This is a genomic window from Paenibacillus sp. P3E, assembly GCF_001909045.1.
Taxonomy (GTDB): Bacteria; Bacillota; Bacilli; order Paenibacillales; family Paenibacillaceae; genus Paenibacillus_AQ; species Paenibacillus_AQ helianthi.
Map to the genome: position 1 here is coordinate 1 of NZ_LVWH01000048.1, position 57,671 is coordinate 57,671.

Consider the following 57,671-nt stretch of genomic DNA (forward strand, 5'->3'; position numbering starts at 1 on the left):
GAGTAATACAGCAGATTATTTGATATACATTAATTGCAGTTTTTAGTATTCGCCACTAAGACTATTTATAGTACGGTGAGCTAAAAAGGATTTTTATGGATAAACAGGTCTATGTTATAGTGTAGCTAGACTTTATTTTTGGGTTATTACTCCAATCTGAGTAAGAAGGTATCGATTATGAAAGACATGTATACCATGGACAGTAGAATGGTTGTGCAAAGAATGATTAAAGGTTTTTCTTTGTTCTCCATATTTGCCACTATTATTCAAAAATATCCGGCTGATTCACAATCTATTCTGTATTTTATCCTTATAACTGTAGCTTTGCTCGTGAATGATTTCACCAGAGGCAAATTTCAGAACCAGTCTAAGGCTCTATGGTATGTATCCTTTATCGTTAGTAATATTTTAGCTGGTTTTTTGCTGTTTAAGGTTTACTGCATAGGCACACAAATTTACATAATTATTTTACTTGTTGAAATTATTGTGAGTACTCGAAAAATTCCTATGTATGTATTATGCTTGCATTTTGCTATCTTCACAGCTTCACTGATAGCAGATCATAATACTGTTAAGGATATCCTGTCTTCATATTTAGTAATTATCGCAATTGTCTACTTATTTCGAAATGTATTAATAGAAAAAACTCGGACCCAAGAGCTCAATCAAGAATTACAAATTGCCAATACCACATTGCAGGAGTATTCAGGCAAGATTCAGGAGCTGACTATCTCCAAAGAAAGGAATAGGATTGCCCAAGAACTTCATGATTCACTGGGGCACTATCTTATAGCTTTAAATATGAATCTAGAATATGCAAATACAGTTATGGATATGGAGCCAGGTAAAGCAAAGCTTACGATAAATAAATCTCAAGAGCTTTCCAAGGAATGCATCGTCAAGCTTCGTAAAACGGTAGTTCTTCTTGGGGAGGAGCGATCCTCTAAGGAACTCCGGCAATCCCTTCACGAGATCTTTGACAACTTCCTTGAAACGAAAAAGATTCATTTTGAACTGAACATGGATGAAGAAATTGAATATGTGGATTCTGACATCAAAAATTGCATTTACAAAACGGTGCAGGAGTCTATCACCAATGGCATTAAACATGGAGAGGCTACACACTTTTCCATTAAGATCCATAAATTTTCTGATCAAATCTCCTTGCTCATTCATAATAATGGAGCAGATTGCACAGAGATCATTAAATCGAAGGGGATTCAGGGAATAGAAAACAGGATCGTTGCCCTAGGTGGGAAAGTTAATTTTTACTCGGGGGGATCTACAGGATTTAGTGTTGAGGCCAATATTCCTAAAATTGCTCTTGATTTCGAGTTTAATAAATAAGGAGGCACACTCATGGTGAATATTATTATAGTGGATGATCAGCAAATTGTCCGGGAAGGCTTGAAGATGATTCTTAGCCTGCATGAGGAAATTCATGTTATCGGCGAAGCATCCAATGGAGAAGAGGCATTGGAGCTTCTCACATACACTTCTCCTGAGGTTGTTCTAATGGACATTAAAATGCCGGTAATGAATGGAATCGAAGCTACAAAACTGGTGAAAGCTAAGTACCCTGAGATCAAGGTTATCATTCTTACCACTTTTAATGATAGTGAGTATATTTTTACCGGTCTTAAAAATGGGGCGGATGGGTATATTCTAAAAGATTCGGGCTCTCAGGAAATTTTGTATTCCATTAAGACTGCCTGTGAGGGGAACATCCTGTTGAATCCCAAGATTACACGGGAAGTAGTGAATGCGCTGAATTCTGTGAAGAATACAGGGTCAGAGAACATACAGAATGAGCAGATTCTACAGTTGCTTACGCCACGTGAACTTGAGGTTGCCAAATGTATTATGGAAGGTAAGAGTAATAAAGAGATTAGTAATGACCTATTTATTACAGAAGGTACTGTCAAAAATTATGTCTCAAGAATGTTTGAGAAACTCGAGCTGAAGAATAGAACTGAATTAACACTGTGTCTGCAAAAATCGCTGTAGTCCTGCAGCATGGCTTGTCCACATTTATCTGATTCCAATTTCCTCCTGTATGCCGTCCTGCAGTAATTTTGTCTGATCTACAGACTGATTACTGTATGGACGGCATATTTTAGTTTCTCCCCACTAAGGCAATGCCCTACCTATATGACTAAAGTAATGATGCAAGTGATAACTAAAGTAATACTCAGATTGAGTACTATAGTAAATATTTTTAAATTGTATAGGGGGTTAGAATGATAACAGAACAAGAATGAACGAGAGGTGCTTTACTGATGCTTGAATTAACAAATTTGACCAAAGAATACAATGATGTCACTGTAGTTAATAATATTTCGCTACATGTGAAACGTGGTGAGATTTTTGGTTTGTTAGGCCCAAATGGAGCCGGGAAGTCGACGACCGTATCTATGATAAGCACGGTGCTTACGCCAACCAGCGGGAGTATAACGATTGATAACAAGTCTCTTAGGGAAAAACCTATAGATATTAAAAAAATTATGGGTATTGTCCCGCAGGATTTAGCATTGTATCAAGCCTTAAGCGCCAAAGAGAATCTGGAGTTTTTCGGCAGCCTATATGGACTTTCCGGGAAAAAGCTTAAAACCAGAACCAATGAAGTACTGGAAATTATCGAACTACAGGACAAGAAAAACCAGGATGTTGCCGAGTTCTCCGGAGGGATGAAACGCCGGGTCAATATCGGTATTGCCCTAATGAATGATCCCAAATTGTTGATTTTGGATGAACCCACTGTAGGTATTGATCCCCAATCCCGAAATCATATCCTGGAGACTGTGAAAAAACTGAATCAGGACAGAGGGATGACGGTGATTTATACAAGTCACTACATGGAGGAAGTGGAATACTTGTGCAAGAATGTTGCCATCATCGACCATGGCTCCTTGATCGCACAGGGAACAAAAGAAGAACTAAAGCAAAGCCTGGCGGCGTGTGATACGTTGACCGTTAGTTTTAGTGAAGCGAGTGAGGGTGCAGTTGAACAGTTAGACCGGATTCCCGGAATTTCCAAGGTTAGTATAGCGGGCAATCAGATCAGTATGCTGGTTTCTACGAGTGACAAGAATGTGATTGAGATTGTGGATGACATCAAAAAATTAGGACTTAAGCTTACCAGTTTTAAATATGAGGAAGTGAACTTGGAGAGTATTTTTCTACAGATCACAGGTAAGGCCTTAAGGGGGTAGCGAGGGGGTGATATTTTGAGAAAGCTATTACGGCTATTTCTATTGGATCTGCGGTTGCTGACCCAAAATAAAACATTTTATCTAAAGCTTATTCTGTTTCCATCCATACTAATACTCATCCTGGGAACGGTATTCAGTGATTCGAGTTCCCAAATCAAAACGTTTAATGTAGCTTTTTATAATTCAGATAAGGGCACTTATGAGGGGACTGAGTTCGTATCCTTGGGGAATGTCTTAAGAGATAACGTATTTAAGCAAAAGGATCTGGAGGGAATTGTAAATTTAAAAGAAGCCACCAGTTATAACCAGGGCAAGCATTTACTAAAAGATGGTCAGGTTGCAGTATTTGTATACGTACCGGAAAGCTTCACTAAGGCCGCTATGAATAATGAACAAACGAATATCGTCTTGATGGGTGACAACGATAAGCCTCTGGATAAAGAGATAGTCGCGACTATTCTGGACCGGTTCAGTGCAAGTGTCAGGACAAAGAATGTTGAACAAAGTACGATCCTCCAGATCATAAGCAGCAAAGGAAATGTTCCTAAAGATAAAATGGAGAAGGTTATGAGCCAAATATCAGGAAATAAGGAGCTCAGTCTTAACATACGAGAGGTGCCAACCAATAAAGAAGCCGTACCCATAGATGCTATGCAGTATTATTCGATCGCTATGGTAGTTATGTTCTCCATTATGACGGCATTTGTGCTGGTTCATAGCATCGTGGATGAGAAGCAAAACCACACCATTTTTCGAATCAAATCTACACCAACATTAAATATACAGTATGTGCTGGGCAAACTTTTTGGGATTATTTTATCCGTTGTTATCCAAATGGTTATTGTGATCATTATTAGCCGGGTTGTGTTCCAGATGAAATGGGGGAATTATTTTGACCTCCTTGTCATTACTATTGTTTATGCTTTTGCCATTGGCAGCATTATTCTGCTGTGGGGCTTTACCGCGAAAGACCATGTGGCTGTTTCCAGTTTGGCTTCTCCAGTGCTGTACATTTTCAGCTTTTTGGGAGGGAGTCTTATCCCTAAAAGTGGATTGCCGGACAGCCTGCGCGTTATTCAGGAGATCCTCCCCAACGGTAAAGCAATAAATTCCTATGTAAAGGTATGCCAAGGGATGGGTCTTGACGGCATGTATATTGATTTGTTGGAGCTTATAGGTATAGGGCTGATATTTATTATCATTAACATTAGGGTATACAACGGAAAAGGGTGGAGTAAACGTGCAATTTATAGTCATGGTAAAAAACCAGCTGAAACTGATGTTTCGAAATAGAACCGCGGTTTTTGCAACAATCGCGCTTCCCCTAATTTTGACCTTCTTGTTCTCCTTTTCACAAGGAAGCAGCCAGGAAAGCTTATTTGTAGCTGATGTGGACCATAGTGAGTATTCAAAACAACTCATGGATATGATTGAGAAACAGAACCAAGTGAAAATTGTACATTCTGATGAAGCCACTATCAAAAAAAAGGTAGATGATCAGGATATTCCCTTTGGTTTGGTTGTGAATCAGGGTTTTGGTAGCCATCTATTATCTGGGTCCGGTGAAGATTTGCCTATTTATTTTGTGCAAAATGTTGAAAACGGTGAAGGGACGATTCTGAAAGAGATTATTACCGGTGAAGTAAGCACACTCCAAAAAGTGATTCATGACTCAAAGATGATCTCTACGGGATTGAATGTAGATGGCCCCGGAATTACAACTAGCGTATTTAAAGGCATCAATGAGATCTCTAATCTAAAGATAGATGACCAAACTCTAAGTAGTGGAGAGAAGACTCATGACAATGCCACAGCAAGGCTAATCAGTTTTCTGGTTATGTTCATCTGGTTCGTTGTTATTCAGGGATTACGGACCCTAATTGATGAAAGAGAAAACAATACCTTAAGCAGATTATTGAGCACACCTATTGATTATAAGAAATATCTGCTGGCAAAAATGACAGCTACCTATCTGTTCGGGACTGTTCATGTTCTGGTCATTTTGGCAGCCGGTAAATATTTGCTAAAAATTAGTATCGCAGACAATGCGCTGGCGGTCGGAATTCTTTTCGCTGCTTATTTATTTGCATTGACCAGTATCACTATGATTGTCATCCCGTTTATGCGGAATCAGAAACAGTTTACGTCCTCTGCTTCAATTATCATAGCGGTAACCGGTATGCTTGGAGGCTCCTTCTTCTCTATGGAAATGGCACCAAACTTCATGCGGATCATATCCAAATTCACTCCGGAATCGTGGGCTATACAATCGTTATCGGCCGTGATTTTCGACCATCAGGCGATTGCTTCAGAATGGGTTCCATTAGCTGTATTCGTTGGGATTGGAATTATAGGCTTCGCAGCCGGCCTCTTATTTATGAATAGAGAACTCAAGGTATTGAAGGGCTGAAGGAGATTCAAAATATGAAATCGGGAAGGGATTAGATTGGGTATAGTGGAACTAATCGGGATTGTGGAGCTTATTGTTGGAATACTTATTAACGTGTTTATTGGAACACTTGGTCAGGCTATTTTTAGAAAAGACGATAGAACCTCTAGAGTCATACTGAGAGTTATAGGGGTTTCCCTAATTATTAATGGGATTTCAAGAGCATTTCACGTTTGAAAAAGGTAACAAGCAGCCAATTCGATTAGTGCGGAAAATTGACAAAATGAATAATAGAAAACCCATTCTCAGGGCATGGGGTGCTGAACAGTGACGTTGACCGCTGTGCCTACGGCTGTTATGGGTCCGGTTTCTTTTGTCTGGCATCGCCCCAGATGGCCATATAACCAAAATTATCATTGACCAGGAAAAGATTGGAGATTATAATCATAAAAGTAAACTTGCAAACGCATACAATATGTGAAATAAGGGGGTGAGATATGAACAATATTGGAGGATTTATTTTTTTTATTTAAAATGCAAACGTTTGCGCAGTGATAATTTTAAAAGGAGGTTATTTGCTTGCAACTGCAAAAAACTAGGTCTTTTATTTCTTGGTTGATCATTTTTGCGCTATGTTTTGGCTTGTTTGGTTTATCCGGCGGGGCATCTGCCAGCAATACTGATTATACAGTTACCTATACGAATTCCACGGCAACAGCAGTGACGCTGCATTGGAGCACTAATAATTGGACCAATATTACGGATACAGCGATGTCGAAGACAGGGACTACATTTACAGCAAATATTAATGCCCCTGAGGGCGCCACATTAATTTATTGTTATCACATCACAGCTCCAACAGACATCTGGGATAACAATGGCGGAAAGAACTGGACGGCCGTTATTCCGGTCGCCGGGAAATATGAAGCTGAGAGCGCAGCCTTATCAGGTGGGGCGAAAATAAATTCGGATCACACCGGGTATTCGGGAACCGGGTTTGTTGATGGGTATACAGCCAGTGGAGCAGCCACCACTTTCACTGTTCAGGCTTCTGCCTCAACAGCCTTTAATACCACTCTTCATTACACAAATGCCACCGGAAGCGCCAAAAACGTTTCTATTTACGTTAACGGAACAAAGGTGAAGCAAACGGCTCTCGCAAGCCTGGCAAGTTGGGATACATGGGGCGACCAAACAGAAACGCTCTCCCTGCAGGCGGGTAATAATACAATTGCATATAGATACGATTCAACCGACACTGGAAATATCAATATTGATTACATCAAGGTCGCGGCTGGAACTTCGCCAACACCGACAGTCACGGCATCTCCGACAGTCACACCAACACCAACACCAACAGCCACGGCAACAGTCACACCAACAGCGACAGCAACACCAACACCAACACCAACACCAACACCAACACCAACACCAACACCAACACCAACACCAACACCAACACCAACACCAACACCAACACCAACACCGACTGTAACGCCTACGCCTACTACAGGGGTAACGGTTCACATTAAGAAGCCTTCGAGCTGGAATTCGGCGCTGCGAATCCATTACTGGAATTTGAGCCCTGCAACGGTTCCTGCAAGCGGAGCGTGGCCGGGGATTCTGATGAATGCGGACGGAAATGGCTGGTACAGCTATACTATTACTGGAGCTACAGGCACAAGTCTTATCTTTAATGATGGCAACGGCAAACAGACGGCTGATTTGTCCCGCGGTGTGAAGGAGGGCTGGTACTACACAGATAACGTGTGGTATGATGCCAATCCGGAAAGTCCCAAGATTCCGGTGGTTTCAGCCGCCCCTGTACCAAAAACATATGATTCCGCCCAGACAGTGACGCTTTCAAGCAGTAACAGCGGCGATAAAATCTACTATACGACAGACGGATCGACGCCTACAGCTTCATCGACTCTGTATACTGCTCCAGTTCAGGTTGCTTCCTCTGTAACGATCAAGGCCTTCGGTGTCAACGCACTCGGTCAAGCTGGAAGCATTGCTTCTTTCGCTTATGTCATTGATCTAAATGCTGATCTGCAAGCGCCTACAATTACAGCCAATCTGCCAGTTGGGCATTCAGATTCCGAGGTTACTGTATCTTTTAACATCAAAGACAACAAAGCGGCAACAACTAAGGCCTATTACACAGATGATGGTACGGAACCAACGACAAGTTCCAAACTCTATATCTCCGGTAATGCGTTGGCTGGCCTGGCAGGGCCGTCTATTCTCATTTCTAAGACTACAACTCTGAAATTTCTTGTGGTAGACGGTGCCGGGAATCAAAACACACAGAGCTTTGTGTACAACATTGGAAAGTCAGGCGATTTCCGTGAGGACTCCATTTACTTCGTGATCACTTCCCGGTTCTATGATGGCGATCCGAGCAACAACGTACACGCATGGGATGATGCGAAGGCGGGAAATCCGGACTCCGACCCGGCTTGGAGAGGAGACTTCAAAGGGCTGATTCAAAAGCTCGACTACATCAAGGCTCTTGGATTCAGTGCCATCTGGATTACACCTGTTGTGCAGAATGCGAGCGGATATGATTATCATGGCTACCACGCGATCAATTTTGCCAATGTAGATCCAAGATATGAATCGGCAGGAGCGTCTTATCAGGATTTGATCAATGCGGCGCATGCCAAAGGGCTGAAGATTATTCAGGATATCGTTGTCAATCATACGGGTAATTTTGGTGAAGAGAATCTGTTCCCTATGTTCAAGAAAGATCCAACTAAAGCGGACACTGTGAATAACATGATGAAAATAACAGATAAGCTGCCGGCAAACTATGACTCCATGACCCCCGATCAGCAGTATCAGGCAAGACTTGCCTTAATGAAGACTGCAGAGACCAATAATAACATGTACCACACGGAAAAAAGCTTGTCTTGGGAGTCTTACACTGTACAGACAGGGCAGATCGCCGGAGACTGTGTTGACCTGAACACGGAAAATCCTGTAGTGGATCAATATTTAATCAACTCCTATAACCAATATATTGACATGGGTGTGGATGCTTTCCGCCTTGATACAGTGAAGCATGTGAGCCGGTATATTTTCAATAAATATTTTATTCCTTCCTGGAAGGCCAGAGGAGGCTCTGATTTCTACATCTTTGGTGAAGTGGCTACCCGGTACAGAGATGTATGGAACAGTGGGATTCCGGCAATCTCAACCCCGTTCTATACCTGGAAAGCTTCGAAATCGTATCCGGGTGACAGTACCAATGACTACGTTTCCAATAAAGCATCGGTTGAACAGGAGTGGGCGGATAATTCGACAACAGCAGGACAGCCAACCTCGAACAATGCTTTTTTAAACGGTAATACTTATCATGCGCCTGACTATTCAATGAAATCGGGGATGGATGTGATTGATTTTCCGATGCATTGGGCCTTTAAGTCGGCACAGGAAGCATTTGGTATGAGAAGCGGCGACCAATACTATAACGATGCTACCTGGAATGTCACCTATGTGGACTCTCATGACTATGCACCCGACCAGGCTCCAGAAAGTCAAAGATTCGCAGGGACACAGGACACTTGGGCGGAGAATCTGGCGCTGATGTTCACCTTCCGGGGAATCCCCGCCATTTTCTACGGTTCAGAGATCGAATTCCAAAAGGGGAAGGTCCTTGATCCCGGCCCGAACGCACCGCTCAGCACTACAGGCCGCGCTTACTTCGGCGATCAAATGGAAGGAAGTGTTACGGTTCAGGATTACGGCAAATATACAAATGCAACCGGCAAACTTGCGGAATCGCTAAATTATCCATTGGCGAAGCACATCAGACAGCTTAATTTAATCAGAAGAGCTGTTCCAGCCTTGCAAAAAGGCCAGTATTCCACAGAAAATGTATCAGGCAATCTGGCTTTTAAGAGAAGATATACCGACAACGCCAAAGGCATCGACAGCTTCGCACTCGTTACGATTTCGGGAAATGCTACGTTTACCGGAATTCCGAACGGAACCTATGTGGATGCAGTCACAGGCGATACCAAGTACGTTAATAGCGGCTCGATTACATTAACCTGCTCCGGCAAAGGAAATGCAAGAGTGTATGTATTAAATGGCAAGGGCGGAATTGGAGAGACGGGAACTTATTTGAAGTAAACTGTGGTAATAGGCATGAACCCGTAAAAACCTTTGTTCATAAAGGTCTTTACGGGTTTTCTATTTCTGTAGCTTATTTACGGAAGTATGTTGCCTGCCGCACGGTATATTTCGTACCATTCTTCTCTGGATAGGGTAATGTCCGAAGCCTTGGCGATGTCCAGCAGGCGCTTGGTATTGGTAGTACCTACAATCGGCTGCATCTTGGCAGGGTGTCTGAGGAGCCAGGCGATAGCGATGGCGGTGTCGGCAACACCTTTTTCGTCAGCCAAACGGTCTATGACCCGGTTCAGTTCAGGGAACTTGTCATTGCCCAGGAATACGCCTTCAAAGAATCCGTATTGGAACGGAGACCAAGGCTGAATGGTCATGTCGTGCAGACGGCTGTACTCCAGGATGCCTCCATCATGTACCACGGAAGCGGAGTTGGTCATATTGACGTTGAAGCCGGAATCGATCATGCCGGAAACCATAATGCTAAGCTGCAGCTGATTGAAAAGCAGCGGCTGTTTGACATTTTTTTTGAGCAGCTCAATCTGCAGCGGGTTCAGGTTGCTGACACCGAAGTGTTTAACCATGCCTTTTTGCTCCAGAACATCGAAGGCTTCAGCTACTTCCTCAGGCTCCATCAAGGTGTCGGGACGGTGCAGCAGAAGTACATCCACATAGTCAGTTTTGAGGCGTTTCAGGCTGTTCTCTACGGATGACACAATATGCTCTTTGGAGAAATCGAAGAAACCTTGCCGAATCCCGCATTTGGTCTGAATCATCAATTTGTCGCGCATGCCTGGGCTGCTCGCTACGACTTCCCCAAATACTTCTTCGGCTTTGCCGGCAGCATAAATGTCTGCATGGTCAAAAAAGTCAATACCTGCTTCCAGGGCACTGTGAATATGAACGTCCGCTTCTTTGGCCGACAATTCAGCAATCCGCATACATCCTAATGAAATTTGGGCAACCTCCAGCGTACCGTTACCCACGTTAATTGTTTTTACCATGAATCATTCACTCCTTAAATGTAAGGTACAGTGTAAAGTGTAGACCTTAGAGCTAGGTGTAAGTCAACAGTTTTGTTAGCGCTCTTTTCATAGATTCGTATTGGTGGTAATTTAGATGTAGATCAACTTGCCGGAGCTGAATGCTGAATCGGCGGAATGGAGCAGAAATATGGGGTACAGCATCAAAACAATAGCACAAAAAAGCGGACTAAGCCAATATACCCTGCGTTATTACGAAAGGGAAGGCGTTCTGCCTGTTGTAGCACGGGATGAGCACGGAAACCGCTGCTTTCAGGACGAGGATTTGGAGTTGATCTCGCTGATCTGCTGCTTGAAAGACACGGGGATGCCGATAGCCGAAATTAAGCAGTTCATCGCATTATCCCAGGAAGGGACAGGAGCACTGCCCGACCAGCGGAAGCTGCTTCAGGCGCATAAGCTGCAGATCGATGAGAAAATTAAATTTTTTCAGAGCTTTGCGCAAAAGATTGAGCATAAGATTGCTTATTTTGCGTCACTAGAGAGAGAAGCGGAAAAACAGGGAGCCGGCAAGTAAGCGGAATGTCTGGTGTATGAGAAACGCCCGTTTGTACAAGAGGTATAGGATAGGGATTGTTGCTCACCTGATAATGAAGAAAGCATATGTATTCATGGGTTTAGTTTATATTATAGGCTATTACCCGGTACAACCGGATAATAGCCTGTTGTTGTATAGAGTTAGACGATTTCTATTGGATCTGGCTCTTAATAATCTAGAAGGCGTCCATTGTCATGCCAATGACCGTACATCTTATTTTCTCTAGTGTTTGATATCAATTTGTCTAATCTGCTCCTGAATATATCCGGCTGATTTTTATGGCTTTGCATCGTGTCGATCCGAACTCTTTGGTAAAGAGCCGGAAATGCCAAGAAATTTTCATATACTTGTCTTTCCTCTTGTAAACTTTGTTCTATGACCCTATCTATTGTAAAAGATTTGTAATCCATATCAGGAAGCACCCTTCTTCCTTCGTCTCTCATGACCCCCAACTTTTCGAGGCGGCGGACACGTTCTTTGTTCAATTCAGTCCATCCACTTCGTTTGCTTCTGGGAGACAGTCTCTGCGCCAGCTCTGATTCCGATATTTTCTTTTTGACCCCATCAATCCAGCCAAAACACAAGGATTCTTCGACCGCATCCAAATAGAGCAGCGCATCCGGATGTGGTGTCATACCTACTACGACCCAGCAGGATTTCTCGGTCTTGGAATTTTCCTGCAGCCAAATCCTCAGCTCCTCTCTCGATGCGGCTGTGAGTAAATTTTCAATCTCCATAAAAAGTTAAACTCCTTTCTGGGAGAGTGTCAGTCTGAGGATTCCAAGCGTCTCTCCGCCAGGACGGAATCATCATCGGTTTCCTGATACCAAAAAAGGGCATAGTCGTTCATCGTGGATGCGTGCCCCAGTTGACGCAGCATTGTAGAAATATTGCCCCTGTGATAGGTTCCGTGATTAACCAGATGCAGCACGATTTCGGACAGGCGAGTCTGGCGGATTCTGGCGAACGGATTGTCAAGCAGAATGGTTTGCTCCAAATCGGATTGGTTTTGGAACCATTCGCTGTATTGTTCTGCTAGCTGGGCAAATAGCTGGGAGTATTCGTCCACAGCATGCAGGAGGTTCTTATTAAGCGGTATGGTTGCTTGCAGCGCCTCTGGCATACCCGTACCAGTAACAACCAGATACCACATTGTATCTACCGCATAAATGTGACTAAGGGCATGAGCAACGGTGGGGAACGAGCTGTTCACTTCCTGACTCAGCACAGAGGATGGGAGTTCCTTGATCCTCCCCAGGATCGTCTGGTTGGCCCAGGTGTGGTAATTAAACATTTGTAGCGGATGATTCATTCGCGATCGTCTCCTTTGGGCTTATCATGAATTTGATTTGGTTTCTGTTGTAATCATAAAAAAAGAAGTTTGACAACAGAGTGTCATACTTCTTCATAATGTTTGAGTGTATTTTGAAGTTGTTCTTTTATAATGGCTCGTAGTAGAGGGGGTTCGAGGACTTCGGCACCGCTGCCAAAACTCAGCAGAAGGGTCCAAAGCCATCGTGCGCTCAATGGTTTGTAAACTGGAATTCGCATCGTCATACTCCCATCGGCATGGAATTGCTTATGGACCTGATGAAACTGATCCATCGCTTCCGCCAACGCCTCCGGCCCTATCCGGACCACTACATCCTCCAGCTCATCTTGCTTATCCTTGTTAGAACAAGCAGCCACCTCAGGCACGCCGTGATGCGGTTCAAATGACTCCTGTGTCAGGTGCAAATTCATCAACCGGGACAGCCGGAACTCCCTGTAATCCCCCCGGCTTCGGCAAAATCCATAAACGTACCAATTACGGAATTTAAAATGAAGCCGCAGCGGCTCCATATCGCGGGTAGTACGCTCATTCTCCGCATTAATATATTCAAAGCGGACGATATTACGCTTCGCAATGGCCGTACGTAAATGAGGAAGCACATCGGGCTCCGTCCGGAGAGTTTCAAGGTCCACTGCCAGGCTTGTGGTCAAGTGCTCCGGTCCGATCGTCTGAAGCCGTTCGATAGTCCCCTGCGCACGCTCATCTTCAAATACGGAGGAAAGGCTTCTGAGCACGGTAATCAGGGAATTGACATCATAAGAACCGAGCAAGCTTTTATCCATTTTGTATCCGTTCATCATGCCATAACCGCCTTTAGTCCCCTGATAGGATACGACCGGAAAGCCGGCAGCACAGATCACATCGATATCCCGGTAGATGGTTCTTTGGGAGACCTGGAACTCATCGGCCAGCATGGAGGCAGACAAAACTTCGTGATTCAGCAGCTTATAGATTATAGAGATCAACCGCTCCAATTTCATAGATATCCCCGCCTGTTAGTCCGTTTCGTATTCCTTACTTGCCCGTTATTATATCACAGGATACAGCAGTCAAGAGAAGCGCTGACGGTATCGGCGCGGGGATATGCCCTCCAGCTTCATGAAGCTGGAGCTGAAATAAGGAGCCTGGTTGAAGCCGACCTCTTCGGCAATCCGCGCAATGGGGAAGCTGGTCTGCATCAGCAGCAGCTTGCTCTGTTCAATGCGGTAGCGGAGCAGATACTCTATGGGGGAGCAACCGTACTCCCTGTTCATGCAGCGGGCAATGTAGACCGGATGGAAGTTAAGACTCTCCCCGAGCCTTGCAGTCGTGATTTCCTCGCGGTAGTGGGCCCGCAGGAAGGAGGCGGCCTGTTCAGCACAGGCGGTGGACTGGGAACCGGAGCGGCCCTGCTCTATGGAAGCCGCGAGCTGCTGGAGGATTTCCTGGAAGAGAATTTGCTGCCTGAAGCGGACGGAGGTCAGATGGGCATTGCTTTTGAGCTGCTCCAGCTGGAGTAGAAGCTCCTCTATTCTGGCAGGCTGGAGCAAGGTGATGTGCTGGGAGAGGCGCAGGCTGAACGGACCGATCCCGAAGTACGCTGCGGGAAGCGGCTCGGCAGATACACTGGATTCAACAGCTGGATCAATCATGGCTCCACCGGCTTCATACAAAACAGAGGAAGATGCACTATCCACACTCCAGCTGCCGGACGTTTGGAAATGCAGCCAATAATAGGCCGTATCTTCACGGCAGCCCTCACTTCCATAGTGATGGCAATCCGGCCGCAGGATTAGCGCTTCGCCTGCGTTCACTGTAAAGCTTCGGTCTTCCTCGCCGATATAGAGACAGCCCTGGCGGACGATCAGCAGATCGAACACCTGAATGTGCTGGCGGTTTGGATGAAGATAGCCAGTCTGGAATTGATTCAGCCCGCTGATAATGTAATGAGGCAAAGGCGGGACGGAAAATTGTAAGATATCCATGGCGTTTTCCTCTCTATTGAAGGTTTGGATATTGAAAGTTTAGGTTTCGTCTGTGGTACATTTTTCAGAGTATATCACCTATAATTTAGTTCTGACAAGATGAATTGTATCGAAGTGGGCGCAGGATTCGAGTAAGGGCGCGCACCGGAGGAGGGTTGATTTCGTGAAAGCTATAACCGGAAAATCCGGTCTGTGGATGCTGGCCTGGCCGATCTTCATCGAGATATTTCTGCAGACGCTGCTGGGAACGGTGGACACGATTATGGTCAGCCGGATTTCGGATGACGCGGTTGCGGTTGTAGGGATTTCCAATCAGCTGTTCGGTGCGTTGACCACGCTCTTCACCACCTTGGCCGGAGGGGCGGGAATTCTGATTGCCCAGCGTCTGGGTTCGGGGCGGTCAGAGGAAGCGCGCACGATAGCTATTATGGGAGTAACGTCCAGCAGTATCCTGGGCTTCGGAGTTAGCCTGCTGATGTTCCTGTACTCGGACCCCACGGCCCGGCTGCTGCATATCTCCGAAGAGCTGCTGCCGCTCGCGCATGTCTATCTCACCTATGTCGGGGGCGGATTGTTCATGGTCGGGATGACCGTTGCGCTGGGTTCAGCGATCCGCAATACCGGAAATACCCGTGGTCCGATGTATACGGGAGTGGCGGTGAATATCATTCATATTGCCCTGAACTATCTGCTGATCTTTGGAGTGTTCGGGCTGCCGGAGCTGGGCCTGGCCGGGATCGCGGTGTCCAATATGATCAGCCGGCTGCTGGGTGTCTTCATTCTGCTGTATCTGTTCAGCCGGTCCTTTGAACGTACAGTCCGGCTGCGGGATTTCCGGATCTTCAACCGGAGGCTGTTCGGGGAGATCGTCCGTATCAGCTGGCCGCTGGGCCTCAATTCTTCATCATGGGTACTGTCACAGCTGGTGATCTATTCGTTTATGGCAATACTCGGGGCAAAAGAACTGGCAGCCCGCACCTATCTGAATACGCTGGAATCCTTCTGCTTCACGTTGGGTTATGCCGTCGCGATGGCTGGACAGATTCAGCTTGCTCATCTCTTCGGCGCCCGGCAGATGCAAGAGGTCTATCAAGGGGCTTACCGCACGCTCTATATCGGGTTGGTTATTGTCGGTGCCAACGTGCTGCTGCTGTTTGTGTTTGGGAGAACGCTGCTGGGATTTTTCACAGAGGATGAGGCGATTATTTCGATAGGGGTATCCCTGCTAGCCCTTAATCTGCTGCTGCAGCCCTGCAAAATGCTGAACATGGCCATGGGTAATTCGCTCAATGCGATTGGAGATACCCGTTATACTATGTATGTCTCCATCTGCTCCATGTCGCTCATCGGCGTGGGCTGCTCTTACTTCCTCGGGATCAGTGCCGGCTGGGGTCTGACAGGCATTTATTGCTGTATGATTGCCGATGAGGCGACAAGAGGGCTGCTGGTGCTGCGGCGCTGGCGGAAGCGGAAGGTGCTGAGTGAGGCAGAACGGCGAATGGATGAGGAAACACCGGGGCTGGCGGTGAAACGGGGCCGGGCTCTTTTCGTGGAATCTTAGATTAGTGATGCATATGGTCTTCTATATAATGCTCCGGGGCTGTCCTGATACAGGAGAGTTTACGGGGCTTTTTGCCGTTCAACCTTTGTTTACTCCACAGAAGTCAGAAATGTTCACTAGGCGATAGTCCACAATATACAGGAATACCCTTAAGCTGCACTATTCACCCTGAAAGGTGTCTTCTATACTCAAAACATACATTGGACGGTGCTGCTGAACACAGCTTCAGGCGTCCAAGCGGGGGAGCAGGCATATGCTGCCGCAAATTATTTTATAGGGGTATAGGAGGGTGAAGGCGGCTTTGAGATACCGCAAACGCAAGAGTGGAATACCACTCGCCATTGAGCTTCCTATTAAGGGGGCGGGGCTGCCGTCCGAGACGGGGGCCTGGACACAGAAGAAGAAAAAGAAAGGTTTCCTGCATGAGCTGGTCCATAACCGGATTCTTTTTCTGATGCTGCTGCCTACACTGCTGTTCTTTCTGGTCAATTCGTATTTCCCGATGGTCGGCGTGTATTACGCGTTTACCCAGTTTGATTTCAATTCCGGTTTGTTCGATGCACCCTTTGTGGGTCTCAAAAACTTCGAATTTCTCTGGAAGTCCGGCACGCTGGTGAAGCTCACTCTGAACACGATTGGCTACAACCTGGCGTTTATCCTGCTGGGGAATGTGCTCGCGATTGTCTGTGCGATTCTGCTCAGCGAACTGCGTATCAAATGGTTCAAAAAGCTGACCCAATCCATCATGTTCCTGCCGTATTTCGTCTCCTTCGTTATTCTGAGTGTTATCGTATACAACGTGTTCAATTATGATAACGGTTTCTTAAATACGCTGCTGGCCCAGTTCGGGGCGGGACCTGTCGATGTCTACAATAAACCGTCGGCCTGGATTTTCCTGATCATTCTATTTTATCTCTGGAAGAATCTTGGCTACAGCATGGTCATTTACCTCGCTTCCATTACTGGAATCAGTGAAGAGTATTATGAAGCGGCCAAAATCGACGGTGCCCATATCTTCCAGCGGATCTGGTATATCACCGTGCCGATGCTGAAATCGACCTTTATAGTGCTGCTGCTGTTCTCGCTGGGAAGCATTATGAAAGGGCAGTTTGACCTCTTTTACCAACTGATCGGTAACAACGGGGTCCTCTACAATACCACAGACATTCTGGATACGTATGTGTTCCGTTCGCTGAAGGTTACCTTTGATGTCGGAATGGCGACGGCGGCAGGGCTGTACCAATCGCTGTTCGGTTTCATTCTGATCATGACAGTGAACTACATTATCCGCAAAATAAATGATGATTACGCTTTGTTCTAGGATGTGCTGAACACGATACGGAAGGAGAAATAGAGCATGCATATCAAAGACGATCATTATACAAGGCTGCTGCAGGGTCTTGCCTACACGGTTATCATTCTGGGCTCTCTGGCCTGCCTGATTCCGTTCCTGCTGATTATTTCGGCATCCTTGACTGCCAATGATTCGATCATTAAGGATGGTTATCATCTCATTCCGGCTGAGTTCTCGCTGGAGGGCTACAAAACGGTATTTACCTTCCCGGACGAGGTGCTGCGTGCATATGGCGTTACACTGTTCACTACGGTGACGGGCACGATACTGGGGCTGTTTTTTATGACTATGGCCGGATATGTGCTGGCCCGCAAGGATTTCAAGTACCGCAATACCTTCTCATTCTACATCTACTTCACCACCCTGTTCGGTGGGGGGCTGGTGCCCTGGTACATTATGATGACCAAATATCTGCATCTTACCGATTCGTATGGGGCGCTGATTTTTCCGGGGCTGATGACACCGTTTCTGATTATTCTAATGAAGAACTTCATCCGTTCGGCCGTTCCCGAGGAGCTGTTCGAATCTGCCAAGATCGACGGAGCCGGTGATTTCAAAATCTATTGGAGGATTGTCCTCCAGCTGTCGATGCCCGGCATCGCCACGGTCGGCCTGTTTCTCGCCTTAGCCTACTGGAACGACTGGTTCTCGTCTTCGCTGTTCATCAATGATCCGCATAAGTACCAGCTGCAGTTCCATCTGTACAATGTAATCAATTCGGCAGCTTTCATTGCCAACATGGGCGCGGGTACCGGTGTCAGCCTGGGCAGTGATTTGCCTACCGAGTCAACCAAAATGGCGATGGCCATCGTCGTTACCGGACCCATTCTGTTTCTGTACCCGTTCATCCAGCGCTATTTTGTAAAGGGCTTGACCGTTGGGGCTGTAAAAGGTTAGAACCGAGTGGCAGAAAGTACCATTACCGTGCTTCTGTTATTCGGCTAACATAGAGTCATACAAGATAAGGGTAGCTCACCAAACGTAGCGTATGCTTCCAAAGTCAGTTTTGTACGAAGCCTGAACAAGGGAGCTGTGCTCACAAAACTTAGCGTATGCTTTCGAAGTCAGTTTTGTACGAAGCCTGAACAAGGAAGCTGTGCTCACAAAACTTTTAGGAGGGTTCATATGAAAAAGAAAGCAGGCAGAAAAACTCTGGCAACGCTTACAACAACTGCGCTGGCCCTATCGCTTCTTGCAGGATGCGGTGGTAACAACAGCAACAGTAATGCTAACAAAGGCAGCGCTGGAACAGAAGGCAAGACCAATACTGCCGCCACAACAGAGGGTAACGCAGCCCCCGCAGCTGAAACTGGAATCGACACCTCGAAGAAGGTTGAGCTTCAGTTCTACATGCTTGGAGACGCTCCGAAGGATCTGCCGATCATTCAAGATGAAATCAATAAGATGGCTCAGGAAGATCTGAATGCTACCGTGAAGTTCAACTATACAAGCTGGACGGACTGGGATCAGAAATACAAGCTGCTGCTGTCCTCCGGCCAGGCGATTGATCTGATTTTCACAGCGGACTGGACCCAATATCAATCCTATGCCAAACGCGGCGCGTTCCTCGCTATCGATGATCTCCTGCCCAAGGCTGCACCGGAGTTGCAGAAATTCGTCCCTGAATCGATGTGGGAGGATGTGAAGGTAGACGGTAAAATCTATACGGTTCCTGCGACCTTTAAAGAATATGTAACTAACGGTTTCGTATATCGCGAGGATCTGCGCAAGAAATATAATCTGCCGGCTCCAAAAGATCTGGCTACCTATGAGGCCTACATGGACGGAATCAAGGCCAATGAGCCGGATATGATGCCTATATCCCTAAACAGCGACATCGGCAATAATCTGCATTACATTTATACGGAGTTGAATAAAATGGTCGGTGCTCTGCCTTACGGTATGGGCGTGAAGTATGAAACACCTACAACAGTCTACTCCTATTGGGGCTCTGATGAGCAAAAAGAAGAGCTGAAGACCATGAAGCGCTGGGCGGACAAAGGGTTTATTCCCAAGAACGTGCTGAACATCAAGGATACGATGCAAGACCCGATTACTTCGGGTAAAGCGGCCAGCATGTTCGGAGATAATCCTAACCGCTTTAACGATATGAAGATGAAGATCAGCACAACACATCCTGAGTGGGAGCTGGCCTATTCTCCATTCGGTAGAACAACAGGATATGCAACGCCGGTACATCCGATACACAATGGTTTTGCCATTCCCAAGAGCAGCAAAAATCCCGAAAGAGCACTTGCTTTCTATCAGAAGCTGGTCCTGGACAAACGGTATAACCAGCTGACGCAATACGGTATTGAAGGCAAGAACTACACTGTAGAGGGCGGTTACTACAAGCTGGTAGGCACTAGCCAATCCAATGGCTTCTCCCGTGAGGGAATGAACGGCTGGGCTTGGAGAAATCCGGAATTCATGTTGTTCGATAAGGGATTTGATGGAGTAAAGGCGATCTTCGACGAGCTAGACAAGATTCAGAAGCCAGATCTGTTCCTGGGCTTTGCGGAGGATTACAGTTCGTATCAGGCTGAAAAAGCGGCTCTGGAGCAGGTAGAGAAGCAGTACCTGTTCCCGCTGGAAGCCGGGCTGGTAGATGATGTGGATAAAGGACTCGAAACCTTTATGCAGAAGGCCAAGCAGGCTGGTCTGGAAAAGATCCAGGCGGAATGGACGAAGCAGTGGAATGCTTATACTGCTGAAAAAGGGATCAAATAATAGAGGAGTGCCCCGGCAGCGGTTTGCCGGGGCTTCTTTTTGTCTGGAGCCCAGCCAACTAGAAAAATGTCATATTTGGTGCTGGCCGTAACTCCAGGGAATGTTTGGACTTCCGGCCGCTGTTGTCTCCAGATGTTTTGGATTGTACCGCTTATAGCGGATAACATTCGGAGACAAAGGCGGACGCTATCGCTCCTCCAGTTCAAAACTTCCCCTACGTTACTTTTCACCTTAATGGTATTTTCCAAGTTCATCAGGACAAGACAAAATGCCCCTTTGCCGCTTCCGGGACAAAGGGGGAGGAGAAGGGGGTTTCTATTTCTTGGAGAACAGCTCGATACTTTGCGTCTCCAAAATTGGATTCCAAATGCGTTCAACCGATATGGTAAGCGGCTGCGGGTAATCTGCAGCTTGACTGTCAAAAGATAAACTCATCTCATCTATTCCTGTGCCATCAATAGAGATCGTGGTGCCGCCGAAATTGTGTAGTGCAGTTTCTCGATTCGTTCTTTCATGCACCTGGCCGTTAGCATCGGTAAAATTGTCGTCGAGCCATGTGCCGGTGTACTCCGCCTGAACCGCCCCTTGCGAATCGGTATAATAAGACAGGTTGGCTACTTTGCGCCGCAGCAGAATCTCATCCGCTGTTGCATTATGCTCTTGCTTGGATGTGACCATTTCAAAATCGTCTGTCGGCGCTTCAATAATCTGCTGCTTGTTCAGATCGGCTACAAATTTCATGCGGTCCGGTTCCAGAGCCGAAATGCCGGCAATCTTCAGCGAGGCGGAATCCGGCTGGTTAAGCCCGGTATGCCTGAACACCAGTGTTGCCTGCGAATGGTCTTTGTACACTTCGGAGTTATCGGCCGTGATTCTGCCCGGATAAACTAATTTATCGATTTGACTCCCGGTTGTTGCGATCAGAACGGGGTTAAGCAGGCTGAACATCCGTTTGGTGTTCGCCTTGTCATACTCCAGATCAACATAGGTATTCAGCGGAGTATATTGCACTTGGAGTACTTTGATCTTTTGACCGTCCACCGTCAGCGTACGATTCACAGACAGTGTACGCTCCTGGTCTTTAAACCTGGCCGGGTCAAGCTCGAACGATACCTCCAGGGCGGTCCGATACTTGTTGCTGCTGGAAGTGAGCGCCTGGTCGGACGTTCCGGTGAGAATCAGAGTGAACTTCACATCCTTGGAATAGGCGATGGAGGCCGGATAGTTGGTGGAATAAATAAAATCCTTGCTTTGGCCGGGCTGGATCCGGGAGTCACTATCGTACGCCATTTCCAGGGCTGCGCCTCGATGCGGATATGGAACCTCGAAATCCCCGAATTGAATCTTCGTATCCGCAGGAATAACTTCTGTATCCGTATCGTTTTGCACGCTGAACAGGATATACACTTTACGGCCATCCGTGACGGCGCCATCCACATTCATGCGGAAACCTTTGTTTGTTGCGCTTTGACGGACCGGCTTGATCAGATCCCGTTCCAGAATGTCAGCAACCAGCCGATTGTGTAAGGGCTGGTTGCGATAGGCCGCAAAATCATCCCAGCTTTTGGTGCTGGCCGCCTGTGCTGAACCGCCGAGGTCAGAATCGCCTGTATCTCCGGCTGGCAGGCCGATGGAGAAGAAAATCAGAAAAATGGCTGCGGCCGTGGCTAATACGGCCCCGGCTCCATAGGAATAGAAACGCCGTTGGCTGCGTTTTTTGCCTTGCGCCACTCCGCTGCGCATTGCATTATAAATTTTCATTTCCCGGATCGTCTCCGCGTTTAGATTGACCTCTCGGGCATCCTGTTTCAGGATATCTTCTTCTTTTTCCAACATCTCAGCCACCTCCCATATGCTCACAAATAATTCCGCAACTGCCCCAGTCCTTCACGCAGCCAGGTTTTGATCGTGCCTTCGGGCTTATTCAGTACCTTGGCAATTTCGGCGGTCGTCATATCCTGGTAATACTTGAGCATCACGGCATGCCTGTATTTCGGCTTCATCCGGTTCATCGCCCGCTCCAGATCAAGACGATCACTGCTCCTCATCTCCTGGGCTTCCTGCTCCTTCAGCTTCTCCGCCGGAACGACGCGTTTTTTGCGCCGCAGCTCATCCATGCAGCAGTTGATGGTAATCCGGATTAGCCACGGTGTGAAGGCCTGTTCGTTTTTGAGCTTTTTGTGCTTCATCCAGGCCCGGCACGAGGCTTCCTGCACCGCTTCCAGGGCATCCGCTTCGGAACGCAGATAGCTGTACGCGATCGCATACAGTTTACGGTGCTCGCCCGCAAGCCGTTGAAAGAATACCTCTTCATCCATCAGCGTAACATCCGCTGTATTGGCCTTGTTCATTATCTTCTCCACCATTCACCATCCCCTCTTCCTTGTTTGTGTCGGTCTATGGAAGAAGTCGCCCCGAAATATGTTTTCACAAGTAAGACGGAGTTGACCGGAAAAACGATTGATTATTTTACTAAATTAAAACACATACAAGAATAGGCCAACCAGTAGTTCTGGCTGACCTAATAATACTAAGACAACCTAAAGGTGTCTTAAGAGGATACTATGCATGCTTGGAGCGGCGGTAATCGGTAGGCGTGGTGCCAAAGCTGCGCTTGAACATCCGGTGCAGGTAGGAACTGCTGGTGAACCCGCAGCGTTCGGCAATGGTGGTTACAGGCAGATCGGTATTCTCCAGCAGGCTGCAGACTTCGCGCATCCGCACCTCCAGGATGACGTCCACGATGCTGGCCATCGTTTGCTGCTTGTATAGGCGGCTGATATAGATCGGCGACATATCCAGCTCGTCAGCAATCTGATTGAGGCTTAGGCTGGGCTCCATGTAGGCCTCATTTATTTTTTGATTGATCAGGCGGACCAGTTCGTGCTGCTTGGAGCTTTTTTTCTCGGCCAGCTGTTCATGCATTTCATTGAAAAGAGCGAAAAAGGCCTGCTCCAGCTCCGCGACCGTTTCTACCAATTCCAAAGTGGGCAGTTCGACAGCCCCCTCATTTTGCAAGCGGTTACGTTTTTGGACGTTGATGATAATCTCCTTGATGGTCACGCTGAGTCTGGATACAGTCAGCTGTACCGACGAGAACGGATAGGCTGAGGTCTCGCGGATAATGCTGCTGAAATGCTCACGGGCTTCTTCCATTTTGCCGCTCATCAGCGCATCGACGAGTCTTTTTTCTTTTTCTGTAGGATAGTGATAAAGGTTAGCTTGAAGGGCATGGATGGACTGGGCGCTGATCATGCAGCCATGCCCGTAGAACAGCCTATGATTGGAAGCTTCCCTAACCTGCTTATAGAGCTGGTGCAGCTGCAGGGGATTGCGGTCAATATGACTATAGGTAAGGGTCAGACTCACCTTCAAATAGTCGGAGCAGGCTTGCTGAATCTGGCGGAGCAGCGTCTCAATCAGTTCGGTGTCCGTGTATTCCTTGGGATCTACAATATTCAAAAGCACCAGGATGCCGTCATCGTTCATGTCTACAGTCTCCACACGATAGGTCTGACCACAAATTTCTGAAGCGATATTCATAATGGCGAACTTGTAGGCCAGTAAATACGATGAACGGGATTCCCTGAACTCCTGGTAATTGTCAATCCGCAGCAGAATCAAGCGGTAATCATCATTGAAGGTGAAATGGATACCGAGCTGGCGCAGCTTCTCGACCTGCTGGATGGATTGCAGGGGCTTGAGGCCGAGAATCAAATCGCGCAACGTATTTTGCCGGATGGTGAACATGCTGTCGCGTTTTTCGGATTCCAGAATATTCATCTCCCGGACAATCCGGTCGATGGGAAGATATAGTCTGCGCGACATGAGCCAGGAGAAGGCGATACCTGCCACAAAAATCAGTGCGGCAATCAGCAGGGTGGCGTTGCGGATGCTGTTGGTCTGCTTGGTGATGATATCGTAAGGTGTGATGCGCACATACTGCCAGCCTAAAGCATCCTGCGAAGTATATGAGATCAGCGAGCTGATCCCGCCGAATTTACCGATAAAAGAGCCGGAGGCCTGACCCTGAATCCGCTGCTGAACCCAATTGGTCTCCAGCGGAGACAATTCCTGCGGCTCAAGACTGCCTACGGACAGAAATTTTCCTTGATCAGCGAGAATAAAGGTAGCGCTCCTGGAGTCCACGGGACTGGTGATTTCTTTGTTAATCCATGGCGCCGAAATGTTGACAATAACGGCAGAATTGATGGCCCGGTCCCAGCCAATGGCGTCGAAGCACAGGAAGGTATAGGCCCGGACCCGGTCATTCTCCGCGGCGCCGTTGGAATACACGCGTGGAATGGGGGTGAACGGTTTGTATTCCTGATAATGATTCAGAATATCCAGAATGCTCGTGTCTACTAATTCCTGCTCCGTAAATACACCGTTCTGGCCGTGTGAAGAGGCGATGTACAGCTTTGCGCTTTTGGGATTGTAGACATAGATGGACTCGATATAAGGCATGGAGCTGAGGTAATTCCCCAGTTCGGACATGGCTGCCGTAACATCATAGATATCCGGTTTGTCGTAAAATACAATTTTGGAGACAGTGCTGTTGCGGTAGATCTGAAATGAAAGCGATTGCGCGGCATCGGTCATGTTGACCACCTCTTTGCTCGTTTGCGTGAGGTTGCCAAGGTCGGAGCGGAAAGCCTGCGTTTTTTCCACGCCAATATAATAGTTGTAATAGATGATGGTGGAGACAAGGAAGGTTAAGGACACACATAACGTCATACTGACCAATATTTTGCTGTACAGTGCTCTTTTGTTGCCGATCTTGTTCAGTCTCATAAGCATCCCCCTGATTCACTGTGTATGGGTGTGATGATCACGCCTTCTCTCTATTGTTCACAGTATCAGTATAAGCTTCACACCGTGAACAGAACAGTGGAGCAAGATGAGAATATTGCACAGGCTGAAGTTCAAGGGAGTGAACAAATCTAATATTTATGTACAAAAGCTACTTACAGCGCATTTTGATTTCTTGATAAAGTAAATGTACACAACATAATCCAATTGTGCTAGGCTAATTAATATTTATTTTGCTGGTACAACTTTACTCTTGTGGATATGAGAGGGGAGCAGGACGATTGCTGAAAGTAATGCTGGTGGATGATGAGCCATGGGTGCTCGAAGGATTAAGGACTATGGTGGACTGGAAGAAATATGGATTTGAAGTGTGCGGGGGGGCTCAGAACGGCCCGGATGCGTTCAGGATGATTCAAGAGCTTCGGCCGGATTTGGTGCTCACGGACATTAATATTCCTGTGATGAATGGATTGGAGCTGATAACCAGGGTGAACGAAATAATGGACAAGGCGCCGCGGTTTGTAATTTTGAGCGGATATGACGACTTCAATTATGCCCGGACAGCCCTGCGTGAGCGGGTCGATCAATATTTGCTGAAGCCGATTGACGATGAGGAGATAGGGGCTCTCTTAGATAAGCTAGGCAGGATGATCCGATATGAAATCGCTTCCGAAAAAGAACGCTGGAAGGAACAGGCCTGTTTGACCAGCCATCTGCTCGGCCGTTTCATTCAGGGCGAAGACAGCGAAGAACTGCGCCAGCTCTCCAGGGATGTGCTGCAGCTTGATGAAGATGCTGAACTGGTGTGCATTCTGATTGCAGCCGCTACTCCTGTGGTCCATGCAGAGAGACAGAGGGATGGAGGATTTCCTTGGGATATCAGTTATGCGTTTCAGGATGGCGCGGGCCGGGCGGGACTGGTCGTGCAGTCCGCTGCCTTGTCTTCCGATGCGCTGGAAGGAGCCGTCAGTCTGCTGCAAAGAGAACTGGCGGAAGAGCTTCAGGAGCCTGTTATTGTAATGGTCAGCGACCGGCTGACCGGTATGGCCGCCATCCGTGAGAGCTATCTGCAGACTCTTGAGGTGTGGAAGCTTAAGTACCAGAGAGAGCGCAGCGGGATTTTCCATTACAGTGATCTCAAGAAATGCCGGCCGGAGAAAAGGATTCATGAAGAAGGGTTCACGGCACTTGTGAACAAGGTCAAGGCGGGTGAAGCAGCGAAGCTGCAGGTTTATGTCAAGGAGGCTTTTGCGGGGTTTGGTGGTAAGCTGTTCACGGTAGAAGAGGTCCAGGCAGAGGTTGCCCATCTGGAAATGACTCTATACCGCCACCTCAAGGAGATGAATGGTGATCCTGACATAGTGATGGGTAATCTCCAGGCTGAATTCGGAAATCTCGGAGGGCTTGGTGATTATTTTCTGCTGAGCAGTTATGTACACAGGCTGTGTACAGAGAGTACTGTCTATCTGGCGGAATTGAAGCAGGCCAACCAGGGAAACACCATATTTAACGTCATACAGTATGTAGATCTTGAGTTCAGGGGGAAGCTGCAGCTTCAGGATCTGGCCAGGCAGTTTCACATGAATTCCACCTACCTGGGACAGTTGTTCCGCAAGGAGACCGGGTGCAGTTTCAGCGAATATGTGAATGAGAAGCGGATTGAAGCAGCCAAGGGGCTGCTTAAGCGGACGCAGCTCAAAATATCGGATATCGCGCTGCAGGTCGGTTTTTCGAATACGGACTATTTCATCGAGAAATTTAAGGGAATGGTGGGGGTCCCGCCCTCCGTATACAAATATTCGGGCAACAATAAGCAGTTCTAAGAAAGCCGGTGCGTGCCATGGAGAAAAAAAGATTCCGGTTTGCTCATTTTGTGAATGATATTCCGCTGAACTATAAATTTTTTCTGATTTACTTCGTGGGTGTCCTGCTTCCCATCATGATCATCAACCTGGTCTTCCTGGACCGGATCACCGATCTGATCCGCTCAAGAGAGCAGCAGAATCTGGAGATCTCGCTGGAGCGGGCACGGAAGGATATTCATGATTATATCGAGGGCGGGGTCGCGGTGGCCTACACACTGTCCACGGACAAGAATCTGTATGAAATGCTGGACCGGGAGTATAAGAATCTCATCGACTTTTATGGTGCCTATGACGAACAGCTCCGGGACCGCTTGAACAGCTATATGCCGGTGAACAACCAGATTGACCGGATCAGTATATTTACGGACAACCGCTCGATCGTATCCGGGGGCAACTATCAGGCCATAAACAATCGGGTCTGGAACAGTGACTGGTATAAGCAGCTGAAGACTTCGCATAATCAGGTTGTTGTAACCGCTTACCGTACGAGTGTGGAAGGAAATGCATCCGCTTCTATTCCAGCTCTCAGTGTGGTCCAGATTATGAACAACTTCAGGAATTACAATACATACGAGAAGCTGGTACGGATCGATCTGGATCTTACTGAAATCTATGATGTGATTGCCCGTGAAAAAGATTATCTCAGTCTGTATCTGGTCAACGAGCAGAATCAGATTGTCATGTCGGCGGACAGCGGCTATCAGCGGATCACCGACGAGCCCTACCCGCTGTTCAAACAGCTGGATGATGGATCCAAGGAGGATGTTCATATCGCACCCTTAGGCACAGCCGTCTACCTGAAGGGCTGGCGGATTGTCGGGATCACCCAGGGGGAGCGGATTACGCAGGCGGTGCTGGATATGCGGCTGTATGCCGCCTTTCTGGCGACCACGATTACCTTGCTGACCAGCGGCTTTATCTATGTGATGCTGAGATCGTATAACTACAGGGTCAAGCGGCTCTCCAGACATATGCAGAAGGTGACGAACGAGAAGTTTGAGCTGATCCGCATTGACGAAGGCCGCGACGAGATTGGAGGACTAATCCATAATTTCAACCGGATGACCACCCGGATCAATTCGCTGATCAATGACGTGTACAAGCTGGAAATTCAGAAAAAAAATCTGGAGATGGAACGTGTCAGGGCCGAACTCAATTTCCTCCAGAGTCAGATGAATCCCCATTTTCTGTTCAATACGCTGAATGCGATCCTGGTCGTCTGCACCAAAAACAATTACTCCGATGTGACGGATATTGTGAAAAGCCTGTCTAAGCTGCTCCGGAGGCTGCTGAGCTGGAAGGAGGATCTCGTGTCGCTGGAGGAAGAAATGTCGTTCATTGAGATGTACTTGAAGATCGAAAAATTCAGGTTCAGAGATAAATTCGACTATGTGTTCGAAATCGATGAGCAGTCGAAAAGGTACAAAATTCCCAAGCTGAGTATGCAGCCGCTGGTGGAGAATTCCTGCAAGCACGGGCTGCAGACCATTGAGGGCCTGGGTATTATTACGGTGAAAACAGCTGTTGAGGACAACCGCCTGCAAATTACAGTGTCCGATAACGGCAAAGGCATCGAGGCCGGGCGGCTCAAGGAGCTGATGGGTGCCATAAGGAACGAGGATTCTTCGGGAGCAAATGTCGGACTGCGCAATGTATACCGCAGACTGGAGCTGTATTATCAGGATCAGGTCCGATTCGAGATGATCAGTACGCCGAACCAGGGGACCGTTGTGACCTTTGGGATTCCGCTTCGGCTACTGGAAAGGTTGTACCCGTTTGAAGGTGAGGGAGACGTATGAACTATAAAGTGCTTTTGATTGATGACGAACCGAGCAGCCTTGAGGGGCTGATGTTGTGGATCGACTGGGAGGCGCTTGGCTTCGATGTTTGCGGAACCTGCAGCAATGGCCGGGAGGGAATAGAGCAGATGCGGCGGCTGCAGCCGGATCTGGTGATTACGGATGTGAACATGCCTGTAATGAACGGTCTGGAGATGGTTGCTGCCTGGCGCCGGGAAGAGCCGGAGAAGATCAGATTCGCGATATTAAGCGGCTACAGTGAGTTCGAGTATGCACAGACGGCCATCCGGTACGGCATCCATCATTATTTGCTAAAACCGGTTTTTCCAGAGGAGACCGCGGAAGAGCTGAAGGCAATCCATCAGGAACTGGAACGGGACAACCGCCGGCTGCTGATGAATCAAATGGCTTCCTCCGAAACGATAGCTGCGGGAATGAAAAGGATGCTGCTGCATAAGCCGGATGACCAGCAGGCGCAGGCGCTTCCGGCGGGACTGCCTGAGGGTATGGACTGGTGGAATATACTGCTGCTTCAGACCATACCGGAGCTGTATCCCGAGCTGAGGGGCAGAGTGGCAGCTCTTGTCGCTGAACAACAAGCAATGTATTTAGTGGACCTGGAAGCAGGCAGCTTGGCTGTTGTATTCGGCTATAGAAACCGCTTTCCGGCAACAGCGGCGGACGTGCTCGCCCCGCTACAGCAGGAATATGCCGGCAAGCCCCTGTTGATTTCACTCGGAGCCGCAGGCAAATCTCCACTGTACCTGGCAGACAGCTACCGGACGGCGAAGGCAGCGGGGCTGCATTACTTTTACCGGACGCCGCCGGTCGGCCTTATATCCTATCAGGAAATTAACAACTATCCGTTTAGCTATCACTATGACCATATCCGGTTGATGGATGCCATTCTGGCTCCGGTCAATACGCTGGATCCCGAGGGATTCAGGCAAGCGGTTGATTCGGCGGCCCATAGTTTTCTTGAACAGCATGTGGCACCTGAAGTGGTAAGGAAGCTGGTCATCCATCTCATGTACCAGATGATCGGGCTGACTCCGGAAGGCTGTGAACTCCGCGGGCCGTTCTTGCCGGGAAGCTTTGACGCTGCTGAAATGCCGCATGCCATGCTTAACTTAACGGGGTTAATGAAGCTGTTGTCCACCTGCGGCGAAGCCTGTATTGAACTGCTTGTACAGGTGCAGCGCCAGGGCTCCCATGGAATTGTCCAGGAGATTAATCAGTATATCGGAGAGCATTACCGCGAAACGCTGACGATACAGAAGCTGGCAGAGATTTTTTATCTGCATCCGGTGTATCTTGGACAGCTGCTCCGCAAAAAGAACGGTATTCCTTTCAATGAGCAGCTGCATACGCTACGGATTGAAAAGGCGGCGGCCCTGCTCCGGCAGAGTTCGCTGAAGCTCTCGGAGATTGCCGATCAGGTAGGGTATACGAATTATGGGCAGTTCCTGAAACAGTTTGAGAAGAAAATGGGCACCGGTCCCGGGCAGTACCGCAATACAAAGTCCTAAACTTTTTGGGGGGTACACCTTTAGTTCGGTCGTATTTTCCACCCTGCAACACCTCTATAATTTAGGAATGTAAGTGCTTACAAGGTGGATATACAAAACCAATATGGAGGTGCCTTATGGGGGGCAAGTCGAAAAATATGTTCAAGCTATCCCTGATTGTCCTGTTATCCCTAAGCTTCACACTGGCAGGCTGCGGTGGCAACAACAGCAACAACGGCAAGGATGCGGCGAAGAATGATGGGGCTAATGCTACACAAGCGGCGGCTAATACGGATGGCAAGGTTGGGCCGTTCGACATCAGTGTCTTCATCGGAGAAGCGGGCCAGCCGCCGACACCGGATAACAAAATCTTCAAGAAGATCAAGGACGAAACAGGAGCCAACTTTAATTTCGAATATTTGGCCGGGGATATCAATCAGAAGCTCGGCGTTATGATCGCAGGACAGGATTACCCGGATATGATGACAGGGAATACGAAGCTTACAGCGGCAGGAGCTTATATTCCGCTGGAAGACCTCATCGAGAAATACGCTCCTAATTTGAAAGCGCATTACGCAGATTATTGGAACATGATGAAGGATCCGAATGACGGACATATCTACATTCTGCCTAACTATGGTGTATACAACGGTGAAGTAAAGAGCTCCTGGTATTCAGGACCGGCCTTCTGGATTCAAAAAGCCGTGCTCAAGGAATTCGGTTATCCAAAAGTTAAAACACTGGATGAATATGTGGACCTGATTGCCAAATACAAAGAAAAATATCCGAAGATTGACGGAAGCCCGACTGTTGGCTTCGAAATACTTAACTATGACTGGAAAAACTGGGGTCTGCTCAACGCGCCTCAGCATTTGATCGGCCATCCGAACGATGGCGGTGTTGTTGTAACTGATGGAGTAGCGGAGATTTTTGCTGACAAGGATTATGCCAAGAAATATTATCAGAAGCTGAACGAAATGAATCAGCAGGGGCTGATCGACAAAGAAACCTTCGTTCAGAACTATGACCAGTATATGGCAAAGCTGTCCAGCGGAACGGTTCTCGGAATGTTCGACCAACACTGGAACTTTAGTGCGGCGGAAGATTCCTTAACCACACAAGGGAAGATCGAGCGGACCTATGTTGGGCTTCCTCTGGTTTATGACGCATCCACCAAAGACTACTACCGGGATCTTGCAGTGCTGAACCTGAACAACGGACTCGGAATCAGCATTAATGCCAAGGACCCTGTGAAGATTATCAAGCTGCTCGAAACGCTGATCAGCGAGGATTGGCAGAAGACCTTCTCCTGGGGGATTGAGGGTGAAGATTACATTGTCAAGGACGGCAGATTTATGAAAACCCAGGAACAACGGGACAACGCCGCTGATCCGACGTGGCAAATGGCTAATAAAGCTAAGACTCTCTTCGGCTATCTCCCTAAGCTTGAGGGCAGCTACAGTGATGGCAACTCCACGGATGCGTCAGCACAGCCTGAAGAATATGCAGCCAGTGTGAAGCCTTACGATAAGGAAGTGCTTGCTGCATACGGATTTAACAGTTACGTGGATTTCTTCAGTAAACCGCCAGCGAACCCAGTCTATTACCCGGCCTGGTCCATTGACCTCGTGGAAGGCTCGGATGCGAAAATTGCCAACACTAAGCTGAATGAATTGTCCACCAAATACCTGCCGAAAGCCATTTTAGCTGATCCGGGTAAATTCGATTCCATCTGGAGCGATTATGTAGGGGACATCAAGAAGGCCAATGTGAAGGCTTATGAAGACAAGATCAATGAGCAGATCAAATGGAGAATTGATACCTGGAGTAAATAAGCTGCGGCGTTAAGAGGTTGGAATCACCAGGAGGTGCAGGGCCATCAAGAAGGCTCTTGCACCTCCTGAAATAAATGATTGTGTGGGGAGATAAACCTATATGGATGAGACCTTAGGGAAAGATAGCGTCGCCTTGCATCCAAAGAAAAGAAAGAAGCAGCCCATTACGTGGTCGCTGATCAAAAATCAGAATCAGCTGATTTGGATGTCTGTTCCCTTATTGCTGTATATTGTGCTTTTTGCGTATGTCCCTGTGTGGGGCTGGACCATGGCTTTCCAGAATTACCGGCCGGGCCGTTCCTTCAGTGAGCAGGAATGGGTGGGCTTCAAGCAATTTAAATTTCTGTTTACAGACGATAATTTCCTCCGTGTGCTGCGCAATACACTGGCGATGGGAATGATCAATCTGGTTCTCGGGTTTGTCACTGCCATTGTCCTGGCCCTGCTGCTGAATGAAATCCGCAAGGTGTTCTGGAAAAGAATAGTGCAAACCATCTCCTACCTGCCCCATTTCCTGTCCTGGATTATCGTAACAGGTATTGTGGCTACGTCGCTCTCCATCAATGACGGGATTGTCAACATTGTTCTGATGAAGCTGCATATCATCAAGGACCCGATTCTGTGGCTCAGTGAGGGGAAATACTTCTGGGGCATCGTCGGAGCTTCGCATGTGTGGAAAGAGGTTGGCTGGAATACCATCATTTATTTGGCCGCTATTGCCTCCATTGACCCTGCATTGTATGAAGCCGCTGAAATCGACGGCGCCAGCCGATACAAAAAAATGAGATTTGTAACTCTCCCGGGGATTAAAGCGACAATTGTTATTCTGCTGATCATGTCTGTAGGACATGTACTCGAAGCGGGCTTTGAAGTACAGTATTTGCTCGGCAACGGGCTTGTAATGGATTGGTCGGAAACGATCGATATTTTTGTACTCAAATATGGGCTTGCCCAGGGCAACTATTCACTGGCCACTGCTGGCGGGATCTTCAAGACGGTCGTTAGCGTCACTTTGCTGCTGATGGCAAACTGGACAGCGAAACGGCTCGGGGAAGAGAGGTTATTATAGCATGGCGAACCAGCAAATTAGCCGAGGCACTACGCCAGGCCTATCCGTGAAAAAAAGCTTGAGACCCAGCGGACTGGAACCGGTTCTCTTCCATAGTTTTAATACGGTGTTCATGATCTGTCTGGTGCTCGTTACTTTATATCCATTCATAAATACGATTGCCGTTTCGTTCAATGCGGGGAATGATACTATCCGCGGCGGTATCTATCTGTGGCCGAGAGTGTGGACCACGCAGAATTACAAGGCCATCTTTGCTTCCGGTACCATCTATGATGCATTCTGGATCTCGGTGGCGCGGACCGTCATTTCGACAATCTTAAATATTTTTCTGACCACCATGCTTGCGTATACGCTCAGCCGAAAAGATTATGTTTTCCGCAAGCCGATCACCATTATCTTTGTGCTTACGATGTATTTCAGCGCCGGTCTGATTCCCAATTATTTTTTGATTAAGGATCTGAACCTGCTGGGCAGCTTCTGGGTCTACATTTTCCCTACGATGATCAGCGCATTCAACATGATCGTCATCCGCACCTATATTGGTACGATCCCGGAAAGCCTGCTGGAATCGGCCCGGATCGACGGTGCAGGCGACTTCAAAATTTTCATGCGTGTGGTACTCCCCCTGTGCAAGCCGGTGCTGGCGACCATCGCGCTATTTGTGGCGGTTGGGGCATGGAACTCATGGTTCGACGCTTTTATCTACACCTCGTCCAAGCAGAGTCTTAGCACACTGCAGTATGAGCTGATGAAGCTGCTGTCTTCCACGATGAACTCCAACAGCAACCCGAACGTTGCCGCAGGTGTGGGGATGGACCGGGATTCCGCCAAAGCAATGGTAACCCCGCTATCCATCCGGGCAGCCATAACCATAGTGGCCTCCGTACCGATCCTGGTCGTATATCCGTTCATGCAGAAGTATTTTGTAGTAGGCCTGAACGTCGGCAGTGTAAAAGAATAAATTCGCCGCAAGTACAGCCGCCGAAAGACTTACGGAGCCTGCATTACAATCCTTATGCGTACACTACAGACATCGCTGATTTCAATCAGCGGTGTTTTTGTCATGGGTAGCTGGTATATCATTTTCAGATAAATGATGACACAGCGAAGAAAATACCTTATTATTTAAAGAGATTTTTAATAAAACAGTTTTTAAATAATGGTAATACACTTATTGGGAACAAGGGCTTTAGTCCAGGCGGCCTGGAAGGAGGGCTTCATATTCTATCACTGAATGGAGTAAGCAAAGGCTTTGATCTGAAGGAAGGACGGTACCTTGCGGTGGATAAAGTCTCGCTCGAAGTTCGGGCTGGGGCCATCCATGGCGTCATCGGAGCCAGCGGGGCAGGGAAATCAACGCTGCTGCGGCTTATTAATCTGCTGGAGCGCCCGGATGAAGGTACCGTGTCCATAGACGGCAGGCTGCTGACAGAACTGCCGGAGAAGCTGCTGCGTCAGGAGCGGCAGAAGATCGGTATGATCTTCCAGCAATTTAATCTGGTGGGCAATGCCTCCGTCAGCCGGAATGTCGCCATTCCGCTGGAGCTGGCCGGAGTGCCGCGGAGCGGACGGATGGAGCGGGTGCGGGAATGCCTGAAGTTCGTGGGGCTTATGGACAAAGCAGAGCAGTACCCTGCCCAGCTTAGCGGAGGGCAGCGGCAGCGGGTGGCCATCGCCCGTGCGCTTGCGAACAGCCCGAAGCTGCTGCTGTGCGATGAGCCAACCTCCGCGCTGGACCCCGGGACCACAGCAGATATTCTGGGCGTGCTCCAGCATATTAATGACGTGCTGGGGGTAACTGTAATCATCGTTACGCATGAGCTGGATGTCGTCCGGAGGATCTGCACTGATGTTTCCGTGATGGAAGGCGGACGCATCGTCGATTCCTTTTCCCGGGAAGACGCCGGGTTCCTTGCACCGGAAGATCACATGGGCAGCTACCGTGAACGGATTACGGGCAAAGCGGGGAAAGCACATGTTTGAGGATATGCTGAAATACCAGGATCAGATGTGGTTGTCCATCGGGGAAACGTTTGTGATGGTGGGGATTTCGGTAGGCGCGGCAGTGCTGCTGGGGCTTCCGCTTGGGACTGTTTTATACTTTTGCCGCAAGGGCCAGCTCTATGAGAACAAGACGTTGTCGCTAGTCCTGAACAGCATCGTCAACGTGGTCCGTTCCTTTCCGTTCCTGCTGCTGGTGGTTGCGCTAATTCCCTTCACCCGCTTCCTGGTGGGTACAGCCATCGGTACCATGGCAGCAACCGTGCCATTGTCCATTGTCGCTATCGCCTATTATTCTCGGCTGGTCGAGCAGTCTTTGCTGGAGGTTCCCAAGGGGACAATTGATGCTGCGTTGTCCATGGGAGCATCGAAGCCGGGCCTGATCTTCAAGTTCCTGTATGTGGAAGCCCGTTCGGGTCTGGTGCTGGGACTGACGGCTTCGACGATCAGCTTCATTTCATTCTCAACCGTGATGGGGGTGGTCGGCGGGGGAGGGGTTGGCGATTTCGCCATCCGCTACGGGTATCAGCGTTTTGAGACGGAGGTTATGGTCTATGCGATTCTCGTGATGATCCTCCTGGTACAAATCATCCAGTTTGCAGGGAGTACGCTGGCAAGGCTGCTGGATAAACGCTGAGAGACCGTGGAGTTTCAGGAGAAAGATGATATCAAACTATAAAAATGGGGGTTCACTGCACCAATGAAAAAAACGTTGAAATATACACTTATGCTGCTCGTACTGGTCATGATTGCCGCAGGCTGCGGAAACAACAAGGAGGCCGAAGATACTCCGGCAGCAACCAGTTCCGAGCCTGTCAAAATTAAAGTAGCCTCGCTCATCCCGCCGATGACCGATATTCTTGACATCGTGAAACCGCTGCTCAAGGAAGACGGTGTGGATATGGAGATCGTCATCCTGTCTGACAATGTCCAGCCGAATGAGGCATTGGCGAATAAGGAAGTGGACGCGAACTTCTTCCAGCATGTGCCTTATATGGAGCAGTTCAATGCGAGCAAAGGCTCCAAGCTGGTAGCGGTTCAACCGGTATATGATGCGATCTACGGCGGTTACTCCAAGCGTTACAAGGCAATTGCTGATCTGCCGGAAGGTGCAACACTGGTTATGGCGAATGATCCATCCAATATCGGGCGTTCGCTGCAAATGTTCGCCAAAGCCGGAATGATTAAGCTGAAGGAAGGCGTGGGCATTCAAGCGACCCAGGCTGATATCACAGAGAACGCCAAAAACTTCAAGTTCAAGGAAGTTGACCTGCTGATGCTGGCCCGCACGCTGGATGATGCCGATCTGGTGGCTATGACTCCTGCTTATGCAAGTCCGCTTGGACTGACACCGAAGAAGGATGCGCTGATCACCGAAGGTAAGGATTCCGAATTCACCATTACACTGGTGGCACGTGAGGACAACAAGAACTCCGACGCTATTCAAAAGCTGGCGAAACGCATCAGCGGCCCGGAAGTGAAAAAGTTCCTTGAGGACAAATACGCAGATATTTCTCTGCCTGCGTTTTAAAGCAGTTAGCTGCGGCTTGCTCGTCGTATCTGTCTGCTTGTGATAATTGCATAGTATCCAATAAGCAAAGCAGCGCTCTCCATGGATGGGAGAACGCTGCTTTTGTTATAGCGGTTTGACAGTGCAACAGGCTGTTCTAGGACATGAAAGTCCATGTCTGGATAAGTAAGCCTAGATCAATAAAGATGTCAGCCCAATACTTTACCGGACATAGCAACCTCATACTGCGCCGATTCGATCCAGCTGCCCGTGGTGAAATCCCGTCCCTTTACAAGTACTTTGTCGGGGTAGACTTCCACATAGAAACCTTGACTGCCGTTCTTGTGCTCATCTGCATTTGTCCAGAGGTAGGCCACAGAAGCGCTATTGAACATGGTAGCCGTCTCCCCGTTGCCGGGATACATTGTATTGTCTACTTCCAGTTCCCAGTGGGTATGTCCTGTAAAGAGCAGGGTCTGCGGATATTTGGACAGGATGGAGCGCAGCTCCTTGTCCTGTGTGACGCCATACCATTCCTGAGACTCCAATGATCCGGCTACAGTATCCTTGAGCGGCTGATGCAGGAAAAGAAAAACAGGCTGATCCAGCTTCGGGCGCCCGCTCACCGGCTGTTCCTTCAACAACTCTCCAGCTGGCGGCTGCCCGCTTGATGGTTGTCCAACCATTTGCCGGTTGTCCTTTGACGATCCCCCCGTCAGTTTTTCCCCGAGCTTCTGGTCCAGCCAGCGGAGCTGCTCGTCCGACAGATTGCAGAACGTTGGGAGGCCTTCCTCTGTTCCCATGAAAATAAAATGATAACCGCCGATCCAGTGGTCGTGGTAGGGGCCGGGCATTCCCATACGGGAGGTATACATCGCCAGGCGCGATTCCCAGTGCCCGAGGCCGACGTCATGGTTCCCTAATGTGTAGCGGATCTCCGGGAGTGCTGCCTGGTGCAGCTTCAGGATACGGTGCACTTCATCGTACTCTTCCCCGAAGCCGTGATCTGTAATGTCCCCGATATGCATGATCCCGCTGCTGCCCTGAGCATGGTCCGCCAGATCTTGCAGTGCCCGCTCGAAATTCTGATTGTACTCATGGGAGGGATCGGCAGTAACATGGGTATCCGTGATGATCTGAAAAGTAAGCAGTGGCTGTTGTCCGCCCGGCAGGTTTGTACTCATTTACAAGAGCGCCTCCTTGGATGTTGTATGGCTGCAAGCTGATTCTGATGCTTAAGAATGGCATACCTTCAATTCTATCGCGGCCGGCCTCCTTAGTGCCCTTTAGTGCTTATGTTCAAGCCCACAATTCCGGCTACAATAACGGTCACCCACAAGAGGGAGGACAGGGTCAGCCGCTCTTCAAAATACACCGCCCCCACCACGGAAATCAGGATAATTCCTGCACCCGACCACACCGCATAAGCTACCCCGACCTTAATGGAGGTGAGCGCCACATTGAGTGAGGTGAAGCTGATCCCGTAGAACAGGAACATTAGCACAGAGGGCCAGGGCCGGGTGAAGCCTTGGGATATCTTCATGGAGATGGTTCCGGAGAGCTCGAACAGAATCGCCATCGTGAGAAAAAACCAAGCCCACACCCCTTCGGCCCTCACCTTGCGTTCCTTCTAATACTGAGTTCTGCATAGGACTGCACAAGGATATCGGCATCCGGCAAAATAACGCCCACGTCTGCATCGCCATCCACGCCTGCATCGCCATCCACGCCTGCTGCGTCCGCCTCGCCGGTAATCCCGATGGCTACGGCCGCCTCGCCGGTAATCCCGATGGCTACGGCCGCGCCTGCTGCCTTGGCCATTCTCATATCCCCGTTCGTATCGCCGATGACCGCGGCCGCGGCAGGTTGAACCCCAAGCCGTGTGCAGGCGAGCAGCACCATATCAGGGAACGGCTTGCCCCGTTCTGCCTGATCGGTGCCGATCACAACGGAAAAATAATTGCGGATACCGAGCCAGCGGAGGTGGTTCTCCGCCGCTGCTGTTTCATCGGCGGTCACTACGGCCAGGAGAATGCCGCTGGCTGCGCAGTCATCAAGGAAGCGCAGCAGGCCGGGGAGAGGGAGCACCGGGCGGCTGCGCTCCAGCATGGCATCTGCTTCCCTGCGGCAGTGATCCACAAGTTCCATGGATTCAGCCCAGGACAAGCCAAGCAGATAGCCCTGCCAGCACAGAATGGCATACAGGTCGCTCATCGTTCCCATAGCCAGGGGGCCATTGCGGTCATAATCAGTAATTCTGCCTTCTGCATCGTGAATCGTCCCCAGCAGGGACGGCCGGTGCTGTGCCGGGAATTCAAGACCACGTTGTTGCAACTGACGGGTGAACTGTCCCAGGAAACATTCGCTCCAGCTTCCCCAGAGGGAGACAAACTGCAGAAGGGTGCCATCCTTGTCGAACAGGATCGCCGATATGGATTGATTCCCTTGCGGAGTAATGAGCTCAGGCATGCTGCCGCCCCCTTAGAGTAAATAATTCATGTTTTTGAATACGATAGTTGCCGCTTATTTTACTTTATCCAGTGCCGCCTGGGCGGTTTGCTGTGCCTCTTTCAGAGCCTCTGCCGCCGGAATATTCTCAATCTGCACCTTGTCCGCAGCGATGGTCAGCGCATCGTTGATTTTGCCGCCGGTAGGGTCCTGGAAGGGAGCGGAGGCGTGCGAGGCCTGCATCAATGGAATTTTGATCTGCGGATGGGTCTTGCTGAACGAGATGAATGCCGGATCTTTGAGCGCAGACTGGCGGACGGAAATATATCCGGTGTTAATCGACCAGAAGGCAGTATTCTCGGAGTTCGTGAAGTAGCTCAGCCATTTCATCGCTGCTTGTCTCTCGGCATCTCCGGCCTTGGCGGGAATACCGGCCATAATCGCCTGAGCCACCGGCTTGCCTTCTCCAGCCCCGGCCCAGCCCGGCTGCTCCATGGCTGAGACGATGCTGAAATCGAGATCGCCCTGGTCGCCGCTGGAGCCGATGTATCCGGCTGCTTGGCCCTTCATTACATCGTCAATGGTCTTGTACCAGTACTCCCAGCCTTGGCCGCCAGAGTGAATGCGCATGGTCTTGTCCTCATGAATCCATTTGCGGAACAGGTCCCAGGTTTCGATCCACTCAGGCGAGTCGATGGTTACCTTTGTGCCGTCTTCACTAAGAATGCTGCCGCCTTTGCTGAGTACGGCATCGATCATATTGCCCGAGCCCCACATGGGCTCCCAGCCGAAGAAGGTGGTTTTGCCGCCTTCTTTGACAGCCATTTTCTCAGCGGCTGCGGCCAGATCCTCCCAGGTTTTCAGCTGGCTGGCGTCGATACCGCTTTTCTCGAAGGCATCCTTGCGGTAGTACATAACCTGGGTCGTTCCATACATGGGGAGGAAGTATTGCTTACCGTCAACCTGGCCCTGGTTCAGGAAGGTCTGGACAAAATCCTCTTTATGAAAATCCGGCTGCCGGGCGATCAGCTCATCCATCGGTGCGAAATAACCTTTGCGGGCCCAATCTATATTGGAGGAGAGCACAGCCGCAGGGACCTGACCGGTGGCAATAGCCGCCTGGAGCTTCCGCTCGGTTTCAGTGTAGTCTGCCTGCACAATACCTTTGACAATGACCTCCTGCTGCGAGGCGTTGAATTTCTGAATGAGCGATTCCATATTTTCACCGAGCTTGCCGCCCAGTCCATACCAGAATTCAATGGTTACCGGTTTGCTTTGGGCTGGAGGGGCTTCTACGGCAGGGGCTGCGGATGCTCCGCTTGCCTCCGTAACCTTATCTGAAGCAGTATTTCCGCTGCAAGCCGTGAGTAATGAGAAACCGGCAATCATGGATACCCAAGGCAACCTTTTTAATACGTTCATCATCATTCTCCTCTTTGTTTGGAAATGTAAGATTTCAGCCTTTACTTGCGCCTGCGGTCATATTGACACTTTGCATAATCGTTTTTTGCGCCAGCAGGAAGACAAGCAGCAGCGGGGCGATGGTGAAGGCGCTGGCGGCCATGATTAGCGGCCATTGTAATCCGTATGCACCCCCTTCCACGAAAAAGCTGCGCAGGCCGGCCGAGACCAACTGGAGGTCAGGGTCTTTGGTAATCAGCATCGGCCAGAAATAATTGTTGTATTGTTCAATGAAGGTAATCAGTGCCAGCACGGCAAAGGAAGATCTCGTAACCGGTACAAGCACCGTCCACAGAATCCGCATATGCGAGGCGCCATCCACTTCACCAGCCTCCACCAGCTCATGGGATACTTGAAGGAAAGACTGTCTAATCAGAAAGATCGAGAAGATACTTACACAATTGGAAAGAATCAGACCGGCATACGAATTCAGCAGATGCAGCTCGGACAGCACAAGGTAGCCGGGCAGGTACACTGCTGTAGCCGGCACCATATATCCAAACAGAATTATGCCGGCAAAAAGCCCCTTTAGGCGGAATTTCATATGCGTCAGCGCATAAGCCATCATACCGGAATTGATGATCTGCAGAATGACGATGGAAGTGGCGACAACAATGCTGTTGCCCATGTACCTTGCGAACGGCGCTTCATTCCATGCTGCGGCAAAATTGCCCCAGAGCGGCACTTCGGGCCAGAGCGTAGGCGGAGTGCGCCAGATTTCATCATTTGTTTTCAGCGCGCTGGTAGCCATCCAGTAGAACGGGAAAGCCATCAGCAAGGCAAGCGCGGCAAAAAAAAGATGGCGGGCCGGTCCGCCCAGCCGTGTGAGCATACGCAAGCGTTGTGACCTCCTTTTCGGGTACATTTGGATTATTGATAGTGCGTAGTCCGCTTACTGACGCCAAAAGAAAATACGGATAGCAGCATGCAGATGACGATAAGAACGACAGCTACAGAGGAAGCCTCACCGATTTGGAAGGATTCGAAGGCGGACTGATAATACAGATACAGCAGCGTACGGGTGGAGCCGGAAGGGCCGCCCTGGGTCAGGACGTTGATCTGATCGTAGGCCTGAAGCGCCTGGATCAGCTGCACCACGAACAGAAACAGGGTAGTTGGGGAGATCAGCGGCAGCGTGATGCGAAAGAACTTTTGCGCCGCGCTTGCGCCATCAAGCTCCCCGGCTTCAAGCAGGTCTGAAGGCACATTTCTTAGCGCCACCAGATAGAAAATCATCGCCCAGCCTACCGATTTCCAGATGGTTACAAGCAGCACACCAATTAGCGCCCATTTGGGGTCCTGCAGCCAGCCTATTTGTTCTAGTCCAAGGAAATCCAGCACCGTATTGGCAAGTCCGACCTCAGGCTCATAGATCCACGACCACACAATAGATACGGCAACGGTCGGCGTGACCCATGGGGAGAACAGCAGTACCTGATAGAGCGAGGAGCCCTTCAGCTTGCGGTTCATCAGCAGCGCAAGACCAAGCCCCAGCAGGATGATCGGCAACACACTGCCAGCACAGAACAGCACGGTAACTCTCAGCGCTTTGTAAAAGGCCGGGTTGCTAAAGAGATCGAGGTAATTTTGCAGTCCGACAAAGGTTTTCTCCGGGCTCATAAAGTCCCATTCCGTGAAGCTGAGATACAGCACATACAGCAGCGGCGCCAGCCAGAATAGAACGAAGGGTACCATCGCCGGCAGCGTGAACAGTACGGGCTTCAAACCATTAACAACCTTTGAGCGTGTCATTGTTGTTCCAATACCCCATTCCATCACTTATGTTTTGCGGTATAATGCAGAGGAAAGCTCCTCTGTTCAAAAAAAATTGTACACTCAGAAGCGAAGCTTGTGGTCAAGCGGAAGTAAAGTTCGTTCGGAAATTGTGTAAAATTTGCAGAAAGGCTGCCGTGAAGCTTCAGTTTTGTGTAATGTAGAGAGAACAATTCTAATAAGAGTGAAGGTGCAGCGAGATGAAACAGGCCGCATTTGGCGAGGATAACCCGCATTTATCCCCACGGGAGCAATTGTTGCGCGGGGTGATTGATGCGATAGCACAAACGATGGATTTGTATGGAGCGAATTATTCTTTCGGGCAGCTCTACGGGATTATGTTCTTTGAGGACAAGCCGATGACGCTGGAGGAAATGAAGCAGGTCATGAATATGAGCAAAAGCAATATGAGCTACGGCGTCCGCTCCCTGATCGCTTCACGGATGGTGACTAAGCTGGACGAGAAACGCGAGCGGAAGGATCTTTACGCCGCTGAGACAGATTTCTTTCAGGCGTTCAAAAACTTTTTCACCCTGAAGCTTCAGCGGGAGATCGATGTGATGCAGCAGGCGATGGGTTCAGCGATGCCTGAGCTCCAGGCGCTGATTGACGCAGCAGACACTCCCGAAGAAGAGCGGGAGGCTTGCCTGCGGGATCTGGACAAGCTACGGCATGCAGTAGAGTATTATGCCTGGCTGCAGCGGTTTGTGTCCGTGCTGGAGGAAGGTGAACTCTTTGGCGGGGCCGGACTGCCCGGCAGGGAGTAGGGGCTGAGGCGATTCCTTTGGATGGACTGGATATCTAAATTCTGAAGCTGCTGGAAGAGAACGGAAGACTGCCCCACGAGAGGTTGGCAAGCTGCTGCATATCCCGCGGCCCTCGGTGCATCAACGAGCCGGCAAGCTGGATCGAAAATCTACTATATATGAAGAGAGGATGGTGGAGCGTGCAGCAGAAACCTGGTGTGAATTCGGGGTATATGATCGGCGTTGCGTTGTGGTCTGTGTGGAAAGTCGGTGACACATTCATGATTCAAATATCTGTGACCATGTCAGCAATCGGCTACACGGCCTATATCTGGCTGCTAAAAAATGCCGACGCGTCCCTGGCTTCGACCTACGCCTTTGTCAACCCGGTAGTCGCTGTCATCTTGGGCTGGGCTATGGGGCGTGAACAACTTACCGTGAACACGTTGGCTGCTGCCGTTATCATTATCGCTGCCGTAGTTTTGGTGACCCTATTCCGCGGCAGGCCGCAAAAGACAGGAACTCAAGCAGCGCTTGATATACAAAATCAGCAGCAGTCGATACACTGAGGACATCACAGCCGAAGGGGTGGTAGCATTGTTCGATATGCTAAAGACAGGCAGGAATATCGTTAGATTAAGAGGGGCCGCAGGACTTACGCAAATGGGGCTCGCGGATAAGCTGGGGATTAGCTATCAGGCGGTCAGCAATTGGGAGAGAGGCGCAAGCATGCCTGATATCTCCAAGCTCCCGGAGCTGGCGGAAATCTTCAATGTTGGCATCGACGAGATTCTGGGTGAAGGGAAGGGAACCCGATTCATCGGGAGTGTGCTGGACAACACAACGGAGGATTATTTCCAGCAGAATGCCGTATCCGCCGTAGAGCTTTCGGAGATTGCGCCGTTACTTCAATCAGAGCAGATTGGTGAGGCTTTTAAGCATGTAAAAGAGAGTGCGGCTGTCAGCGATCTCCTCGCACTCGCTCCTTTTCTCAGTGAGGAATTACTAGATGAATGTGCGAAGCAGGCTTTTGAAAAAGAAGGCGCAGGAGCGCTGCCGCCGCTCGCTCCGTTTATCAGCGAGGAGACGCTGGATGAACTCGCCAAGGAGATTCTAGCTAAAGAGGGATCAAAAGCGCTGCCGCCGCTCGCTCCGTTTATCAGCGAAGGGACGCTGGATGAACTCGCCAAGGAGATTCTGGCTAAAGAGGGATCAAAAGCGCTTCTGCCGCTCGCTCCGTTTATCAGCGAGGAGATGCTGGATGAACTCGCGAAGGAGATTCTGGCTAAAGAGGGATCAAAAGCGCTTCTGCCGCTCGCTCCGTTTATCAGCGAGGAGACGCTGGATGAACTCGCCAAGGAGGTCCTCGCCAAAGAAGGCGCAAAAGCGCTGCTGCCCTTGGCTCCATTTATCAGCGAGGGGATACTCAGCGAATGGGGTGCCCGAGCGTTCGCCAAATGACCGATGTCCGCTGCAGTGCAGGGGGTGCCCGATATCGCCTCCGCATCGTCTAACAGCCCCAACCCAAAACCGGCTATGCTGTCCCGATAAGGACGGCATAGCCGGTTAAACTTGGGTTTCACCCCATAATATACTTTTCTGTACCTGCTATTCTTCCACAGCCACAAAGTGGAACAGCTTGCTCTGGAAGTCGCCGTGCAGCTCCGGCAGGAGCAATCCGGCATACATCAGCCGGTCGCCGCCATATACGTCGCCGGTCTCCTTCAACATATAGTCCTTCTCCGGGTCCAGCCCCTGAAGGCGTAGGCGCGGGCGGTTCGTATTCGGACTGGCCAGTACGCGGAAGTAGCCTGCCAGTGCTTCGGTCCGGCCTTCATTTACGAACATCCAGGCCGTTTCATTACCTTCAAAAGGCGATAGGAGCCGGTACATGTCGCCCTGCTGGACAAGGGAACGGATTTCCTTGTAAAAGGCGACCTGGGCCGCCGCTTCCGCCTGTTCCTCTGGCGTGAATTGGGTCAGATCCAGCTCATAACCGAAGTTACCGGACATCGCCACGTCGCCGCGCATCGCAAGCGAGGTGTTGCGGTGCACCTGATGGTTCGGAACTGCCGAGATATGGGAGCCCATGCTGCTGGCCGGGTAGACGATGCTGGTACCGTACTGGATTTTGAGGCGTTCCACGGCATCGGTGTCATCGCTGGTCCAGGTCTGCGGCATGTAGTGAAGAATGCCGGGATCAAATCTGCCGCCGCCGCCGGAGCAGCTCTCGAACAATACATGCGGGAATTTGGAGGTGATTTCCTCCATTACCCGGTACAGCCCCAGCATATAGCGGTGAGCCGTTTCTCCCTGGCGCTCAGGCGGCAGGGCAGCGGAGCCGATCTCAGTCATATGCCGGTTCATATCCCATTTGACATAGGTGATCGGGGCTGATGCCAGCACAGTGCTGACCGATTCGATGATATAATCGCATACCTCCTGGCGCGACAGATCCAGAATCAGCTGATTTCGGGCCTGACTGCGTCTGCGGTCTTGTACATGCAGGCACCAGTCCGGGTGAGCACGGTACAGATCGCTGTCCGGCGATACCATCTCCGGCTCGAACCAGAGGCCGAACTGCATCCCGAGCCGCCGGACCCGTTCCACCAGATCGGGCAGACCCTGGGGCAGCTTGCGGGTATCCACGAACCAGTCGCCCAGTGATGTAGTGTCGTCGTCGCGGCGGCCGAACCAGCCGTCGTCCAGCACGAACAGCTCGATGCCCAGCGCTTTGCCGGCACGGGCGATATCTTCGATTTTGTCGGCATCGAAGTCAAAATAAGTAGCTTCCCAGTTGTTAATCAGCACTGGACGGGGCTCGTCGCGGTACAGTCCCCGCGCCAGGCGGGTCCGGTACAGCCGATGGTAGGTCCGGGACATGCCGCCGATGCCCTGGCCCGAATAGACGAGCACCGCTTCGGGCGTCTGGAAGCTCTCGCCGGGCGCAAGCAGCCAGTTGAAACCGAACGGGTTGATGCCCAGCGTTACGCGTGTAGTTCCGTATTGATCCACATCGGCATTCGCGCTGAAGCTGCCGCTGTAGACCAGGCTGAAGCCGTAAGCCTCTCCGCTGTCCTCCACAGTCTGCGGGGACAGCAGGGCCAGGAACGGATTCTGCTGATGGCTGCTGGCGCCGCGTTTGCTGTCAATGCCTTGCCGTCCATTGTGCAGAGGAGCGCGAACGAGATGGCGTTCGCGGGCCCAGGACCCGGACAGCTGGATCAGCTCATAATTGTCATGCGGGAAATCGAGCGCTACCGATAAGGCGCGGTTCAGCTTCAGCGGTCCGCTGCCGGTATTTGTGAGCTGTGCAGAGCGGATGATGGAATCGAAGCCCTTCAGTATGCTATAGGACAGCACGGCACGCACGCCTGCTGCGGTATCCTCCAGTACAAGCTGCAGCGTTTCCGCTTCATCGCCGCTTTCCGCATATACGGTTGGCAACCCCTCCAGTGCAGGTTTACCCTTGAGAATGCTATGGGATACATAGGTGAGTTCCGTTACAGTCGAGCCGTTCAGCAGCTCAGTCTCATAGGCAGGCTCCCGGAAGTCCCCTGAGCCATACCCGGGATATTCCTGGGGGAGCGTGTCCAGGGAGAAAGCTGGCTCCTTGGGATCAACCGTACTGCTGAAGCCCATGGCTCCGGGACCGTACAAATCGGATAGGGCAGCGCCACGGATTTTTCGGCCCCAGTGCAGATGCACGGGATAGGCGCCGCGGACAAGGCCGAATACATAGCTGGTATTTGCAGTTTGCAGATGAAAGACTTGATGCTCGGCATCGTAAATGATGGACAAGGTAACAACCTCCTGGGATGTCTGCAGATTTAGAGTGGCGGATGCAGGGACGCATGATATACGCATCAGAATATAGATCATAATGTAAGCATGCCCACTGTCCGTCATAAGCCGCCATTACTGCACGCGGACAGTGGAGAGTCAGCCTCAGTATAAGTCGGTTCTGCACCTAAATCTATGGAGAAAAGCAGAGTCCATATGGACGAATGTCGTTTGTTTATAAAAGAACACTACCTCTTCTTGAGAACACTGAAGCCGTTTCTGCTCAAAAAAGCTACCTGCTAGGCCGTTTGCCGCAGTCGTTCCACAACCGTGGCCTTGCTAAGCATTCTATAGGAGAATAAGGTAACGGTATACGCAATCGCAGCCAGGACCGGAACGACCAGAATAAAGGGCAGCCAGCCCATATGGAAGACAGTAAAGGCCATGTTGTCCGCAATGCTTTTGGAAATCCGGTAAGTCAGAAATACGCCTAAGGTCGAGGTGACCGACACGGTTAATAGCACATTGAACAGCCCTTCGTACACCAGAACTTTTTTCAGTTGCCGCTTGGTCATGCCGATGCTCTCCAGCAGAGCGAATTCATTCTTTCGCGCAATGACTCCGGTAATCACTGTGTTGATATAATTAAGGACGCCAATCAGAGCAATGACGAAGCTGAGGCCGTAACCGACCGTCTGGAAAATACGGATAAACCCGCCAAGCTCTTGCCTGTAATCCTCTCTTGATTTGTAGGCCAGTTCATCGCTTGATGCTGCAAGAGATTTGGCGGTCTGCATAGCACTGTCGAGCTTGGCCGGGTCGACGTGGAGCGTTGCCGACAGAGCCTTAGGCGGATCGCTTCCCGCAGGCAGCTCCCTGGTCAATTCTGAGGAGGGGAAGAAAGCATTATAACCATAAGAGGAGAACGATTGGGTAGTTGCGGCATAAAGAGCATTGTAATTTAAAATGGCCATGACCTCATAGCTTTTGCCCAGACCCTCATACTTCACTAAGTCACCGGGATGGTAATAAGACTTATAAGTATCCTCACCCATGATGGCTTCGGTCACCAGCACATAGTTTCCGGAGGCGAATTTCTGCGGATCGAAGCTGCCTTCAAGGACATCCTTCTGCACAAGGTCATACCAGCCGTTATCTATGCCGTAGAGATCAAGTTGAATGAGGTTATTCTCAAGAACCCATGCAAGTGCCGGGTCAGATGAATCAGTCTCTACCTGAGGCTTCAGTGCTGCGCGTATTGTTTTATCCATAATGTAGTTTTCAAATTTAAAATAGACACTGTCCACACGTTCAACACCGTCAATCTTCTCTAACGCGTCTATAAATGGCCCCGAAATCTTATAAGGATCACCTGACGGCCCCCCCAAAGCATGCATTACAGCTCTGTTGCGGATCACAACGTCCCCGTTTATAAATGTGCTGAGGTACTTATTGACATCCAGCGAAGAGATGACGGTAAAAATAATGCTGAACAAGATCATGCTTAAGGAGAGCGAAGTTAGCATGAGGAACAGCTTCTTTTTGTTGCGGAACAGGTTGGTGAAAGCCATGGCGTACAGCTGTGCCCCGCGTTTCGAACGTTTGTGAATCTTGCGCTTAGCGCTTACGCCTGCGAATCGTACAGCTTCTACAGGGGCAATCCGTGCAGCCATCCGACCCGGCTTGCTAGCCGCGATCCATACCGTCAGGTAGGTGAACACGGCGGCCCCGACAAAGATCCACGGACTGGACGAATAAGTATTTTCGACAGGTTCGCTTGAAAAAGTGCCCAGCAGCGGAGACAACAACCGGCCAATCCCGTAACCGGAAGCGAGCCCGAAGGGCAGGCCGATCAGATACAGCACTTGGGACTGGATCGTAATGATTCTCTTGAGCTGTCGCGGCGTAGTTCCGATCGCCTTCAGCAGGCCGTAAAACTTGACATCCCGTACAACCGATATGTAAAAGATATTATAAATCAGTAAATATCCGCTTAGCATGATGATCAGAATGACCGCCAGATAAGGGACCAGATTGATGATATTTTCCGAGAGAGTTGAAGCGGTGTAGGCCCAGTTAATCCCGATTGGCACATCCAGACCGGTATCCGCGAGCACTTTGTTCAGTTTTTTTTCGATATCCACGGCATTACTGAACATGACGCTCAGTTCTTCGGTGTTCACATAGGTGTTGTTGGCCTTGTACTTTACCGGATCAATAGAGGACAGATTTTTCTGCACCCAAGCATCGGAAACGAATGCCAGTCCTGCCATCGACAAATTTTTGTCCGCCTCATAATATCCCGATACGATAAAATCCTGATGAATCACGCGCTCCCCGATATTAATATCCAGAGTCACCTGCTGGTCCAGCGCATGCTTGATGCCGAGCTTGTCCATCACCCAGGTATTCAGTACAACTTCATTCTCAGCGGCAGGCAGACCGCCTTCGATAAAGTCAATAAATCCGTGCCTGGCGTAAGCCTCGTCGATCCGCTTAACCTCAACCGGGCTATCCTTGAAAACCCCATCCTCCAGGTCCCCTGCATTCAGGGAAACACCGTATTCCCGTATAGAGGGATGCTTCTTCAGGATCTCCACCTGGGCTGGGGTAAGATATTTGAAGCCTCCGTGAAAATCAGAGCCAACGGTCTTCATCTGGGTGAATTCCATGGATTTGTTAATGCTCAGGACCATGGTGAAAATGGAGGTGATGAGCAATGTCGTCAGGAGGACAGCGAGGATCACAGCCAGATTGCGCATCGGACTGGCTTTGAGGCTCTTCAGGGAGAGGCGGATTACAATTTTACGGTTGTTTGTGCTGATCATAGCGGACTTGCTCCGCTGGAGGAAGCATGCCCTGAAACAATACGTCCGTCTTCAATGCGGATAATGCGGTCTGCGGTCTGGGCGATAGACTCGTTATGGGTAATCATGACAATGGTCTGATTGAATTTTTCACTCATCTGCTTCAGCAGAATCAGCACCTCCTGACTGGTTTTGCTGTCAAGATTGCCCGTAGGCTCGTCCGCCAGAATGATCGAAGGTTTGGTGGCTAGGGCTCTGGCAATAGCTACCCGCTGCTGCTGGCCGCCGGAAAGATTGGAGGGCAGATTGTGGATTTTCTCCTGCAGGCCCAAAGCCCGGATCACTTCGTCCAGATAAATCTGATCGATGCTGCCGCCGTCGAGTTCTATAGGAAGCAAAATATTTTCGAGTACATTCAGGATCGGTACCAGGTTGTAGCTCTGAAAGACGAATCCGACCGACCGGCGTCTAAAAATCGTCAATTTCTCATCGCTCATCGCGAAAATATCGTTGCCATCCACAAATACCTTGCCTGCCGTAGCCCGGTCGAGGCCGCCCAGCATATGCAGCAGCGTGCTTTTTCCGCTCCCGCTGGTGCCGACAATGGCCACAAACTCCCCTTTCTCCACGGACAGCGACACATCATCCAGCGCTTTTACAGTGGTCTGCGGATCTTTTCCATAATATTTCTTCAGATGTTCGATTCTCAAAATAGGCATGAGTAGGTCATTCCTCCATCATCTTGGGTTATTCCTTAAGATATCAGACCAATCTAACCGGGCAGTGTCTGAAATCTGTCAGGATTGACACCATTAGACCTGGGGGAGGAAGATCGAGAGCTTCGTACCTGTGCCGACCCCGGAGGCCGCTGTAATAAAACCTCCCTGGAGGCTGATAATTTTCTGCGTTAAATAGAGCCCGATTCCGATGCCTTCGTATTCCCTGGCGCTGTGTCCCCGGTAGAACCGTTTGAAGATATGTTCAAGCTCATTCCCCGGAATCCCCATGCCTGTATCAGAGATATCAATACGAGTGAACATTTCATTGCCTTCGGCCGCAATCCGGATACTGCCGCCTGCTTCCGAATACTTCACCGCATTCTCCAGCAGGTTGAACAGTGCTTCGCTGGTCCACTTATGATCGTGGCGTGCTTTTGTCAGCGGATCACATGCAATTTGGACACTGATCCCCTTATTTTCCGCACGGGTATAGATGTGGGATACAGCGCTGGTAATCGTCGCAATAACAGGGGTGACCTCGCTCTGCAGGGTAATCATCCCCGTTTCCAGTCTGGATAATTTGACCAGTGAGGTGATCAGCCATTCGAGCTTTTCCGATTGCGACTCGATCTGGTTCAGCAGAAGCCGCGTATCTCCACCTAGATCAGGCGTTTCCGCAAGCAGCTGGCTGTAGAGCAGGATATTGGAGAGAGGGGTCTTGGTCTGATGGGAGATATCCGAGATGAGCTCCTTGATGGTGTTTTTTTCGGTTTCCAGATTCTGCTCATTCGCTTGGTTAATCTCAATGTAGCGTAACAATTTATGCTCCAGGGAAGAGAGGCTGGTCTCGTCAAAATGGGTCAGCTTCTCCCGTCCATGAATCGCCCGGTCCACCATTTCATCTACTGAATTCATAAAGGCTGTAACCTGCCGCCGCAGCATCCAGTTCCATAAGGCTCCCAGGATCAGCATACAGGATACGAAGAGGACCGTCAGTTCCGTGAGTGCCGGCTGCTTCCCTTCCAGAAACATGACCCTTCCAGCGTAACCCGATACCAGAAGCACTAAGATTGCCGAAAAAATAAAGTTCGCCCGTTTGGAGCTCCGTACATCATTACGGCTGGTCATAGATTCGGTCTTTCCGCCCACATATACCCCAGGCCGTAGACGGTTTTGATGTGTTTCGGAGCCGAAGGCTCGTCCTCGATCTTGGCGCGCAGCCGTTTGATAGCTACCGTAAGTGCGTTCTCATCCACAAACTCAGCCTCCTGCGACCAGATCTTGTCGATTAACTGTTCTCTGCCCAGAATCATGCCGGGGTTCGTGACCAGTATTTTCAGCAGCTTCAGTTCGGTTTTGCTAAGGATTAAGGGTCCTGAATTCTTATAAAATTCCAGCCGTCCAAAATCAAAGCTCAAGGGGCCGAGTGTGAATTTATCCCCGCCGCGGGAGGAAGCCCGTTTGAGAACGGCCATGACTCTGGCCCGCAGGATCATCAGGCTGAAAGGCTTGGTAATATAGTCATCGCCTCCAAGCTCAAATCCAGTAACGATATCCGGCTCCAGGTCATTTGCGGTCAAAAAGATAATCGGCACCTGAGAGGTTCTACGGATTTTCTCACAGTAGTCTAATCCGCTTCCGTCAGGGAGATTGATGTCCAGAATGATCAGATCTATCTTAATAGAAGAAACGATTTGCTCCGCTGAGGCAATATCGTAGGCTTGCTGTATCGCAAAATCATTCTGGGCAAGGGTTAAGGCGATCCCTTTGTTCAGGCTTCGGTCATCTTCAACGATGAGTAGTGTCTTCATGGGTTATGCTCCTTTGCTGTGCCGCTTGCAAACAATAGCCAGATAAGGATGATTTCATGCTCCAGGCTGTTTACTTCCATATTATGTACAACGCTGCAGGATTACGCAATCCGAAGTTGGGGGTGCCGGAGAGTACGCTGTCCCCGTCCAGGCATCCTGCAGTCGCATAGCCTCCCCGACTAAGGTCCAGTACACAAAACCGTCCACGGTCTGTTTTGAAAGTCTGCGGTTTGCCCTAGAATAAGGCTATAAGGTTCAAGGTTAACGAAAGGCGGTGAGAAAAAATGCAAAGAAGACAAGGTAATGGACTTGCGGTTGTTCTGATCGTACTTGGAGCGATTATGCTGATGGGAATTGCCCTTCCGCTGATCCATGGAATGTTCAGACTCCTGTTCCCGGTATTGCTGGTTGTTCTCGGGTACTATGGAATTAAAAGCGGACGCAAGATTATCGGCTGGGTGGTGCTGTTCATCGGTGTCATGTCCCTGATCGCGAAGCTTTCCTGGATCATCGGACCGCTGCTCGGTATCGCGCTGGTGGTTTGGGGCATCTCGGTGCTGAAGGGTAGAAAAAACGGAACATATTAAGCATTCAAGGTTACTTAATAAGAAGCAGGGAGGGAGCCGAAAATCATGAGTGTTTTTCGCCGCATGAGGGATATTACCGTAGCTAACTTAAATGAACGACTGGAACAGAGCCAGGATCCGGTGAAGCTGATCGATCAATTTCTACATTCAACCCGTGAGGAAATCGCCGAAGCCGAGAGGCTGTACCAGCAATATGCAGCCCATACGAAGCAGCTGCAGCAGCAAGTAAATCAGGCGACGGCCATGAGGAACAAACGTGAAGAGCAGGCGCTGCTGGCGCTCAAGGCTGGCGAGGATAACCTGGCTAAGCTGGCGCTTCAGGAAAAGATTATCCACGAGGAAAAGCTGGAGCAGTACAGCGGTCTGCTGGAGCAGAGCCAGCAATCACTTTTTGAGCTTGAAGGCCAGCTGAACGAGCTGAAAATGGAGTATCAGACGGTATACAGCAAACGCCAGTATTATGCAGCACGGATGGAGTCGCTGCGGTTGCAGCAGCGCATGAACCAAAGAGCCACGGCCTATGGCAATGGCGGTGACGTTCCCAAAATGTTCGGCCGGCTGGAAGACCGGATGAGCGATTGGGAGCTGGAAGCGAAGAGTCTGCGCGATCTGCGCCGCATGGGCCAGGAATACGCCATTCAGGCAGGAGAAACCGTGGCGACTGTACTCGAAAGAGAGATGGCCCGCCTGAAGGAGAAGCTGAACAACGATGGAAAGGAGTAGTTCTATGACCCGATTGTATCGTTCAACCCAAGATAAGGTGATGACAGGGCTGGCAGGTGGATTGTCCGAAACGCTCGGCATCGACTCCACCCTGTTCCGGATTCTGCTGGTGGTTAGTATTCCTTTTACCGGCGGAGCTACCATTCTTGCTTATTTTGTCGCAGCGCTTATTATACCCAAAGAGCCGACCCAGTATAATCCTTTCGGACCTGGACCCGGCGCGCCGGGTGGCCCTTATGGCGGCCCTTACTCAGGAAGACCTGAGCATGGACGCGGACCGCAGGGCCCTCACGGACAGGGCGGATTCGGCCCTTACGGCAGCCAGCCGGGCTATAACCCCGGTTATGATAAAGCGGGTGCCTATTCGGCACAAGACTCCGGTATTGATGCCATGATGAAGGATATTGAGAAGAAAGCCCTGCAAAAAGAAGTCGAAGAACTCAAACAAAAACTTGCCAAATACGAGAAGGGAGAAGTGTAAATTATGGGAGTATTTCAACGGATTAAGGATATGACAAAGGCGTCGGTAAATGACTTGCTGGATAAGGTAGAGGACCCAATTGTAATGCTGAATCAATATCTGCGCGATATGGAGGCTGAAATTCACGAAGCTGAGGTAACTGTAGCGAAGCAGATGGCCAATGAACGCCGCATGAAGCAGCGTGTAGAGGAAGCTGCGAAGGTATCCGGACAACGTGCAGCCCAGGCTGAACTGGCACTGAAGAATGGCCAGGAGGAAGTTACACGCAAGCTGCTGGAAGAAAAAATCTACTTCGACCAGAAGCAAGCCGAATACAGCGAGCTTCACGCTCAGGCGGAAGTGCAGGCCAAGGAATTGGTACAGCAGCTTCATGATATGAAGGACGAATTCTACAAGCTCCGCAACAAACGCAATGAGCTGGTATCCCGTGCACAAATGGCCAAGGCCAAGAAGCAAATGTCGCAAATCAGCAGTGTTCACGCCATCGAGAGCGGCAGCGCATCTCTGGGCTTCCACCGGATGGAAGAAAAAATCATGCAGCTTGAAGCGGAAGCTGATGTCATGCGTGCCCCTTACAACCCTTCGGCAACAGCATATAGCAAACCGGTTGATGCTGAAAAGCAACTGAAAGTGGAAGAGCAGCTCGCTGCATTGAAGAGCAAGCTGAACACCTCACCATCATCCCCTTCTTTGGATAAAAAAGAAGAATAAAGCCTGTTCCTAAATCATAGGCGGATATGATATGCTGATCAAGGTAAAGCCATACGGTATGGATCTTCCATACCGGTATGGCTTTTGTAGCGGGATGCGGGAAACTTAAGGATACTGCTTACAAGAGAGTTGCTCCGCAAAACTTAAGGCTTATGCTTACGAAGAGAGTTGCTTCACAAAACTTAAGGTTTATGCTTACGAAGAGAGTTTTGCTCCGCAAAACTTATAGGAGGTGCGAAATGGATAAACGGAACCGTATGCTTGCCATAGGACTGATCGGCGTCGGCTGCTTAATGATATTTGGCAGATGGCTCGGCTTTTTTTCCATTGTCGCGCTTCTGTTCCTGCTGCTCGGGATTTACCGGACAACGTCGGGCAAAGTCAAGCAAGGCTATAAGCTACTGGGAGTTGGCGCAGTACTGCTGCTGCTGGATCACCTGCTGCTGGTGCTCGGGATTTGCCTGATCTCTCTGGGGATGTTTTTTGTCAAATCCAGACGGATACAGCGCAGGGGCGGGTTTATGCAGAAGCAAAGCTTCTCCTCCAGATTTGACTGGGATCTGTCACCTTGGGTGATGCGCAGCCTGAGCGCCTGGCATGTGCTGGGTGAGGCGGATATTGATCTGTCGCTGGCGATGGCAGAGGACCGGGAGACAGTGATGCTGTTCCAGGGGATCTTTGGCGATACGGACATACATCTGTCCGAGGATTATGGCGTGGAGATCGAGGCATTTGTGCTGTTCGGCTCCATTGAATTTGGCAGCCACCGCGACGCGGGCATGCTAAACCGGCTGAATTGGAAGTCAGCTAACTACGATAGCTGTGAGCAGAAAGTGAAGTTTAATATTTCTTATATTATGGGTGACCTGGATGTGCGGGCAGATTGAGTGGTCTGACACGGAACCATGGAGGAGGGCTTCCCGGCATGGGCAAAAAAAGCAGTAATATGGTTACGCGCAGCATGGGGGAGGGAGCTCTTTTCTCTTTGGTCATGCTGCTCGTTTTCCTGTACATCATGTATACATATGGATATCTGCAGCCGTTTGAGAATTGGGAAATCGGTGTCCGGACAGCGGTATCACTAATATTGCTGCCGGTGGTGTTTGGTATCGTTTTCGGCTTTTACCAAGGATTCCGGACCAAGCGGAAGTTAGAGCTCCTGCGGGCGACACTGGTGGCTTGGGAGAAAGGGAATCTGACCCCGGCCATGCCGGAGCTGGGCAATGATGAGCTGGGCCGGCTTAGTGAGCAGCTTAGCCGGATCAGCGGCAAATGGGAGAACCAGGTGAATACGCTGCAGCGGCTCTCGACGAACAACGCCAAGCTGGCCGAGCAGGCCCGCGTCACAGCGATTATGGAAGAACGGCAGCGGCTCGCCCGGGAACTTCACGACGCCGTGTCACAGCAGCTGTTCGCGATCTCCATGACGGCTACGGCAGTAGGGCGGACGCTGGAAAAGGACTTTGACAAGGCGCAGCGGCAAATTGCGCTGATTGAGGAAATGTCTGCCGTCGCCCAGTCCGAGATGAGGGCACTGCTGCTGCATTTGCGCCCGGTCTATCTGGAAGGCAAAGGGCTGCGACAGGGGCTGCAGGAGCTGATTAAGGAGCTGGAGATCAAGGTCCCAATTGACATTGTGTTCGAGATGGACCCGGATGTACAACTGATGAAGGGCATTGAGAATCATTTGTTCCGCATCGTGCAGGAAGCTATTTCCAACACCCTGCGGCACGCCAAGGCGGAGAAGATGGAGATCCGTCTGCACCGCCGGGGCGACACTGTCCGCCTGACGCTGCGCGACGATGGAGTCGGGTTCGAGATGGATGAGAGCAAGCAGACATCCTACGGCTTGTCGAACATGCAGGAGCGGATTATTGAGACCGGAGGCTCGATCCAGTTCATTACCGCTCCGGGCAAAGGTATGCGAATTGAGATTACCGTACCATTAGTCAATGAATAGGAGGCAAGGGTACCATGGAGATGGAAGAAGCGCAGGCGATTAAAGTACTGCTTGTAGACGATCACGAAATGGTCCGGATTGGACTTGCTGCGGTGCTCGGCACCGAGGATGGGATCGAAGTGGTGGGTGAGGCAGGAAGTGGAGAAGAAGGCATACGGCTAGCTCAGGAATACAATCCTGAGGTGGTCCTAATGGACCTGGTTATGGATGGCATGGATGGGATTGAAACGACGAGACAGCTTCTGAAGCTGTACCCCGATTGTAAAGTGATTGTGCTCACCAGCTATCTGGATGATGAAAAGATGTATCCGGTCATTGAAGCCGGCGCGTTCAGCTATTTGCTAAAAACCTCGCGGGCCAGCGAAGTGGCGGATGCCATCCGCGCTGCTGCAAGAGGCCAATCGGTGCTGGAGTCCCAGGTTGCCTCCAAGATGATGAACCGGTTCCGCTCCAATGCCAAAGGCGGAGAAGCGCCGGCCTATAAGGAGCTTACCGAACGCGAGATGGAAGTACTGAAGCTGCTGGCTCAGGGCAAATCCAACCAGGATATCGCGGACCAGCTCATTATCGGGATTAAGACCGTGAAATTCCACGTGACGAATATACTGGCCAAGCTGGGTGTAGAGGACCGTACCCAGGCGGCCATTTATGCTTATAAGAACGGACTTGCGGAATAACCGCAGGTATATAATCTCTCTTCCTGGATATCCTGTTTAGTAGATTACTAGACCGGATAGAGAGGAAGATTGACGATGGGGAACCAAGGGATAAGAAGAGGTGCTGGCAAAGGGACACTGCTGCTGACCGGATTATGCTTGGCGGCTGTACTGCTGGCCGGATTCCGCAGTGCAGGAGTTGCCGGAGGTGAAGGTTCAGCCGGGGTGACAACATCGGCTGAAGACACCGCGTCATCCCATCGATTTGCTCCCGCGGCAGTTGTACATACGCCCTCACAAGCTGCCTATTCCATCAGCCCAGCCCAGACTACATCTCAGGCCACGGCC

Annotated in this window: 51 protein-coding genes (1 of these 51 running past the window's edge); 32 read left to right on the top strand and 19 right to left on the bottom strand. The window is 49.8% G+C overall.

Features of this window, described 5'->3' with window-relative positions; genetic code table 11:
• The first annotated feature begins 177 nt into the window (after positions 1–177).
• The 7 genes from A3842_RS06330 to A3842_RS06360 all read left to right on the top strand — a co-directional run bounded on the left by A3842_RS06330 (position 178) and on the right by A3842_RS06360 (position 9,741).
• Entirely contained in the window at positions 178–1,347 is a 1,170-nt protein-coding gene (locus A3842_RS06330; protein ID WP_074100803.1) for a sensor histidine kinase, read from the top strand.
• 15 nt (positions 1,348–1,362) lie between these two features.
• The gene (locus A3842_RS06335; protein WP_178382061.1) at positions 1,363–2,007 is read left to right on the top strand and encodes a response regulator; all 645 of its coding nucleotides are present in this window, start codon (positions 1,363–1,365) and stop codon (positions 2,005–2,007) included.
• Positions 2,008–2,279: 272 nt separating this feature from the next.
• Complete coding sequence (locus A3842_RS06340) at positions 2,280–3,212, top strand: ABC transporter ATP-binding protein (protein WP_074100804.1); 933 nt, start codon at positions 2,280–2,282, stop codon at positions 3,210–3,212.
• A 15-nt stretch (positions 3,213–3,227) separates the two neighbouring features.
• Positions 3,228–4,505, top strand: a complete 1,278-nt coding sequence (locus tag A3842_RS06345) for an ABC transporter permease (RefSeq protein ID WP_074100805.1) — start codon at positions 3,228–3,230, stop codon at positions 4,503–4,505.
• Positions 4,453–5,622, top strand: a complete 1,170-nt coding sequence (locus tag A3842_RS06350) for an ABC transporter permease (RefSeq protein WP_083609495.1) — start codon at positions 4,453–4,455, stop codon at positions 5,620–5,622. Before A3842_RS06345 ends, A3842_RS06350 begins: the two co-directional genes overlap by 53 nt.
• 36 nt (positions 5,623–5,658) lie before the next feature.
• On the top strand, positions 5,659–5,838 hold the full coding sequence (locus A3842_RS06355) for a hypothetical protein (RefSeq protein WP_074100807.1): 180 nt from the start codon (positions 5,659–5,661) through the stop codon (positions 5,836–5,838).
• A gap of 342 nt (positions 5,839–6,180) precedes the next feature.
• Positions 6,181–9,741 carry an alpha-amylase family glycosyl hydrolase gene (locus A3842_RS06360; protein WP_074100808.1) on the top strand — a complete coding sequence of 1,187 codons (3,561 nt, stop codon included), beginning with the start codon at positions 6,181–6,183 and terminating at the stop codon, positions 9,739–9,741.
• Positions 9,742–9,818: 77 nt separating this feature from the next.
• Here the strand turns inward: A3842_RS06360 and A3842_RS06365 are convergent, their stop codons facing one another.
• On the bottom strand, positions 9,819–10,739 hold the full coding sequence (locus tag A3842_RS06365; protein ID WP_074087171.1) for an aldo/keto reductase: 921 nt from the start codon (positions 10,737–10,739) through the stop codon (positions 9,819–9,821).
• A gap of 127 nt (positions 10,740–10,866) precedes the next feature.
• Here A3842_RS06365 and A3842_RS06370 point away from each other — a divergent pair, with 127 nt between their 5' ends.
• Entirely contained in the window at positions 10,867–11,295 is a 429-nt protein-coding gene (locus tag A3842_RS06370; RefSeq protein ID WP_083609496.1) for a MerR family transcriptional regulator, read from the top strand.
• A 188-nt stretch (positions 11,296–11,483) separates the two neighbouring features.
• On the opposite strand, the gene A3842_RS06375 is transcribed toward A3842_RS06370, so the two are convergent.
• From A3842_RS06375 to A3842_RS06390, 4 genes are all read right to left on the bottom strand, one after another.
• Positions 11,484–12,053 carry a YdeI/OmpD-associated family protein gene (locus A3842_RS06375; RefSeq protein WP_074100809.1) on the bottom strand — a complete coding sequence of 190 codons (570 nt, stop codon included), beginning with the start codon at positions 12,051–12,053 and terminating at the stop codon, positions 11,484–11,486.
• A 29-nt stretch (positions 12,054–12,082) separates the two neighbouring features.
• Positions 12,083–12,628 (bottom strand): DinB family protein, encoded by a 546-nt coding sequence (locus A3842_RS06380; protein WP_074100810.1) that lies wholly within the window; start codon positions 12,626–12,628, stop codon positions 12,083–12,085.
• A gap of 83 nt (positions 12,629–12,711) precedes the next feature.
• Positions 12,712–13,629 carry a helix-turn-helix transcriptional regulator gene (locus A3842_RS06385; protein ID WP_074100811.1) on the bottom strand — a complete coding sequence of 306 codons (918 nt, stop codon included), beginning with the start codon at positions 13,627–13,629 and terminating at the stop codon, positions 12,712–12,714.
• A gap of 69 nt (positions 13,630–13,698) precedes the next feature.
• Positions 13,699–14,613 (bottom strand): AraC family transcriptional regulator, encoded by a 915-nt coding sequence (locus tag A3842_RS06390; protein ID WP_074100812.1) that lies wholly within the window; start codon positions 14,611–14,613, stop codon positions 13,699–13,701.
• Between the two features lie 163 nt (positions 14,614–14,776).
• On the opposite strand from A3842_RS06390, the gene A3842_RS06395 reads away from it, so the two are divergent.
• From A3842_RS06395 to A3842_RS06410, 4 genes are all read left to right on the top strand, one after another.
• Positions 14,777–16,174 (top strand): MATE family efflux transporter, encoded by a 1,398-nt coding sequence (locus A3842_RS06395; protein WP_074100813.1) that lies wholly within the window; start codon positions 14,777–14,779, stop codon positions 16,172–16,174.
• Between the two features lie 454 nt (positions 16,175–16,628).
• Positions 16,629–17,495, top strand: a complete 867-nt coding sequence (locus tag A3842_RS06400) for an ABC transporter permease (RefSeq protein WP_244169711.1) — start codon at positions 16,629–16,631, stop codon at positions 17,493–17,495.
• A gap of 36 nt (positions 17,496–17,531) precedes the next feature.
• Positions 17,532–18,425 carry a carbohydrate ABC transporter permease gene (locus A3842_RS06405; protein ID WP_074083728.1) on the top strand — a complete coding sequence of 298 codons (894 nt, stop codon included), beginning with the start codon at positions 17,532–17,534 and terminating at the stop codon, positions 18,423–18,425.
• Positions 18,426–18,653: 228 nt separating this feature from the next.
• Positions 18,654–20,258 (top strand): extracellular solute-binding protein, encoded by a 1,605-nt coding sequence (locus tag A3842_RS06410; protein WP_074083729.1) that lies wholly within the window; start codon positions 18,654–18,656, stop codon positions 20,256–20,258.
• Between the two features lie 315 nt (positions 20,259–20,573).
• Here the strand turns inward: A3842_RS06410 and A3842_RS06415 are convergent, their stop codons facing one another.
• From A3842_RS06415 to A3842_RS06425, 3 genes are all read right to left on the bottom strand, one after another.
• On the bottom strand, positions 20,574–22,094 hold the full coding sequence (locus A3842_RS06415) for a DUF4179 domain-containing protein (RefSeq protein WP_074100814.1): 1,521 nt from the start codon (positions 22,092–22,094) through the stop codon (positions 20,574–20,576).
• Positions 22,095–22,114: 20 nt separating this feature from the next.
• Positions 22,115–22,624, bottom strand: coding sequence for a sigma-70 family RNA polymerase sigma factor (locus A3842_RS06420; protein WP_083606724.1), 510 nt, complete (start codon positions 22,622–22,624; stop codon positions 22,115–22,117).
• Positions 22,625–22,820: 196 nt separating this feature from the next.
• Positions 22,821–25,052: an AraC family transcriptional regulator gene (locus tag A3842_RS06425; RefSeq protein WP_074100815.1), complete on the bottom strand. Its 2,232-nt coding sequence runs from the start codon at positions 25,050–25,052 to the stop codon at positions 22,821–22,823.
• Between the two features lie 299 nt (positions 25,053–25,351).
• Here A3842_RS06425 and A3842_RS06430 point away from each other — a divergent pair, with 299 nt between their 5' ends.
• From A3842_RS06430 to A3842_RS06470, 9 genes are all read left to right on the top strand, one after another.
• Positions 25,352–26,893, top strand: a complete 1,542-nt coding sequence (locus tag A3842_RS06430; RefSeq protein WP_083609497.1) for a response regulator — start codon at positions 25,352–25,354, stop codon at positions 26,891–26,893.
• A gap of 17 nt (positions 26,894–26,910) precedes the next feature.
• Positions 26,911–28,734, top strand: a complete 1,824-nt coding sequence (locus tag A3842_RS06435) for a sensor histidine kinase (RefSeq protein ID WP_074100816.1) — start codon at positions 26,911–26,913, stop codon at positions 28,732–28,734.
• Positions 28,731–30,263, top strand: coding sequence for a response regulator (locus A3842_RS06440; protein ID WP_074100817.1), 1,533 nt, complete (start codon positions 28,731–28,733; stop codon positions 30,261–30,263). The genes A3842_RS06435 and A3842_RS06440 overlap by 4 nt, the downstream gene beginning before the upstream one ends.
• Positions 30,264–30,379: 116 nt before the next feature.
• A complete protein-coding gene (locus tag A3842_RS06445; RefSeq protein ID WP_074100818.1) occupies positions 30,380–32,077 on the top strand; it encodes a type 2 periplasmic-binding domain-containing protein in 1,698 nt (565 codons plus the stop codon).
• A gap of 100 nt (positions 32,078–32,177) precedes the next feature.
• Entirely contained in the window at positions 32,178–33,146 is a 969-nt protein-coding gene (locus tag A3842_RS06450) for an ABC transporter permease (protein ID WP_074100819.1), read from the top strand.
• A gap of 1 nt (position 33,147) precedes the next feature.
• Complete coding sequence (locus A3842_RS06455) at positions 33,148–34,107, top strand: carbohydrate ABC transporter permease (RefSeq protein ID WP_083606726.1); 960 nt, start codon at positions 33,148–33,150, stop codon at positions 34,105–34,107.
• Positions 34,108–34,367: 260 nt separating this feature from the next.
• Positions 34,368–35,129, top strand: coding sequence for a methionine ABC transporter ATP-binding protein (locus tag A3842_RS06460; RefSeq protein WP_083609498.1), 762 nt, complete (start codon positions 34,368–34,370; stop codon positions 35,127–35,129).
• A gap of 4 nt (positions 35,130–35,133) precedes the next feature.
• The gene (locus tag A3842_RS06465) at positions 35,134–35,784 is read left to right on the top strand and encodes a methionine ABC transporter permease (RefSeq protein ID WP_371915985.1); all 651 of its coding nucleotides are present in this window, start codon (positions 35,134–35,136) and stop codon (positions 35,782–35,784) included.
• A 63-nt stretch (positions 35,785–35,847) separates the two neighbouring features.
• Positions 35,848–36,678 (top strand): MetQ/NlpA family ABC transporter substrate-binding protein, encoded by an 831-nt coding sequence (locus A3842_RS06470; RefSeq protein ID WP_074100821.1) that lies wholly within the window; start codon positions 35,848–35,850, stop codon positions 36,676–36,678.
• Between the two features lie 188 nt (positions 36,679–36,866).
• On the opposite strand, the gene A3842_RS06475 is transcribed toward A3842_RS06470, so the two are convergent.
• The 6 genes from A3842_RS06475 to A3842_RS06500 form a co-directional block, all read right to left on the bottom strand.
• Positions 36,867–37,841: a metallophosphoesterase family protein gene (locus A3842_RS06475; protein ID WP_074100822.1), complete on the bottom strand. Its 975-nt coding sequence runs from the start codon at positions 37,839–37,841 to the stop codon at positions 36,867–36,869.
• 92 nt (positions 37,842–37,933) lie between these two features.
• Complete coding sequence (locus tag A3842_RS06480; RefSeq protein ID WP_074083740.1) at positions 37,934–38,275, bottom strand: DMT family transporter; 342 nt, start codon at positions 38,273–38,275, stop codon at positions 37,934–37,936.
• A complete protein-coding gene (locus A3842_RS06485) occupies positions 38,272–39,126 on the bottom strand; it encodes an HAD family hydrolase (RefSeq protein WP_074100823.1) in 855 nt (284 codons plus the stop codon). The genes A3842_RS06480 and A3842_RS06485 overlap by 4 nt, the downstream gene beginning before the upstream one ends.
• Before the next feature lie 54 nt (positions 39,127–39,180).
• Positions 39,181–40,527 (bottom strand): ABC transporter substrate-binding protein, encoded by a 1,347-nt coding sequence (locus A3842_RS06490; RefSeq protein ID WP_074100824.1) that lies wholly within the window; start codon positions 40,525–40,527, stop codon positions 39,181–39,183.
• 34 nt (positions 40,528–40,561) lie between these two features.
• Positions 40,562–41,398: a carbohydrate ABC transporter permease gene (locus A3842_RS06495; protein WP_074100849.1), complete on the bottom strand. Its 837-nt coding sequence runs from the start codon at positions 41,396–41,398 to the stop codon at positions 40,562–40,564.
• A gap of 38 nt (positions 41,399–41,436) precedes the next feature.
• Positions 41,437–42,318, bottom strand: a complete 882-nt coding sequence (locus tag A3842_RS06500; protein ID WP_074083862.1) for a carbohydrate ABC transporter permease — start codon at positions 42,316–42,318, stop codon at positions 41,437–41,439.
• A 221-nt stretch (positions 42,319–42,539) separates the two neighbouring features.
• On the opposite strand from A3842_RS06500, the gene A3842_RS06505 reads away from it, so the two are divergent.
• The 3 genes from A3842_RS06505 to A3842_RS06515 all read left to right on the top strand — a co-directional run bounded on the left by A3842_RS06505 (position 42,540) and on the right by A3842_RS06515 (position 44,546).
• Positions 42,540–43,106: a GbsR/MarR family transcriptional regulator gene (locus A3842_RS06505; protein ID WP_074100825.1), complete on the top strand. Its 567-nt coding sequence runs from the start codon at positions 42,540–42,542 to the stop codon at positions 43,104–43,106.
• Positions 43,107–43,285: 179 nt separating this feature from the next.
• On the top strand, positions 43,286–43,654 hold the full coding sequence (locus A3842_RS06510) for an EamA family transporter (RefSeq protein ID WP_256701547.1): 369 nt from the start codon (positions 43,286–43,288) through the stop codon (positions 43,652–43,654).
• A complete protein-coding gene (locus A3842_RS06515; protein ID WP_178382304.1) occupies positions 43,620–44,546 on the top strand; it encodes a helix-turn-helix domain-containing protein in 927 nt (308 codons plus the stop codon). The genes A3842_RS06510 and A3842_RS06515 overlap by 35 nt, the downstream gene beginning before the upstream one ends.
• A gap of 147 nt (positions 44,547–44,693) precedes the next feature.
• Here A3842_RS06515 and A3842_RS06520 read toward each other — a convergent pair whose 3' ends face one another.
• The 5 genes from A3842_RS06520 to A3842_RS06540 form a co-directional block, all read right to left on the bottom strand.
• Positions 44,694–46,886, bottom strand: coding sequence for an alpha-galactosidase (locus A3842_RS06520; protein ID WP_074100827.1), 2,193 nt, complete (start codon positions 46,884–46,886; stop codon positions 44,694–44,696).
• Between the two features lie 281 nt (positions 46,887–47,167).
• Positions 47,168–49,696 carry an FtsX-like permease family protein gene (locus tag A3842_RS06525; protein WP_074100828.1) on the bottom strand — a complete coding sequence of 843 codons (2,529 nt, stop codon included), beginning with the start codon at positions 49,694–49,696 and terminating at the stop codon, positions 47,168–47,170.
• Complete coding sequence (locus A3842_RS06530) at positions 49,693–50,394, bottom strand: ABC transporter ATP-binding protein (RefSeq protein ID WP_074100829.1); 702 nt, start codon at positions 50,392–50,394, stop codon at positions 49,693–49,695. The genes A3842_RS06525 and A3842_RS06530 overlap by 4 nt, the downstream gene beginning before the upstream one ends.
• 93 nt (positions 50,395–50,487) lie before the next feature.
• Entirely contained in the window at positions 50,488–51,522 is a 1,035-nt protein-coding gene (locus A3842_RS06535) for a sensor histidine kinase (RefSeq protein WP_074100830.1), read from the bottom strand.
• A complete protein-coding gene (locus A3842_RS06540; RefSeq protein WP_074100831.1) occupies positions 51,519–52,205 on the bottom strand; it encodes a response regulator transcription factor in 687 nt (228 codons plus the stop codon). Before A3842_RS06540 ends, A3842_RS06535 begins: the two co-directional genes overlap by 4 nt.
• A 284-nt stretch (positions 52,206–52,489) precedes the next feature.
• On the opposite strand from A3842_RS06540, the gene A3842_RS06545 reads away from it, so the two are divergent.
• From A3842_RS06545 to A3842_RS06580, 8 genes are all read left to right on the top strand, one after another.
• Positions 52,490–52,792 carry a hypothetical protein gene (locus tag A3842_RS06545; RefSeq protein WP_074083750.1) on the top strand — a complete coding sequence of 101 codons (303 nt, stop codon included), beginning with the start codon at positions 52,490–52,492 and terminating at the stop codon, positions 52,790–52,792.
• A gap of 45 nt (positions 52,793–52,837) precedes the next feature.
• Positions 52,838–53,515, top strand: coding sequence for a PspA/IM30 family protein (locus tag A3842_RS06550; protein WP_074083751.1), 678 nt, complete (start codon positions 52,838–52,840; stop codon positions 53,513–53,515).
• Positions 53,516–53,519: 4 nt separating this feature from the next.
• A complete protein-coding gene (locus A3842_RS06555; RefSeq protein ID WP_074083752.1) occupies positions 53,520–53,996 on the top strand; it encodes a PspC domain-containing protein in 477 nt (158 codons plus the stop codon).
• 3 nt (positions 53,997–53,999) lie between these two features.
• Positions 54,000–54,707: a PspA/IM30 family protein gene (locus tag A3842_RS06560; RefSeq protein ID WP_074083753.1), complete on the top strand. Its 708-nt coding sequence runs from the start codon at positions 54,000–54,002 to the stop codon at positions 54,705–54,707.
• Between the two features lie 239 nt (positions 54,708–54,946).
• Entirely contained in the window at positions 54,947–55,594 is a 648-nt protein-coding gene (gene liaF, locus A3842_RS06565) for a cell wall-active antibiotics response protein LiaF (RefSeq protein ID WP_074083754.1), read from the top strand.
• 38 nt (positions 55,595–55,632) lie between these two features.
• Positions 55,633–56,667: a sensor histidine kinase gene (locus tag A3842_RS06570; protein ID WP_074083755.1), complete on the top strand. Its 1,035-nt coding sequence runs from the start codon at positions 55,633–55,635 to the stop codon at positions 56,665–56,667.
• Positions 56,668–56,687: 20 nt separating this feature from the next.
• A complete protein-coding gene (locus A3842_RS06575; protein ID WP_074083863.1) occupies positions 56,688–57,344 on the top strand; it encodes a response regulator in 657 nt (218 codons plus the stop codon).
• Between the two features lie 75 nt (positions 57,345–57,419).
• Positions 57,420–57,671 carry the 5' portion of a YwmB family TATA-box binding protein gene (locus A3842_RS06580; RefSeq protein ID WP_074100832.1) on the top strand. The gene runs 681 nt beyond the window's last position, so only the first 252 of its 933 coding nucleotides appear in the window; it begins with the start codon at positions 57,420–57,422; the stop codon falls past the right edge of the window.

Excerpts from the sequence above, each read along its gene's own strand:
- A3842_RS06330 (WP_074100803.1), top strand. The coding sequence starts at position 178 with ATGAAAGACATGTATACCATGGACAGTAGAATGGTTGTGCAAAGAATG.
- A3842_RS06340 (WP_074100804.1), top strand. The coding sequence starts at position 2,280 with ATGCTTGAATTAACAAATTTGACCAAAGAATACAATGATGTCACTGTA.
- A3842_RS06365 (WP_074087171.1), bottom strand. The coding sequence starts at position 10,739 with ATGGTAAAAACAATTAACGTGGGTAACGGTACGCTGGAGGTTGCCCAA.
- A3842_RS06375 (WP_074100809.1), bottom strand. The coding sequence starts at position 12,053 with ATGGAGATTGAAAATTTACTCACAGCCGCATCGAGAGAGGAGCTGAGG.
- A3842_RS06380 (WP_074100810.1), bottom strand. The coding sequence starts at position 12,628 with ATGAATCATCCGCTACAAATGTTTAATTACCACACCTGGGCCAACCAG.
- A3842_RS06385 (WP_074100811.1), bottom strand. The coding sequence starts at position 13,629 with ATGAAATTGGAGCGGTTGATCTCTATAATCTATAAGCTGCTGAATCAC.
- A3842_RS06390 (WP_074100812.1), bottom strand. The coding sequence starts at position 14,613 with ATGGATATCTTACAATTTTCCGTCCCGCCTTTGCCTCATTACATTATC.
- A3842_RS06400 (WP_244169711.1), top strand. The coding sequence starts at position 16,629 with ATGCTGCTGCCTACACTGCTGTTCTTTCTGGTCAATTCGTATTTCCCG.
- A3842_RS06405 (WP_074083728.1), top strand. The coding sequence starts at position 17,532 with ATGCATATCAAAGACGATCATTATACAAGGCTGCTGCAGGGTCTTGCC.
- A3842_RS06410 (WP_074083729.1), top strand. The coding sequence starts at position 18,654 with ATGAAAAAGAAAGCAGGCAGAAAAACTCTGGCAACGCTTACAACAACT.
- A3842_RS06415 (WP_074100814.1), bottom strand. The coding sequence starts at position 22,094 with ATGTTGGAAAAAGAAGAAGATATCCTGAAACAGGATGCCCGAGAGGTC.
- A3842_RS06420 (WP_083606724.1), bottom strand. The coding sequence starts at position 22,624 with ATGGTGGAGAAGATAATGAACAAGGCCAATACAGCGGATGTTACGCTG.
- A3842_RS06425 (WP_074100815.1), bottom strand. The coding sequence starts at position 25,052 with ATGAGACTGAACAAGATCGGCAACAAAAGAGCACTGTACAGCAAAATA.
- A3842_RS06435 (WP_074100816.1), top strand. The coding sequence starts at position 26,911 with ATGGAGAAAAAAAGATTCCGGTTTGCTCATTTTGTGAATGATATTCCG.
- A3842_RS06440 (WP_074100817.1), top strand. The coding sequence starts at position 28,731 with ATGAACTATAAAGTGCTTTTGATTGATGACGAACCGAGCAGCCTTGAG.
- A3842_RS06445 (WP_074100818.1), top strand. The coding sequence starts at position 30,380 with ATGGGGGGCAAGTCGAAAAATATGTTCAAGCTATCCCTGATTGTCCTG.
- A3842_RS06450 (WP_074100819.1), top strand. The coding sequence starts at position 32,178 with ATGGATGAGACCTTAGGGAAAGATAGCGTCGCCTTGCATCCAAAGAAA.
- A3842_RS06455 (WP_083606726.1), top strand. The coding sequence starts at position 33,148 with ATGGCGAACCAGCAAATTAGCCGAGGCACTACGCCAGGCCTATCCGTG.
- A3842_RS06465 (WP_371915985.1), top strand. The coding sequence starts at position 35,134 with ATGCTGAAATACCAGGATCAGATGTGGTTGTCCATCGGGGAAACGTTT.
- A3842_RS06470 (WP_074100821.1), top strand. The coding sequence starts at position 35,848 with ATGAAAAAAACGTTGAAATATACACTTATGCTGCTCGTACTGGTCATG.
- A3842_RS06475 (WP_074100822.1), bottom strand. The coding sequence starts at position 37,841 with ATGAGTACAAACCTGCCGGGCGGACAACAGCCACTGCTTACTTTTCAG.
- A3842_RS06485 (WP_074100823.1), bottom strand. The coding sequence starts at position 39,126 with ATGCCTGAGCTCATTACTCCGCAAGGGAATCAATCCATATCGGCGATC.
- A3842_RS06490 (WP_074100824.1), bottom strand. The coding sequence starts at position 40,527 with ATGAACGTATTAAAAAGGTTGCCTTGGGTATCCATGATTGCCGGTTTC.
- A3842_RS06495 (WP_074100849.1), bottom strand. The coding sequence starts at position 41,398 with ATGCTCACACGGCTGGGCGGACCGGCCCGCCATCTTTTTTTTGCCGCG.
- A3842_RS06500 (WP_074083862.1), bottom strand. The coding sequence starts at position 42,318 with ATGACACGCTCAAAGGTTGTTAATGGTTTGAAGCCCGTACTGTTCACG.
- A3842_RS06505 (WP_074100825.1), top strand. The coding sequence starts at position 42,540 with ATGAAACAGGCCGCATTTGGCGAGGATAACCCGCATTTATCCCCACGG.
- A3842_RS06525 (WP_074100828.1), bottom strand. The coding sequence starts at position 49,696 with ATGATCAGCACAAACAACCGTAAAATTGTAATCCGCCTCTCCCTGAAG.
- A3842_RS06530 (WP_074100829.1), bottom strand. The coding sequence starts at position 50,394 with ATGCCTATTTTGAGAATCGAACATCTGAAGAAATATTATGGAAAAGAT.
- A3842_RS06535 (WP_074100830.1), bottom strand. The coding sequence starts at position 51,522 with ATGACCAGCCGTAATGATGTACGGAGCTCCAAACGGGCGAACTTTATT.
- A3842_RS06540 (WP_074100831.1), bottom strand. The coding sequence starts at position 52,205 with ATGAAGACACTACTCATCGTTGAAGATGACCGAAGCCTGAACAAAGGG.
- A3842_RS06545 (WP_074083750.1), top strand. The coding sequence starts at position 52,490 with ATGCAAAGAAGACAAGGTAATGGACTTGCGGTTGTTCTGATCGTACTT.
- A3842_RS06550 (WP_074083751.1), top strand. The coding sequence starts at position 52,838 with ATGAGTGTTTTTCGCCGCATGAGGGATATTACCGTAGCTAACTTAAAT.
- A3842_RS06555 (WP_074083752.1), top strand. The coding sequence starts at position 53,520 with ATGACCCGATTGTATCGTTCAACCCAAGATAAGGTGATGACAGGGCTG.
- A3842_RS06560 (WP_074083753.1), top strand. The coding sequence starts at position 54,000 with ATGGGAGTATTTCAACGGATTAAGGATATGACAAAGGCGTCGGTAAAT.
- liaF (WP_074083754.1), top strand. The coding sequence starts at position 54,947 with ATGGATAAACGGAACCGTATGCTTGCCATAGGACTGATCGGCGTCGGC.
- A3842_RS06570 (WP_074083755.1), top strand. The coding sequence starts at position 55,633 with ATGGGCAAAAAAAGCAGTAATATGGTTACGCGCAGCATGGGGGAGGGA.
- A3842_RS06575 (WP_074083863.1), top strand. The coding sequence starts at position 56,688 with ATGGAAGAAGCGCAGGCGATTAAAGTACTGCTTGTAGACGATCACGAA.